This is a genomic window from Acidobacteriota bacterium (assembly GCA_040754075.1).
GTDB lineage: Bacteria > Acidobacteriota > Blastocatellia > UBA7656 > UBA7656 > JBFMDH01.
This window is the reverse complement of record JBFMDH010000006.1, coordinates 205,672-263,342: the sequence shown is the minus strand read 5'-3', so window position 1 is coordinate 263,342 and position 57,671 is coordinate 205,672. Positions and strand designations below refer to the sequence as shown.

Annotated in this window: 46 protein-coding genes and 1 tRNA gene (2 of these 47 only partly in view); 22 read left to right on the top strand and 25 right to left on the bottom strand. The window is 48.7% G+C overall.

Translation table 11 applies throughout. The features are described from left to right. The 4 genes from AB1757_09325 to AB1757_09310 all read right to left on the bottom strand — a co-directional run. Window positions 1-1,227 carry the 5' portion of a formate--tetrahydrofolate ligase gene (locus AB1757_09325; protein ID MEW6127227.1) on the bottom strand. It extends 417 nt beyond the left edge of the window, so 1,227 of the gene's 1,644 nt are visible here — the first part of the coding sequence; the start codon lies at window positions 1,225-1,227; its stop codon lies off the left edge, out of view. A gap of 23 nt (window positions 1,228-1,250) precedes the next feature. Beyond that, window positions 1,251-2,354 (bottom strand): PLP-dependent cysteine synthase family protein, encoded by a 1,104-nt coding sequence (locus AB1757_09320; protein MEW6127226.1) that lies wholly within the window; start codon window positions 2,352-2,354, stop codon window positions 1,251-1,253. 79 nt (window positions 2,355-2,433) lie between these two features. Next, window positions 2,434-2,943: a CBS domain-containing protein gene (locus AB1757_09315; GenBank protein ID MEW6127225.1), complete on the bottom strand. Its 510-nt coding sequence runs from the start codon at window positions 2,941-2,943 to the stop codon at window positions 2,434-2,436. Between the two features lie 268 nt (window positions 2,944-3,211). Continuing rightward, entirely contained in the window at window positions 3,212-3,625 is a 414-nt protein-coding gene (locus tag AB1757_09310; GenBank protein MEW6127224.1) for a c-type cytochrome, read from the bottom strand. Window positions 3,626-3,962: 337 nt separating this feature from the next. Between AB1757_09310 and AB1757_09305 the strand changes: the two genes are divergently transcribed. The 4 genes from AB1757_09305 to AB1757_09290 all read left to right on the top strand — a co-directional run bounded on the left by AB1757_09305 (window position 3,963) and on the right by AB1757_09290 (window position 8,362). Further along, window positions 3,963-4,424, top strand: coding sequence for an HPF/RaiA family ribosome-associated protein (locus AB1757_09305; GenBank protein ID MEW6127223.1), 462 nt, complete (start codon window positions 3,963-3,965; stop codon window positions 4,422-4,424). A 3-nt stretch (window positions 4,425-4,427) separates the two neighbouring features. Further along, window positions 4,428-4,664, top strand: coding sequence for a hypothetical protein (locus tag AB1757_09300; GenBank protein ID MEW6127222.1), 237 nt, complete (start codon window positions 4,428-4,430; stop codon window positions 4,662-4,664). Between the two features lie 47 nt (window positions 4,665-4,711). Then, entirely contained in the window at window positions 4,712-5,632 is a 921-nt protein-coding gene (locus AB1757_09295) for a universal stress protein (protein ID MEW6127221.1), read from the top strand. A 177-nt stretch (window positions 5,633-5,809) separates the two neighbouring features. After that, window positions 5,810-8,362, top strand: a complete 2,553-nt coding sequence (locus AB1757_09290; GenBank protein ID MEW6127220.1) for an AMP-binding protein — start codon at window positions 5,810-5,812, stop codon at window positions 8,360-8,362. 254 nt (window positions 8,363-8,616) lie between these two features. Here AB1757_09290 and AB1757_09285 read toward each other — a convergent pair whose 3' ends face one another. The 4 genes from AB1757_09285 to AB1757_09270 form a co-directional block, all read right to left on the bottom strand. After that, window positions 8,617-9,264: a ThiF family adenylyltransferase gene (locus AB1757_09285; GenBank protein ID MEW6127219.1), complete on the bottom strand. Its 648-nt coding sequence runs from the start codon at window positions 9,262-9,264 to the stop codon at window positions 8,617-8,619. A 135-nt stretch (window positions 9,265-9,399) separates the two neighbouring features. After that, on the bottom strand, window positions 9,400-10,266 hold the full coding sequence (locus AB1757_09280) for a hypothetical protein (protein ID MEW6127218.1): 867 nt from the start codon (window positions 10,264-10,266) through the stop codon (window positions 9,400-9,402). A gap of 151 nt (window positions 10,267-10,417) precedes the next feature. Next, entirely contained in the window at window positions 10,418-10,573 is a 156-nt protein-coding gene (locus AB1757_09275) for a hypothetical protein (GenBank protein MEW6127217.1), read from the bottom strand. Continuing rightward, window positions 10,570-12,285 (bottom strand): glutamine--tRNA ligase/YqeY domain fusion protein, encoded by a 1,716-nt coding sequence (locus tag AB1757_09270; GenBank protein ID MEW6127216.1) that lies wholly within the window; start codon window positions 12,283-12,285, stop codon window positions 10,570-10,572. The genes AB1757_09275 and AB1757_09270 overlap by 4 nt, the downstream gene beginning before the upstream one ends. Window positions 12,286-12,799: 514 nt before the next feature. On the opposite strand from AB1757_09270, the gene AB1757_09265 reads away from it, so the two are divergent. From AB1757_09265 to AB1757_09225, 9 genes are all read left to right on the top strand, one after another. Then, on the top strand, window positions 12,800-13,123 hold the full coding sequence (locus AB1757_09265; GenBank protein ID MEW6127215.1) for a DUF5658 family protein: 324 nt from the start codon (window positions 12,800-12,802) through the stop codon (window positions 13,121-13,123). Window positions 13,124-13,367: 244 nt separating this feature from the next. Continuing rightward, window positions 13,368-14,552: a CRISPR system precrRNA processing endoribonuclease RAMP protein Cas6 gene (gene cas6, locus AB1757_09260; protein MEW6127214.1), complete on the top strand. Its 1,185-nt coding sequence runs from the start codon at window positions 13,368-13,370 to the stop codon at window positions 14,550-14,552. Window positions 14,553-14,784: 232 nt separating this feature from the next. Continuing rightward, window positions 14,785-16,416, top strand: coding sequence for a hypothetical protein (locus tag AB1757_09255; GenBank protein MEW6127213.1), 1,632 nt, complete (start codon window positions 14,785-14,787; stop codon window positions 16,414-16,416). Between the two features lie 56 nt (window positions 16,417-16,472). Next, complete coding sequence (locus AB1757_09250; protein MEW6127212.1) at window positions 16,473-18,074, top strand: hypothetical protein; 1,602 nt, start codon at window positions 16,473-16,475, stop codon at window positions 18,072-18,074. A gap of 18 nt (window positions 18,075-18,092) precedes the next feature. Continuing rightward, on the top strand, window positions 18,093-21,779 hold the full coding sequence (locus AB1757_09245; GenBank protein ID MEW6127211.1) for an RAMP superfamily CRISPR-associated protein: 3,687 nt from the start codon (window positions 18,093-18,095) through the stop codon (window positions 21,777-21,779). 10 nt (window positions 21,780-21,789) lie between these two features. After that, window positions 21,790-23,979: a TIGR03986 family CRISPR-associated RAMP protein gene (locus AB1757_09240; GenBank protein MEW6127210.1), complete on the top strand. Its 2,190-nt coding sequence runs from the start codon at window positions 21,790-21,792 to the stop codon at window positions 23,977-23,979. Next, window positions 23,976-24,782 (top strand): hypothetical protein, encoded by an 807-nt coding sequence (locus tag AB1757_09235; GenBank protein MEW6127209.1) that lies wholly within the window; start codon window positions 23,976-23,978, stop codon window positions 24,780-24,782. Before AB1757_09240 ends, AB1757_09235 begins: the two co-directional genes overlap by 4 nt. Before the next feature lie 130 nt (window positions 24,783-24,912). Beyond that, a complete protein-coding gene (locus tag AB1757_09230; GenBank protein ID MEW6127208.1) occupies window positions 24,913-25,575 on the top strand; it encodes a hypothetical protein in 663 nt (220 codons plus the stop codon). A gap of 111 nt (window positions 25,576-25,686) precedes the next feature. Next, window positions 25,687-27,438, top strand: coding sequence for an SWIM zinc finger family protein (locus tag AB1757_09225; protein ID MEW6127207.1), 1,752 nt, complete (start codon window positions 25,687-25,689; stop codon window positions 27,436-27,438). Window positions 27,439-27,596: 158 nt separating this feature from the next. Here AB1757_09225 and AB1757_09220 read toward each other — a convergent pair. Continuing rightward, window positions 27,597-27,670, bottom strand: a tRNA-Arg gene (locus AB1757_09220). Window positions 27,671-27,878: 208 nt separating this feature from the next. Here AB1757_09220 and AB1757_09215 point away from each other — a divergent pair. From AB1757_09215 to AB1757_09190, 6 genes are all read left to right on the top strand, one after another. Further along, window positions 27,879-28,577, top strand: coding sequence for an endonuclease III (locus AB1757_09215; protein ID MEW6127206.1), 699 nt, complete (start codon window positions 27,879-27,881; stop codon window positions 28,575-28,577). A 392-nt stretch (window positions 28,578-28,969) separates the two neighbouring features. After that, window positions 28,970-30,097, top strand: a complete 1,128-nt coding sequence (locus tag AB1757_09210; GenBank protein ID MEW6127205.1) for an acyl-CoA dehydrogenase family protein — start codon at window positions 28,970-28,972, stop codon at window positions 30,095-30,097. Between the two features lie 15 nt (window positions 30,098-30,112). Beyond that, a complete protein-coding gene (locus AB1757_09205) occupies window positions 30,113-30,976 on the top strand; it encodes a PhnD/SsuA/transferrin family substrate-binding protein (protein ID MEW6127204.1) in 864 nt (287 codons plus the stop codon). Then, window positions 30,933-32,216 carry a ferritin-like domain-containing protein gene (locus AB1757_09200; protein MEW6127203.1) on the top strand — a complete coding sequence of 428 codons (1,284 nt, stop codon included), beginning with the start codon at window positions 30,933-30,935 and terminating at the stop codon, window positions 32,214-32,216. The genes AB1757_09205 and AB1757_09200 overlap by 44 nt, the downstream gene beginning before the upstream one ends. 275 nt (window positions 32,217-32,491) lie before the next feature. Continuing rightward, window positions 32,492-33,727: an ATP-grasp domain-containing protein gene (locus AB1757_09195; GenBank protein ID MEW6127202.1), complete on the top strand. Its 1,236-nt coding sequence runs from the start codon at window positions 32,492-32,494 to the stop codon at window positions 33,725-33,727. Between the two features lie 79 nt (window positions 33,728-33,806). Then, on the top strand, window positions 33,807-35,219 hold the full coding sequence (locus AB1757_09190; GenBank protein ID MEW6127201.1) for a CUAEP/CCAEP-tail radical SAM (seleno)protein: 1,413 nt from the start codon (window positions 33,807-33,809) through the stop codon (window positions 35,217-35,219). Window positions 35,220-35,277: 58 nt separating this feature from the next. On the opposite strand, the gene AB1757_09185 is transcribed toward AB1757_09190, so the two are convergent. The 3 genes from AB1757_09185 to AB1757_09175 all read right to left on the bottom strand — a co-directional run bounded on the left by AB1757_09185 (window position 35,278) and on the right by AB1757_09175 (window position 37,886). Then, window positions 35,278-36,246, bottom strand: a complete 969-nt coding sequence (locus AB1757_09185; GenBank protein ID MEW6127200.1) for a DUF4436 family protein — start codon at window positions 36,244-36,246, stop codon at window positions 35,278-35,280. A 52-nt stretch (window positions 36,247-36,298) separates the two neighbouring features. Next, a complete protein-coding gene (locus tag AB1757_09180; GenBank protein MEW6127199.1) occupies window positions 36,299-36,859 on the bottom strand; it encodes a hypothetical protein in 561 nt (186 codons plus the stop codon). A 166-nt stretch (window positions 36,860-37,025) separates the two neighbouring features. Further along, window positions 37,026-37,886, bottom strand: coding sequence for a DUF4344 domain-containing metallopeptidase (locus tag AB1757_09175; protein ID MEW6127198.1), 861 nt, complete (start codon window positions 37,884-37,886; stop codon window positions 37,026-37,028). Window positions 37,887-38,125: 239 nt separating this feature from the next. Here AB1757_09175 and AB1757_09170 point away from each other — a divergent pair, with 239 nt between their 5' ends. Continuing rightward, window positions 38,126-38,719, top strand: a complete 594-nt coding sequence (locus AB1757_09170; GenBank protein MEW6127197.1) for a NifU family protein — start codon at window positions 38,126-38,128, stop codon at window positions 38,717-38,719. Window positions 38,720-38,828: 109 nt separating this feature from the next. Further along, on the top strand, window positions 38,829-40,136 hold the full coding sequence (locus AB1757_09165) for an MFS transporter (protein MEW6127196.1): 1,308 nt from the start codon (window positions 38,829-38,831) through the stop codon (window positions 40,134-40,136). 222 nt (window positions 40,137-40,358) lie between these two features. Here AB1757_09165 and AB1757_09160 read toward each other — a convergent pair whose 3' ends face one another. The 9 genes from AB1757_09160 to greA all read right to left on the bottom strand — a co-directional run bounded on the left by AB1757_09160 (window position 40,359) and on the right by greA (window position 50,180). Beyond that, window positions 40,359-41,468 (bottom strand): M48 family metallopeptidase, encoded by a 1,110-nt coding sequence (locus AB1757_09160; protein MEW6127195.1) that lies wholly within the window; start codon window positions 41,466-41,468, stop codon window positions 40,359-40,361. Between the two features lie 305 nt (window positions 41,469-41,773). Continuing rightward, complete coding sequence (locus AB1757_09155; GenBank protein MEW6127194.1) at window positions 41,774-44,131, bottom strand: ATP-dependent Clp protease ATP-binding subunit; 2,358 nt, start codon at window positions 44,129-44,131, stop codon at window positions 41,774-41,776. Between the two features lie 7 nt (window positions 44,132-44,138). Next, window positions 44,139-44,573 (bottom strand): hypothetical protein, encoded by a 435-nt coding sequence (locus AB1757_09150; GenBank protein MEW6127193.1) that lies wholly within the window; start codon window positions 44,571-44,573, stop codon window positions 44,139-44,141. Window positions 44,574-44,805: 232 nt separating this feature from the next. Next, the gene (locus tag AB1757_09145) at window positions 44,806-45,639 is read right to left on the bottom strand and encodes a hypothetical protein (protein ID MEW6127192.1); all 834 of its coding nucleotides are present in this window, start codon (window positions 45,637-45,639) and stop codon (window positions 44,806-44,808) included. 195 nt (window positions 45,640-45,834) lie between these two features. Continuing rightward, window positions 45,835-46,329, bottom strand: a complete 495-nt coding sequence (locus AB1757_09140) for an acetyl-CoA carboxylase biotin carboxyl carrier protein subunit (protein ID MEW6127191.1) — start codon at window positions 46,327-46,329, stop codon at window positions 45,835-45,837. A gap of 59 nt (window positions 46,330-46,388) precedes the next feature. Further along, window positions 46,389-47,906, bottom strand: a complete 1,518-nt coding sequence (gene accC, locus AB1757_09135) for an acetyl-CoA carboxylase biotin carboxylase subunit (protein ID MEW6127190.1) — start codon at window positions 47,904-47,906, stop codon at window positions 46,389-46,391. Between the two features lie 86 nt (window positions 47,907-47,992). After that, window positions 47,993-48,826 carry a hypothetical protein gene (locus AB1757_09130; GenBank protein ID MEW6127189.1) on the bottom strand — a complete coding sequence of 278 codons (834 nt, stop codon included), beginning with the start codon at window positions 48,824-48,826 and terminating at the stop codon, window positions 47,993-47,995. A 28-nt stretch (window positions 48,827-48,854) separates the two neighbouring features. After that, window positions 48,855-49,562 carry a CDP-alcohol phosphatidyltransferase family protein gene (locus AB1757_09125; protein MEW6127188.1) on the bottom strand — a complete coding sequence of 236 codons (708 nt, stop codon included), beginning with the start codon at window positions 49,560-49,562 and terminating at the stop codon, window positions 48,855-48,857. Window positions 49,563-49,712: 150 nt separating this feature from the next. Next, the gene (gene greA, locus AB1757_09120; GenBank protein ID MEW6127187.1) at window positions 49,713-50,180 is read right to left on the bottom strand and encodes a transcription elongation factor GreA; all 468 of its coding nucleotides are present in this window, start codon (window positions 50,178-50,180) and stop codon (window positions 49,713-49,715) included. A gap of 365 nt (window positions 50,181-50,545) precedes the next feature. On the opposite strand from greA, the gene AB1757_09115 reads away from it, so the two are divergent. Beyond that, window positions 50,546-53,689 (top strand): ATP-binding protein, encoded by a 3,144-nt coding sequence (locus tag AB1757_09115; GenBank protein MEW6127186.1) that lies wholly within the window; start codon window positions 50,546-50,548, stop codon window positions 53,687-53,689. 103 nt (window positions 53,690-53,792) lie between these two features. Here AB1757_09115 and AB1757_09110 read toward each other — a convergent pair whose 3' ends face one another. The 4 genes from AB1757_09110 to speY form a co-directional block, all read right to left on the bottom strand. Further along, complete coding sequence (locus AB1757_09110; protein ID MEW6127185.1) at window positions 53,793-55,895, bottom strand: alpha-galactosidase; 2,103 nt, start codon at window positions 55,893-55,895, stop codon at window positions 53,793-53,795. Window positions 55,896-56,295: 400 nt separating this feature from the next. Further along, entirely contained in the window at window positions 56,296-57,081 is a 786-nt protein-coding gene (locus AB1757_09105; GenBank protein MEW6127184.1) for a sulfite exporter TauE/SafE family protein, read from the bottom strand. A 52-nt stretch (window positions 57,082-57,133) separates the two neighbouring features. Continuing rightward, a complete protein-coding gene (locus AB1757_09100; protein MEW6127183.1) occupies window positions 57,134-57,391 on the bottom strand; it encodes a hypothetical protein in 258 nt (85 codons plus the stop codon). A 117-nt stretch (window positions 57,392-57,508) separates the two neighbouring features. Further along, on the bottom strand, window positions 57,509-57,671 hold the 3' portion of the coding sequence (gene speY, locus AB1757_09095) for a deoxyhypusine synthase (GenBank protein MEW6127182.1). Its footprint extends 941 nt past the window's final position; the window shows 163 of its 1,104 coding nt (coding positions 942-1,104); its start codon lies off the right edge, out of view; it ends in the stop codon at window positions 57,509-57,511.

The following is a 57,671-nucleotide window of genomic DNA, read 5'->3' as shown; positions in this document are numbered from 1 at the left end:
CAACTCCAAAGCCCCTTCGCCGCCTCTGGTGAAGACTTCCGTAAGCGCGCATTCGACCCCCGCTTCGCGACAGAAATTCTGCACGATGGCGATTTCCGATTCCCTGTCATTGGGGAACCGATTGATGGCGACGACCACCGGCACGTTGAACTTTTTCAGATTCTCAAGGTGTTTTTCGAGATTGCTTAACCCTCTGCGCAAGGCGACACCGGTTTCTTCATTTGCCTCGCCGGATGCGCCGTGCGCCGCCAACGCTTTAATGGTGGCGACGACGACGGCGGCAGCAGGTTTAATGCCCGATGCCTGCATCACCAGATCGAAATATTTTTCCGCGCCTAAATCCGCGCCGAATCCCGATTCGTTGACGACATAATCGGCAAGCTTCAAAGCCATCTGTTGCGAGACGATGCTGCTGGTGCCGTGCGCGATGTTGGCAAACGGTCCGGTATGCACAAACGCCGGAGTGTTTTCCGTCGTCTGCACCAGATTGGGCATAATCGCTTCGTTTAAAACAACCATCATCGCGCCCGTCACATTCAAATCGCGGGCGCGAATCAAATGTCCATCCAAATCAAACCCGACAGCTATGTCTTCCAAGCGACGGCGCAAATCCTGACGCGAAGTGGCAAGCCCGATAATCGCCATGACTTCTGATGCGGCGGTAATCACAAAGCCGGTTTCTCGCGGCACGCCATTGGTTTTGCCGCCAAGCCCGACGATGATGTGCCGCAAGGCGCGGTCGTTCATATCGATGGTGCGCGGCAGAAAAATATTGTCCACATCGATGCGTAAAGCGTTGCCGTGATGAATGTGCGAATCAACGGCGGCGGCAAGCAGATTGTGCGCTGTGGTGACCGCGTGAAAATCACCTGTGAAGTGCAGGTTGATGCGTTCGGCGGGCAGGACTTGCGATTTGCCGCCGCCGGTTGCGCCGCCTTTCAGACCAAATACCGGACCAAGCGACGGTTCGCGCAAGGTGACGATGGCTTTTTTGCCCAGGCGGTTGATGGCTTGCGAAAGCCCTATGGAAACGACGGTCTTGCCTTCGCCATGATTTGTGGGGGTGATGGCAGTGACCATAATCAATTTGCCGTCTTTTTTAGGCTGCAAATCGGTCAGCAATTTCAGCCTAAGTTTTGCCATGTGCCAGCCGTAATTGACGGCGTATTCATCGGGTATGGCGAGTTGTTCAACGATTGCGCGAATTGGTTTGAGTCCTTCGTACATAACTTTTTCCTTCTGGGGTCGCATCAATGCAGGGTGAGTGAGGTGAGCGGATTCGTCACTTCATCAAAATCAAAACAGGTCTGGCACACGCGCCGGAAAGCGCGAAAGCTTTGTAGTTCAATATCGGGCGCGAGGTAGTCGAATTTCACAGGCTCTTCGCGCAGCAAATCGGTGCTTAAATATTTTTTGTTGTCATCGGGAAACACAGTCACCACCACCGCGTCTTGACCCAATTCATTTTGCGCCATCAATGCGCCGATAAAATTTGCGCCCGAAGAGATGCCGACCGCGAGTCCGAGATTTGCCGCCAGCTTTTGCGCCATCAAAATCGCATCGCCATCCGAAACGGCAATCACCTGATCGAGTTCATCGAGATTAACGATTGCCGGAATGAATTCATCGGAAATGCCTTGAATGCGATGCTGCCCGACTTTGTGACCTGTAGAAAGAGTCGGCGATTCGGCGGGTTCAAGCGGGTGCAGTTTAATGTGTGGATTCATCCGCCGAAGAAAGCGCCCGACCCCCATAATCGTGCCACCGGTGCCGACGCCGGCGACAAAAGCGTCGGGCACAAGCCCTGCGGATTGCAACTGGTGCCAGATTTCCGGCGCGGTCGTCTGTTCGTGGGCTTCAACGTTGGCATCATTAGAGAACTGGCTCGGCAGAAAAACCTGCTTATCGCGTTGGGCAAGCTCTTCGGTGAGTCGTATGCTGCCTAAAAAGCCGCCCTGTTCGCGCGACACCGGAACGATTTCCGCGCCGAGGCTGCGAATCAAAGCGACGCGCTCACGGCTCATCCAATCGGGCATAAAAATTACCACGCGATGACCGAGCGCCCGCCCGATTGCCGAAAAAGCGATGCCGGTATTGCCGCTGGTGGCTTCGGCAATCGTCGCGCCGGGTTGAATCTTGCCCGATTGATAGGCTTTTTTGAGAATATGAAACGCCATGCGGTCTTTGATACTGCCGGTAAGGTTGAGGTTTTCGGCTTTGGCGTAAATGATGCGCGCTTGGTTTTTGTAGGTGAAACGGATTGCCAGAAGCGGCGTGTTGCCAATCATGTGTTTCAAATCTTTGAAGCGGTCTATGGATTGGCGGTCGAGTAGAGATATTGATTCAATCATCATGTTTCCGAATAAAAACGCAAAAAAGTTTGCGTGAGCAAAATCGCCATGAGTTTGGATTTCGCTCACGCAAGGTTACAGGTCAGGTGGTTGCGGTCATTGAAGCAATAGTGGGTTGTTCTAATTCCATATCTTCGGCGTGACAATGTTCACAAATCGCCTTGAAGGTTTTCATTACATCATCGTAAGTCAAATCCACAGGCTTATGGGCATCAGCCGGTTTGGCATGCGTAACCACATCGTTCAGGGAGAGGATGCCTGCAAGTTTTGCTTCATCGTTGACTACCGGCAACCGGCGAACTTTCTCTTTACGCATCAGTTTGAGCGCCGTATGAATATCATCATCAGCTTTGCAACCCCACACATGACCGGTCATCACTTCGCCGGCGATAATTTCATTGGCGCATTGATTGCGCGTGCCAACGGCAATGGCTATATCGCGGTCAGTGATGATGCCTTCAACCGTACCGTCATCGGTTATTACGGGAAGCATGCCGCAATCGCCTTCCCACATAATGGCGGCGGCAGTTGCCAGATTGGTGTTAAACCCACATACCCTTACCCTCTCACTCATCACATCTTTCACTTTCATTTCGATTGCCTCCTTTCGTCAGCCGCAAAAGGGCTGAATAGATTTTGCTGCTCAACAGCGTTCTAAGTCATGGTTTGAAAGTTCTGAACACTTTTAAAATCGGGAACCCGTGCGATTTCCATTCTGATAACCAACCTTGGCAGCCGAAAAAGAATTCCGAACGCTTCTCACCTTAATCGAGTTTGTGACCTATTGAACATTCTCCAAAAACTCTCACGCTCAACCGTTGCTCCGGGCTGAGGGGCGCTCAGGTTGACTGCTCAGAGGTTCACTTTTTCTGAATGGACTCTATGTATTTTGTCAATGCATAGACATTAAGTATCGAATGAGTTTGACCTTTTTTGAGTCGGAAAATATTTCCCCAAACCGGCATCTCTTTCGTTCCGTGTATGGTCAGTTCGGTTTGACCTACCTCACCAGCGATGACATTTTGGATGCGAAGACTGGGGAATTTCCCTTCGTTCTTCTCAATTGCTGTCAGATCAGGGGGAGCTACTTTCAGATTGGGTGTCACGGGTCCATTGCCCATGCCATCAATACCGTGACAGCTGGCACAATATTGTAAGTAAAGCTTACGCCCTCGGTCATTTGCAGTAGCTAATGTTTGAAAAGAACTGTTTGCGAGAAGGACTAACGAAATCAACATCATAAAGGAGACTACCTTGGCAAATCTCTTAAACATCAGATTCACCTCCTTTCGTCAATTGTTAGCCTGCCCATTATACCTTAGCGATCAGTTATTCCTCCATTCGTAATGAATATATAAAAACCACATCCTTTTTATTGTTGCAAAATTCAGACCGAAGTTATTAAGGGGTATTTCCTTGTTCAATCTGAAGCTTTTGTGCAAACTTCCCCATCGCTTGGGTGAAAGCGCGCAACCCTGTTCGCCACTGAAGCCTTTTTCTGCCCGTCGCATCACTCGCAAGATTCGGTACGTCGGTTGCCTGTTGATTTATATGTTGACTCTCGAAGGGGAGAGTCACCGTAGTTAAAACTATTTTTGAAAGGGCAACGATATGACACTTCCAGTACAAATCACGTTTCGCAATATGCAGTCTTCGGATGCCATCGAGGCATTAATTCGTGACCGAGCCGCCAAACTTGAAAATTACTACAACCGCATTTTAGGATGCCGGGTCCTGGTCGAGGTTCCCAATCGCCATCACTTGCGGGGTCGCCATCGTCATATCAAAATTGACCTGGTAGTGCCCGATGAAGAACTGGTCATCAACCATGAACCTAATTTGCATGCCAAGAAAAAGCAGCTTGAAAACGAGGAGTACAGCAAAAGCGAAGAATGGAACGCTCCGCACAAAGACATCAAAGTGGCAATTCGCGAAGCGTTCGACGTTGCCAAACGCCGCTTGCTCGATTATGCGCAACGCAAACGGTTGGATGTAAAACAACACAGCCGACCGGCAATCAAGCGGCGCAAAAAGGTTGAAATTGCCAAAACCGAAATTCTTGATGAGGGGTGAATTATGCTTAAAGAAAACCTGAATCCTGAAGAAAAGTTGAACGCCTTCAACCGTCCGACAATCTACAAAACCGCAACCAATATTCATCCGTTGCACTGTCGGGAATGCGCGCGACTTTACTATGTTGACGAAGACATTTACCGCCGCGCCGTAGCCGGGTTTGTCGGCGACCTTTCGGAAGTTCGTTTTGTGTGTGAGGCTTGTGAAAGCGGCTATGGCGAAGAAGCCCACGGGCATTAAACGCAATCACCGCTTTGCGAAAGCGAAGAGGCGAGGAGGTCAGTTGTATGAAAACCTTGATGGCTACCGATGGTTCAAAAGAATCGACTACGGCTTTGCGCACCGCCAGCCGCCTGATTCGTCAGGACGGCAATGAAGTCGATGTGTTATGCGTAGCGCCGGAATTCTATCCACTCAAAAGCAAAAGCCGCGCGGCAAGCGCAAATCAGAACAAAATTCGCCAGCATTATCAACGACGCATCGCGCAGGAAACCAAGGCGATTCTTGATAAAGCCATGACCGCACTGCTTTCGCGAAGCATCGCTGCGCATACCGTTTCGGAAATCGGTTCGCCCGCAGACATCATTGTGCGCATGGCTGATGAATATGAGGTGACGGTTGTCGGTTCCAAAGGCAAATTTACCGCGGCAAACGTCGGGCTTGGTCCCGTCGCCTCTCGCGTCGTCGAACGCGCGCAGGGCGTCGTGCTGGTTGCCAGAGAGTTGACCACCGATGAAAACCTGCGCGTGTTGATTGCCGTGGACGGCTCGCTTGCGTCAATCAATGCGCTCAAAGTGATGCGCGAGTTTTTTAATCTGAGCGGCGCGGAAATCACCTTGATTCATGTGAAAGAAACCCCCTGGATTCATCTGGGCTTGGAGCGCGAGTGGTTCGATTATGCGACCGATACCTTCGACAAATCCGACCCGGAAATTCAACTCGAAATCGAATTCCAACGCGAAGCCGAAGCGGTTTTGGAAGAAGCTCAGAACCGTCTCGACAAATTGAACTATTCGGTTTCGACGGTGATTCAGGAAGGCAATCCGGCGACCGAGATTTTAGGCGAAGCTGAAAATGGCGATTACGATTTAATCATTCTCGGAGCCACCGGCTCCGTAGATGCCAAACACCATATGCTGGGCAGCGTCTCTGCAAAAGTTGCCTGGCAAGCGCCCTGTTCGGTCGCCATTGTGAGGTTTATCGAATAATTTGCGTTGTCACCTCCTTGAGGTTTCTCCTTTGGCTCGACATCGCCACGCAGGTAACCGGCATAGTTTTCTCCATGCGACTAAGACGGAACCTGCAAAGCGCTGTTGAGCCTTTTTTTATAAACCGCCATAATACTCGCAGGGCAGTGAGTTCGATTCGCTTCAGAAAAAATATTCATGCGTACTACATTACTCAGTTTCATTGACGATTTTGCCCGTCGTAAACGAGAGAAAGTCTTTTCTCATAAACCCGAACTCAGAGTCGTGGAGTGGTCAGGCGAACAGGTCGCCGAGTCCATCTATCAATTCGCCCGCGAACTTGATGCCCGCCGGATTGCAAAAGGCGACCGCGTGTTGCTGTGGGCAAAAAACCGCCCCGAATGGGTGGTCGCGTTTTTCGGCTGTCTGCTGCGCGGCGTGGTGGTCGTGCCGCTCGATTTACATAGCTCGTTGGATTTTGTCGAGCGCGTCAAAGCGCAAACCACCCCGAAACTTTTAATCTATAGCGATGAATATGGCATCGCGCTTGACCAAACGCTTGACCGCATCAAACTCGAAGACCTCGCGCAAATCATTAAACAACATTCAACCGCGCCTTATTCACAAGCCGATATTAATGAAGATGACCTGGTTGAAATCATTTACACATCCGGGACGACTGCCGACCCGAAAGGCGTGTGCCTGACGCATAAAAATTTACTGGCAAATATTTTGCCGCTTGAACGTGGAATGCAGAAATATCTGCGCTTTGAATGGCTCATTCACCCGATGCGCTTTTTGAGTCTGGTGCCGCTCTCGCACGTCTTCGGTCAATTTATGGGACTGTTCGTGCCGCAACTTTTGACCGGCGAAGTCCATTTTCAGGAATCTCTAAACCCATCGGAAATCATTACGACTGTCAAACGCGAGCGCATCTCGGTCATCGTCACCATCCCGCGACTGCTGGAATCACTGCGCGATAAAATCGAACGCGAATGGCAAGCGAGCGGCGAAGCCGAAAAATTTCATCAACGGTTCAAAGCCGTCGAAGGCAAACATTTCCTCAGAAAATGGCTGGCTTTTAAAGATATTCACCGTCGCTTAGGCTGGAAGTTCTGGGCTTTTGTTTCGGGCGGCGCAACCCTCGATGCGGAGACTGAAGAGTTCTGGCATCGCCTCGGTTATTTAACCGTGCAAGGTTATGGGATGACTGAGACCGCATCGCTGGTGAGTTTCAATAATCCTTTCGAGGCAACGCGCGGGTCGATTGGCAAAACCTTTGCAAGTCAGGAAATCAAGATTGATGAAAGCGGCGAAATCCTGGTGCGCGGCACCAATGTCTCGCCCGGTTACTGGCAAAACGGTGTCAAACCGTTTGCCGGCGCGGAAGGCTGGTTGCGCACCGGCGATATTGCCGAACGCGATGCGGAAGGCAAACTGTTTTTCAAAGGGCGCAAAAAAGATGTGATTGTCACGGCAGCGGGTTTGAATATCTATGCCGAAGACCTCGAAGCCGCGCTCAACCATCAACCCGAAGTGCGCGACAGTGCCGTGATTGCTATTGAAGGCGCACGCGGCGCGGAACCGCTCGCGGTTTTGTTGCTGCACGACGAACACGCGGATGCGCAAACCATCATCAAACGCGCCAATCAAAGTTTAAGTGAGTATCAACAGATTCGTCGTTGGTTCGTCTGGCAGGATGCGGATTTTCCGCGCACCACGACGACGCAAAAGACCCGCAAACGCGACATCGTTGAAGTGGTGCGCAGTGAACTGGCTGGCAGCAAAGTGCATCAACCCAGTGCCTCACCTTTGCTTGAAACGATTGCGCGACTGAGCGGCGAAGCGGTGTCGCAGCTTAACGCCTCTGCCAATATCGCCACCGATTTAAAACTTGATTCCATCGGTCGCGTTGAACTGCTGAGCGCGCTCGAAGAACGCTATCAGGTTGAACTCGATGAATCGGCATTCACCGCGGCAACCACGCTTGGCGACATTGAAAAAATGATTCACCAAACCGGGACAAGCGGGGAAATCAACCCGCCTGTTGAAGTAAAACGCCCGTATCCCTTTGCCGAGTGGGCTTACCGGTTTCCGGCAACCTGGATTCGTTTGGTGGCGCTATATCTATTGATTTTGCCGGCTGTGCGATTGCTGGGTTCACCGAGCGTGCGCGGCAAAGCGCATCTCAAAAATTTACGCGCGCCGGTTTTATTGGTTTCCAATCACATCACCCAAAACGATGCCGGACTCATTCTTGCCGCCTTGCCGTTTCGCTTCAGGCGCAAACTGGCAATCGCTATGCTTGGTGAAAGGTTGCGCGATATGCGCTATCCGCCAAAGGGTGTCAACTGGTTTCGCGCCGTCATCTGGAAAATCGAATGGCTATTGATTACCGGTTTTTTCAATGTTTTTCCGTTGCCGCAGGAAGGTGGCTTCAGAAAAAGTTTTGCCTTTGCCGGGCAGGCGGTTGATCGCGGTTATAACGTTCTGGTATTTCCCGAAGGTACACGCGCCAAAGACGGGTTGCTGCATCCGTTTATGCGCGGCACGGGTTTGTTGGTCGAAGGATTGAATATCCCGGTTGTGCCGGTAAAGATTGACGGCTTGTTTGAGTTGAAACAAAAAGGCAAACATTTTGCGTTGCCCGGACAGATTAAAATTACTTTTGGCGAATCGGTGAGTTATGCAAACCGCGATGCGGATTTCATTACCAGAGATTTACAACAGCGGGTGGCGAACTTATCGTGATGGGTTTTTTGCCGTTTCGTTTTATTTATCAAATGGAAAAAGACCGGGCTTGATTGCAATTTAGATTTCCCGGCGGATATTGCGGATGCGGCGGATGCGGACGGATTTTCCGCTACCTTTGCGACCAGTGCTTTTGAATTTTTGGCGTATATTCGCCGGGAAATCCCAATTGATAATGAGTCAGGTCGCCTTCGCAAGCTGATTAAAACTTTTCGCTTTAATCAACAAACCGATTGAACCTTGCAATCAGTCTTTCAAAACTGAAACGGGCGCACCGCGAAATCATCTAGGGTGATGGTAAAACTTTGCCGGGCGCTTCCGGCGACAAAACGAACGATGACCTCTGCGGTGACCGCGATGGTCAAACTCACCAGATTTCGGGCAAGCGGATAATCGCAGATGTCGTCTTGCGCCGCCGATGGCACGCGATAAATATCATTCCAGACCACTTCCGCGTAACCGTTGGCAAGCCCTGCGTGCAGGCATTGCACACCAGCCGTTTCCGAATAATCTTTCACCGCGCGACGCGAGGCGCTGTTATCAAAAGTATCAACGACGAGGTCACAATCTTTTAAGAGTTTTGCCGTATTGGTTGTGGTCAATTCTTCGGCGCGCGCATCAACTTTGACACCGATGGCGCGATACAAACTGTTGGCAAGAATTTTCGCTTTGAATGCCCCGACATCGGTTGCGAAATAAGGTTGGGTTGACAGGTTGCGTTCTTCGATGCGGTCGCGGTCAATCACTCGCAAATTGGCGAAGCCTTGCCGCGCAAGCGTCTCAACCAGATTTGCGCCAAGCGCCCCCGCGCCACACACGGTGATGCGCGCTTCGCTCAATCGCCGCATCACTTCATCGCTGCGATGCAGATACTCGTGGAAAAGATATGTTGTGTTGCTCATAGATGAATAGTCTGGAGTCCTCATGAAAACGATGAACGATGAACGATGAACTTTGCATATAGCAATCCTGTTCATACTTCATCATTCATCGTTCATACTTTCTTGTTCAGAATCCTGTATCCCGAATCCTGTTCACTATTGCCAGTCAAAGACGCCGACCAAAGATTGCAAATCGAAATCTCTATCGCGACCACTCAGACAGATGCCCGAACTGATGACCGTCAAATCGTCTTTGCTGATTGCCGAGGTGTGATGTTCACCATTCGGGGTTGTCCATTCGACAGTCCAGAATTCGCCGTGGTCAGTGAAATTTCTAAGCCCGCCGCCGCCCATTTGCAAAGCTTCCTGTAAACGCTCTTCATCGGTTAGTGGTTTTGTTCGCTCGGATGATTGGCGTCCTCTGCGACGCCGCTTTTCCGGGAGTTGCGGATGCGCGGAAAGCGAATAACAGACGCGCATTTCCGGCGTGAGATTGGCGAATGCGAGACCATCGGGCGCGGTCTCTTTTTGCAACTCCTCGCGCAGTTGGGCGGCAAGTTGGGGGTCGCTGCGGCGGTCAATCGCTTCAAAGAAAAATGTGCCGTTTGCGGCGCAGGCGATGATTTGATCAAATTTTGCGCCTTCCGATACGAGATGCGCGAGTAGGGGACGCGCCGCGCCGAATTTCTGCGCGAAATCCGAAGCGTTCGCCGGATAGGCAAGCCAGGTCTGCCCGCGCAAATGAAACGCCAGGCGCACCCGCACGCTTGCCAGCAGTTGCAGATACTCGCTCACTTGAAAGAGGCTGGCTTCTTCCAGAAGTTCAGCCTCTTTTGTAGAGAGGGGAAGAAAAATCCCCCAGCCTTCAAAATCTTCGGGCAAGGCTTTGAAGGTATAGATGAGGTTAGCGACGCGGGCGCGAATTCGCCCGCCGCGAACGCAGGGCGCAAGAAACTCCTGATTGAGCGCGCGCTCTTCTTCCTGCGCCATCGCGTTGATTAAATTTTTGATACGGTCGCTCATGATAAACCGGATAGTTTACTCGCGATTTCTCTGCGCCTTCTCTGCGTTCTCCGCGCCTCTGCGGTCAGTCATATTTTCGGCAGGCGAAGCTTGCGGCTGACCGGATGATTGCAGCAAAGCCTTTCGGCAGAATTCCACGCTTAATATTGTTTTAACGAATTTGTGCAAAAGCTGTCACCATCGGGTTGGCATACTGCTTGCCGTCAAGCCCTGAGCGACCGCAGGTTTCTGCATCTTTGTCGCTCAGGGCTTTGATGGCGAAAGGTTGATAAAGCGCGACAGGGCGTATATGCGAATCGCCGGTCACTGCTTGCTGCGTTGTTCAATCTTCGACCAGGTGTCGCGCAAGCCAATGGTGCGATTGAACACCAGTTGTTCAGCGGTTGAATCCGGGTCAACACAAAAATAACCCAATCGTTCAAACTGAAAACGCGCGCCAACCGCCGCGGTTTTTAAACCCGGTTCGACTTTGCAACCCGTAAGCGCTTCGAGCGAATGGGGATTGAGATTTACGGTAAATTCCTGCCCTTCCTCAACCTCATTGGGATTCTCTTTGACAAACAGATTGTCATAGAGGCGAACCTCTGCATCGACGGCGTGCGCGGCTGACACCCAGTGAATCGTGGCTTTGACTTTGCGCCCGCTTTGCGCTTGCCCGCTGCGGGTTTCCGGGTCATAGGTGCAACGCAGTTCAACGATATTGCCTGCCTCATCTTTGACGACGCTTTCGCATTTGATGATGTAACCGTAACGCAAACGCACTTCGCGACCGGGCGCAAGACGATAAAACTGTTTGGGCGGGTCTTCCTTGAAATCGTCCTGTTCGATGTAAAGCACTTTCGAGAACGGCACTTTGCGCGTGCCGGCGCTCAGGTCTTCGGGATTGTTTACGGCTTCCATCTCTTCAACCAAATCATCGGGATAATTTTCAATCACCAGGCGCAGAGGTTTCAGCACCGCCATCACCCGCGCCGCGTGTTTGTTCAAATCTTCGCGCACGAAATATTCGAGATGCGAAAGCTGCACCGTGTTATTGGTCTTGGACACGCTCAGATTGGCGCAAAAATTATGCAAGGCTTCGGGCGTGTAACCGCGTCGCCGGATTCCCGAAAGCGTCGGCATACGCGGGTCGTCCCAACCGGCAACGTGACCATCCTGCACCAGTCGCAATAGCTTACGTTTACTGAGCAGGGTGTAGGTGAGATTGAGCCGGTCAAATTCAAACTGCTGTGATGGAAAAATGCCGAGGTTTTCAATGAACCAGTTATAGAGCGGGCGGTGCGATTCAAATTCCAGGGTGCAGATGGAATGTGTCACCTCTTCGATGGAATCCGATTGCCCGTGCGCATAGTCATACATCGGATAGATGCACCATGCATCGCCTGTGCGATGATGCGCCATGTGAAGGATGCGATACATCACCGGGTCGCGCATATTCAGATTGGGCGACGCCATATCGATTTTGGCGCGCAGCGTGCGCGTGCCGTCGGGGAATTCGCCGTTTTTCATGCGCTCGAATAAATCGAGATTCTCTGCAACCGCGCGCTCGCGGTAAGGCGAGTTTTTACCGGGTTCGGTGAGGGTGCCGCGATATTCGCGAATTTCATCGGCGCTCAGGTCACAGACGTAGGCTTTTCCGGCTTTGATTAATTGAACCGCCCAATCATACAGTTGCTGGAAATAATCCGAAGCGTAATAGAGTCCGTCCCACTGATAGCCGAGCCATTGCACATCCGCCATGATGGATTCGACATATTCGGTCTCTTCTTTGGAGGGGTTGGTGTCGTCGAACCGCAGATTGCATTTGCCGCCAAATTCCGCCGCGAGACCAAAGTCCAAGAAGATGGCTTTGGCGTGACCGATGTGCAGGTAGCCGTTGGGTTCGGGCGGAAAGCGCGTCTGTACGCGCCCGTGGTGTTTACCGTCTCGAAGGTCTTTAATGATGATGTCGCGAATAAAATTGGAAGGTCCCGACGATTCAATGGTCGCCGCGCCGGAATCGGATGCTGATGAATTCATCTGTTTGTCTTTTTCTCCTCTGCGAACATTTGCCGAATGATGATGAATAAAATGCCCGCTGCTTTTGGTTATTGACCGGTTCAGTCACCGTTTGACCCGAATGGTCAAACGCCGATTATATATCGAAGGTAAGGGACTAGGCGAGCGTCTTTAAGGATGACGTTTCCGAGTTTCTTTTGATAAACGGGCGCAAGCTGCTTATCAGGCGAATGCGCGCGTCTTGGCGCAGCCAGTAGCCCGACCGTGAGGGAGGGCTTGGCGTCCAATGCCTAAGCTCAACCTCACGGTCGGGCTACTGCCAGGTGACTATGCCATATCTGTTCGGCTAATTCGCAGAGGCTGTGACGGGCTGCAAAAAAAGTATTCCCGTGAGGTTGAGCTTGTGCTAACTTAACCGAGTCTTTGAGTGCGGGACAGAGCAGGTCTTCTCATCAAAGCGATAACCCCTCACCTGATGAACTCCCTTCTGAAAACCTCCTCAGATAAAATTTTTTCGACGCAACTGAGGTATGGTGTGTTTGTTTGTCGAAAGGTCTGGTTATTGCTTGCTGCCGTGACGGCGGTTAATCTGATGTCCCTTCTGGATGCCATCAGCACGCTTTTGCTGGTCGACAATGATTGCTGTTTTGAACTCAACCCGCTCATCAATAGTTTGATGGAGTACCATTATCTCGCTTATTTCGGAGTTAAACTCCTCGCCACTTTACTGGGAACCATCGTTTGCTGGCATTTTTATGAACGCCGGGTCAGCGCGCAAAGGGCATTGAAGGTGATTTCACGAACCTATTGCGTGTTGCTCATCTGGCACGGATTGTTGCTTACCGGAATCATCCGGTAACTGTCTCAGGTGGAGCCGCGCGAAATTGCCGGTCATCCAGGCGACAATCAAAAAATGCTTGCATATTTTTCGCGCGCCGCATAAAATCCGCGCCACTTAATAGTCAACCCACCAAGAGGGGACGTAGTTAGCAGTACGCGGTTTAAAAACTTAACGCTATCCGACAAGGTATTCACCGGTCAGGCAAATGTCGGAGTTATCGCTAGCTGATAAAGGATAATTTTGGTTTTTAGGAGTGCCTGACATGGTCCCCGAAGATTTTGCCCCGTTGACGATTGCGCGTTATCAACTGAGTTTGCGCGCCTGTGAAGCGACTACCTTGCCCAGGTTTTTAGGTTCAACCTTGAGAGGCGCATTCGGTCACGCCTTGAAGCAGGCAGTATGTGTGATGCCGCATCGTAATTGCGACCGTTGTCTGGTGAGTGACCGTTGCATTTATCCTTATCTGTTTGAAACGCCGCCTCCACCCGATGTCCAACAATTGCGCGGACAACAAAACGCCCCGCATCCATTCATTCTAACGCCATTAGAAACCAGAGAATTTGCAATCGAAAACCGCGAAATGCCGCTTGCTCCATTGAAATCAGGGGCTACACCGACTGTGCGCTCGGATATGGCGGCGGCTGTCAGATTGGTTAAACGCGCTGAATCGACTCAGGCAAATCCGGTTGCCGGTGAACGCCGCCATTTTGCAGTTGGCGATGAACTGGCATTCGAGTTGGTGTTGCTCGGCGCGGCAATTGAGTATTTGCCTTATATCATTTATGCGGTGAGCGAAATGGCGGGTTGCGGACTCGGAGCCGAGCGCGCGCGGTTTGCGCTTGAAGAAGTTTTTGCCGTAAGCGAAGCCGGTGACCGAACGCGCATTTATGCAGGAGAAGGCAGTCGCTTAACCGGACAGTCCGCCGCGAACAGTTTAGTGAACCTCATTGAAGAGCGAATCAACCGTTTAGCCAGGCAGGGCGTCGTAGCGGCGCTTGAGCGAAATGAACCCTTACGGTTGCGCTTTATGACGCCGACGCGGATTCGCGCAAATGATGATTTGCAGGTCAATTTAAGTTTTGCGGCGTTGGTAAAAAATCTCTTGCGACGGGTGTCATTGCTTGCCGCCGTGCATGGGGCGGGCGAGTTGGCGTTGGATTATCGCGAATTGATTGCGCGCGCGGCAGCAGTCAAAACCCTTGAGTCAAAACTAGGCTGGCATGATTGGCAGCGTTACTCGAACCGCCAGCAGACGCATATGAAATTCGGCGGTTTTATCGGCGACATTGCTTTTGTTGGCGACCCTTCGGTCAGCAATCCGGCGGTCGAAGAGCCTTCGGTTAATAACCCCTTGAAAGCCTTTCTGCCCTTGCTGATTGCCGGTGAATTATTACACGTCGGCAGCAACACGGCATTCGGCTTAGGCAAATTCGAGATAGTCGTTTGAGCAGGCAGTAAGAATTTGGCGAATCGGAATTTGCCAATATTGTTGCTACTCCACCAAAGGAGCACTCGATTGTGAAAGGTGCATTAGCTTGTTGCATGAATTGGAAAGTCAGACAAAAGGGTGATGTCCTAAAACTTGAAGCCAACAGCGAATTTCGAGCAAGTTGAAATGTAACACCAACGAAGTGCCATTGTAGGTTGTTCTAGGAGTTGTCAGGAGGATCAATACTGATATGGAAAAACTTAAACTTAAGGGTGGTGATCCTAAAGGAAAGAATGCAGCGTCTTATACACGTTTTGTTATGCCATTTGCTTATACGGTAGAACGAACAGACGTTGGCAACGAGGAAGTAGTTTGGGAAGAAATCAAAGAAGAAGACCCGAATGATCTAAAGTGGCGAAAGCAATATCTGACTCAAGAGACAGCAAAAGTGCTTTTTGAGAATGCCAAATGGTTTGAGTTAAAAAGCAAAGTGAATGACAAGTTTGTGTCTTATAAAAAAGATATTGGCATTACATTTAAAATGCTGGATTCCACAATAAGACAAATAGCCATCAACGCGCCTAAGTTAATACTTTTTGAATGCAACTTACCTGACTCAAAAGGTTTGGCTGCGAATTCACCAATGCGAACGGGCTTTTTGGTGATAGAGATTAACTTTCAGGATGAGACAACGCTTGATGAAATGCTATTGCTCAATGAGGCGTTACGGTATAAAGAACCAAGTTATGAGGCACATAGAAAGGAAATCTTCGGAGATGAAAAGGAAAAGGGGAAATTGTGTGTAAGCCCTGATGGACTTGAAAAACTTTTTGAGGGCAAGAATGGAAAAATCTTTTGGGATATTTATGAATTTCTTTTAAGTCAGCCCCTGGCTTTCAATAATGTACCTTTCAATCTCATTGAGCCTCGCAATGACCAGTGTAATGGAAAAGAGTTGGAGATTTATGCAGACAATCGCGCTTTTGTTTGGACTTGCGCAGTTTTGAAAGGGGGCGGAGAGGCTTTGCGTCAACATTTTCCTATTGATCAGTATAGGGAAAAATACAGGTTTGACTTAAAAGAGTGGGAAGCGCATCAATACGGGCATTGGATAAAACTACTCAACGTGGATCAGCCTGGAAAGGGTCCAGAAGCAACGCACCAATCGAGGGCTTTCGAGCGTGAATGGGCAAAAGAGCATACCTATCATCGCTGGGAAGAATGGGGAACGTATTACGGTTTCAGTTATCACAGCGGAGCGCTGCTGTGTGATGAAATACCCGATCTACCTCTTTGGAGGCATTTTGGGCAGATGTATTTCGATATGTTCTTGCTGCTTTTTTACATTCGTGTTGTGCTGTTTCGTTTCAGCAATAGGCTGACGGAAATATCTGTTGATGCGCGTTCTGAAAGTTCCTCAAAACATGAAACCTGGCAACGTGAGTTTGAAGAGATGCGTTGGCAATTCACCCTGTTTACCAATCTATACCAGTTCCCATTGATTTCCAATCAACAACAAGGACTGGAACTTTACGAACTCGCGCGTAAACATTTAGATATTCAAGAACTCTTCAATGAAATAGAAAAAGAAATCCATAGCAGCCATGATTATCTTTCACAGCAACAGAATCAAGAGCAAACAAATATAACGACGATTCTCACAGTTATAGCAGCAGTTTTTTCAATAGTAGCCATCGGTTTGACATTAGTAGATAAGAAGGATCAATTGACGGTGAAAAACATTATAGATGGCGTGAGTGGCGAGGCAATTGTCGCCTGGAGTCTTTCTATTATTAGCTTCTTTATTGTATTGATTCTCTCAAAATACCTCGCAGGCATTTTCAAGTGGTTTGCAGAGTTATTATCGAAAGCTAAAAAATAAATTGAAAGATTGCAGGGGGATGAATGCGGAGTCTTCTGAAAATGAGGAGAAAATTTATGAAATTTTATCTGCGTCTCGAAGGTGTAAATCTAAACAATTTTGTTTATGAGACATCTGACCTCAGCACGATACGCGGCGGTAGTTTGCTTTTATTGCAGGCTGTGAAGGACATACAAACGAATGTCGCAGGATTAACAGAAATTTCAACGGGCGCGTCTGTTGGGTTATTTTCTTTTGAAGTCGATGATGAAGATCGGGCTAAAGAGAAACGTGATGAAGTAGAGAATTATCTCAAAAAAACGAATTTCACTTATCGTCACGCGACCTTTGTGGCTGATATTACGCTTGTTGAAAATGATGAAGAATTCCAAAAGAGCCGTGAAGCGGTTTTGGCTCTGAATCGTTGGCGACAGATGACCGCGCCGCAAGTAACTGTACCTGAACACAACGACGAGTTTCCGTCAAAGGACACTTCCGAAATCTGTGTGGTTGATAAGCTGAGACCGGCAAAAGCGAAACGTAAGTTCAAAGATGATATTAAGGATGTAAGCACATCAGTAGCAGCACGCCGAGATTACGGGTTTGCAGAAAAGCAGACATTTATCAAAACGGAGCTTGACCATATCCGTAAAGATCATCTTGTTAAATACAATTTCGCTTGGGACTTTGACCAGATAACGCGAGATGGTTCTAAAGGGAACCTGAATCAAAAGATGGCTGTCATCTACTTTGATGGTAACGGCTTTAGCGGCATTCAAAGCGGTCTTGCGAATCAAACAGAACTTAAGAAGTTCGATGGCAAAATCAAAGAGTATCGCCGTGAATGGTTAGCAAGTTTAGTTGAACAGATGAACAATGAAGAAGATTGGCAAGTTGAGGTAGAGAACGAGAGGACGAAAAATCTTGAAGATCATTACCGTATGGAAGTTTTGCTTTGGGGCGGTGACGATTCATACATTGTTGTTCCCGCGTGGAAAGGATGGGAAACATTGGCAGACTTTTTTGCCACGAGTAAGGGTTGGGAAAACCCTGCAAATCCAAAGGAGAAACTCAAGCACGCAGCGGGAATCGCATTTTGTCACCATAATGCACCGATTCGACGGATTAAAGATTTGGTAAAAGAGTTGTGTGAGAAGAAAGCAAAATGCAACCGTGACAAAAATCAATTTGTCTATGAGATTCTTGAATCCTTCGACCATATAGGTAAATCGCTTGACTCTTATTTAGAAACGCGTTGCCCCTTTCAACAAGACGGGACTAGAAAAGGGATTAACGAATCGCTCATCCTAGATGGTGCGATGATGCAAGCTGTTAATCCGGCAATGATGCAACAACTGAAAGATACTTTGCCACGTCGCAAACTGGTCAAGTTGGTTCAAATATTGCTTAACGGAGATTCTCTGCCTGACATAGGCAAACCGCTACAAGATTTGTTAGTCGCCTGTAACAGTCTTTTGCCTAAAGATGGCGAGGGAAGAATAGTTGCCTCTCAAGAGACGGATAATTTGAAAATGTTCATTTCCGCTCTTCGCGGAGATGCGGACGTGTGGATGAAGTTGATTGAGAATCCTGATGATAAAGATTTGGTTAAAAAATCTGACGATGCGAACCCAGTTTGGTGGATTCATATTAACGCCCTATGGGATTACATAGGTTGAGTATGAAGGAGGCACAAGATGCTTGTTAAACTCAACATTACCTTAAAAGTTAAAGCTCCCTTGATTACAAAATCATCTGAAATCGGCGCATTTGGAGTAGATGCCGCAATGGCTAAGAACGCCGATAATAAGTGCTGCTTTCCACGAAAGTTGATAAAGGGTTGTTTGCGCCAAGCTTGGACAGAACTCAAAGAAGCAGAGCCATCCTTCAATCCCAACCTTGAACAACTTTTAGGCAAGCAATCCGAATATGAAATGGGCGCGTCGTCATCGGTTGAACCGAATCGCGGTCTGTTGATGTTCGAGGATTTCTTCACGACCGAAGATGCCAATGCAGATACGCTCTTTCGTATCAGTATTGACCGCGAGCGCCGCGCTGTGGATCAAGGGCAAATGCAAGTTATTGAAAGCCCGTTTGCTGTCGGCGACGAAATTGATTTCACGGGCTTTATAAGTTTCTTTGCACAAACTCAAAACGAGGCGAATACGGTCAAACGCGATATTGAACTGGGCTTGAAATGGATAACTCATCTTGGGGCTTTGGAAAATGTGGGTTTTGGAAAGCTAATTGGCGTTAATGTCGAATTTGACAATGCTCAGGAAAACCAACAAGTCAAAACTCCAACTACAGTTGCTCCAAGCGCGGATTCTGTGGATTTAATTCTCAAACCGAAATCGCCTTTTTGTTTCTCAAAAAAACGAATCAGCGACAACATCTTTGAGTCTGATGTAATGATTTCAGGCGGCGCGTTGAAAGGAGCGTTAGCCGCGACTTGGTTGAAGCTACTAGGCAAAAGCGGGAGTGAGATTAATAAAGACACTGACCCAGACCGCGAAAAGCTGGGAGAATATTTTTCTCGGTTACGATTTACTCATGCATTTCCTGGGCTAAAGGAAACTCGCAAACGTCCGACGATGTTTCCTTACTCATTAGTGAAAATTAAAGAAGGGAATAACGACAAACAGTACGATGTAGCGCGTTGCCAAACACCTGTCTTGATAAAAAAGAGCGATGGCAAACCGGTTGCGCCGGAATTCTTCATGGATTGGAAAGAGCATTGCGATGTTCAGAAAAAATTTGGATGGGCAAACCCAAAAACGAAATTGGAAATTCACACGGCTATTAAAAACAATCGCGCCAAAGATGAACAACTTTTCGCTTATGAACTGCTTACAACCAAAGATTATGACGAAAAAGAAGTTGAATGGTATGCCCGCGTTGATTTCAGTGGCGTAGATTCAAATGAACGTCAGAAAGTAGCGAACCAACTTTCTGAGTTGCTTACTTCGTTTGATTTGCAGGGATTTGGAAAAACTAAAGCGGAGGTTGAGGTTGAAGTAAAAGCAAATGGAACAATTGGACAATGCCAAGAGTCTGACCCGGATAACCTAATTGATGATTGCTGGATTGTAACTTTACAAACGCCCACTTTGCTTTGTGATCCTGCGCGGCTTGATGAAACCTGTGGGAAAGATGAACTCAAAGCAGCCTACGAAGAAGTTTGGAGACAACTTTCAAAGGATAAAGAAGACAAACCAACTTTAGAACTTGTGCGTTATTATGCAAGCCAATCTTTGGCGGGTGGCGAATATCTGTACAAGCGGTTTCAATCAGGCAAGCCGTACAATCCCTATTTATTGACCGAAGCCGGAAGCGTCTTTGTACTCAAAGCAATAGAGGATACTGCAAAAGACAAAATACAATTATGGTTGAAAACCGGTTTGCCGATTCCCGAATGGGCGAAAAAACGCTTTGCAAGAAACGCCGAAAATAATGACGGTGACGATTGGAGAAACTGTCCGTATATTCCGCAGAATGGTTATGGCGAAATCGCTGTCAATCTGAAAGTTCATAAAGAAAATTTCGATCCAAATTCTTATCTGCCGATTCAATGGTTAGACTCTGAAAAACCGATAACACTAAAACCTGAACCGCCGTTCAATCTGCAACCTTTACACCCGCCGACACCAAAAGTTGAGACGCATCGAAAGTTTTTGAACCGTTGGATAATTGAAGGAACGCTTACGACGCGAACGCCGTTGCATATAGGCAATGGCGACCCAACTACACGACCCGATTTAATAAACGACAAGACAAAGAAGCGAGTGGATATCTCTTCTGTTGCGGTTGATAAAAACGGTCGCGCTTATCTTCCTGCGACTACCATAAAAGGGAATTTGCGCGAATGGGCTATAACTTGCCACGTAGAAGAAGAAAAACAAAAGGACTTTTTCGGAAGCGATAAGGGTGAAGAAGAGTTACGAGCTGGTAAGATTCAATTTCATGATGCGTATGCTGAAATAAATGACTACTCATTTAGTGAAAACAATGACCCGCCATATTGGTGCGATACTCGTTTGACAGGTGTAGCCTCTGCCGTTGCTATCAATCGTAAGCGCCGCACAGCAAGCGATCAAAAGCTTTTTCATTATGAATACGTGCCGCCGGGAATCCGTTTCAAACTGATTCTAAGCGGCAACGATTATGATGATATGCCATCCACGAATGGCGATAATGGATTGGTTGAATTGCTGGCGTTACTCGAAGGCTTCAATGCCAACAATGGAATAGCTTTAGGAAGTGAAACAAGCGATACAAACTTCAGAAAGAACAGCGGCATTACTCCTGATGCAGGCGAAGAAGGTTGGGGACGTTTCCATTGGGAGTTAAAGAACGTCAAAGTTCTTGATGGAGACAAGGTCAAAGAGTGGATTTCGTCAAATGGCAATGGGGTAGGGTGTGCAATCACCGATAATTTTTTCATTGAGAAAAAAACAGAATTAGCAAGCGACTCGGTAGCAAGAGCCAGCCAATTGAAAGCTTCCTCTATCCCACGTTATCACATAGCGGTTGATGTGACATTGGATGTTAAAGAAAATTTCATCGTCAATGACCCAAGCCATGCGAAACCAAAAGGTGGAAAAGATAGAGAGTCTGACAAACGTCCGAATCATACTCCTTTGCGAGACATCAACGGAAAACCACTTTTGCCAAAGCGTTCAATCAAAGGCGCGGTGCGAAGCCAAGCTGAAAAAATCATTCGCACAATGGGCGGCTATGCATGTTATCTTGATGCCAAAGTCGCCAAATGGCAGCAGGACATTTCAGTTGATGATCCAACTGAATACCGCTGCCCGTCCGTCAATAAAGCCAGTGAAGTAGAAAAGCTTTGCCTTGCTTGTCAGCTTTTCGGAGCATCGGGGTGGCGTTCGCCGTTTCAAACTACGCCTTTTTTAGGCGCTAAAGCAATCACTCCAAAAAAACAAGAATTTGTGGCAATAGACCGTTTTACAGGTGGCGGTGCAGAAGGTCATAAATTCAATGCTGAATCATTTCAAAAAACCGTTGCAGCGGATTTGGGATTGACCGGGCAATTTTCAGTTGACCTAAAATCCCTTGAACAACTTGGCGCAGGCAAATGGGCAATCGGACTGTTGGCTTTAACAATGCGCGATTTAGCCGAAGGAGACATCCGAATCGGCATGGGCGCTGCAAAAGGTTACGGTGCGATTGAAGCTAGGTTAATAAGCTTACCCAAAGTTTCTTGGCAAAGCATTCCTGTCGGCTTTCAAACTGGACTGACACAAGAGGATTTAGATCAACTTGATCGCAACACATCGCTTGCAGGTTTAGGGCAATCAACAATCGGGCAATTTTTAATTGATTGCGTTCGAGAATTGGAATCTGTAATAGCCACCAAATAGGAGAACCATTATGACATTTCACAATCCCTACCATTTTGTTCCTGTAGAAGAAAGCTCGGGATTTGAAGATTTATATAGAGAAGATTTTGAAAACGGAAAGGTTGGGCAAGTTACCCACGACCGTTATTACGACAACACACACTCAGGGCGCATAATCTGTCGCTTAATAGCTGAGACTCCATTTATAGTTGGAGGGAAACAATGCACTGAGCAAACACCAACAAAAGTTTTTCAATATGAACTTGATGATAAGCCTGCTATTCCTGCTTCAACTTTACGTGGGTTGCTTTCAAGTATTACAGAAGCAGCAAGTAATTCTGCGTTGCGCGTTTTAAGTAACAAAGTCTTTTCATATCGAACAGCGGCAAGAGATGCTCTGCGTGGCATAGGCATGGTTGTTCAAGCAGGCGCTACGGGCAATTTTAAGCTATTGCCTTTATGTAATTTTTCTCAAAGACTGCCCACAGGCTGTTTAAAGGTGAAATTGAGTTCACCTCAAAACTTCACAACTTTCAGCTTTGAAAATCAGCAATACTATTATATGAAAAAAGACGAACGGCATGGAACGACTGTCCAACCTATAGCAGAAGAGGTTTGGGATCAAATGCCTCAAAGCCAAAAAGGAACCTATGAACGTGGTATTCTCCGCATAATGGAAAATGCGAATAGAAAAAAAGATTTTCATGAACTCAGACGCAAACATGAACTATTTATCTATCTACCGAAGAATAAAACTAATTTTGATGATCTTAGTGGTTTGGGTATTCTCGACATCCTGCCCGAAGCGGTTGAATGTTTTGAGTCATTAGCAGAATTAAGAACTGATGAGGATGAGCAACTGCCATATGAGCCAGTTGGCACTAAGCGAAATAATGGTAACGAAGACAAAAATCTTAAATTGAAACATGGGGACTTAGTTTATTTTCGGTCTGAGACGATTAACCAGCACCAAGTTGTCGTCGAAGTTGCATACTCGTGCATTTGGCGCAAGAGAGTCGAAGCAGAGACAACGAAAAGAGCAGAAACAACTTTTAATTTTTTCGAGGCAATAGATTCGGATATTTTGCCCTTCAATCAAAAGCGTGAATTGATAACGCTTGCTGAGCAGATATTTGGCTTTGTTGAAAACAACGAACATCTGAAAAACAAAAAAAAGGTCAAGGAAGAATTGTCTCTTGCAGGATGTGTTTATCCATCCCCCGCAAGGTTTGCAGGTATTAAGAACGAAAGCGGGTGGCAATCAATAAAATCGTATGAGGATTTTTATGTCCAAAACATCGAAGACCCGGAAGGATGGACTATTTTAAAAACTCTTGGGAGTCCGAAACCGCCTTCACCTGCTATGTATTTCAAAAATGCGGATGGAACTGGCGGCTATATTGCTAAAGACAAACTTGAACCTATTATCCGAAACAAAGAAGAAAACCCTATAGGTGGACATAGCCCCCAAGGGCGTAAATTTTATTTGCATCACAACTCAAGTGGGTCTCAAAATTGGAAATCAAAAAATCTTGATCCCCAAACTTTTAAGTTAAAAATGCAGGCAATGCCTGTAAAAGAAAATTCGGTTTTCTACTTTCATCTCGACTTTGACAATTTAAATGATGATGAATTGGGCGCACTGCTCTATGCTTTACGTCCAACGAAAGAATTTCGCCACAAACTTGGATTGGGTAAACCCATTGGGTTAGGACGAATCAGAATCGAACCCCTAGGCTTGTTTTTAGTTGATAGAAGCAAAAGGTATAAAAGCGAAAATCTTTTCACGCCGCGTTATGCAAGGAGTTGGAAAGCAATAAAGAATCCAAATGTATATCCGTGGATTGAAGATGCTGTTGATTTTTCCGAATTGCCTGACCGCTATAGACGCGAAAAGACAACTATAGGAACGCCGGATTTGATTTTACCAGGGTCTCTCCACGAAAATTTTCGTGAAAAAATTGAACCACCGATTCGTAACGCTTTGGAACTGATTGGCGACCCGAGTAAAGTGACTCAAGCAGTTCATTATCCAACTGTGCAACCACAGAATGGTAATGATGAAGAAGATAGTTATCAGTGGTTCGTTGCAAATGATACAGGCTCTGGCTCAGGACAAAATAAAATTAAAGCTGGAGAGCATTACAACAGAGATTATCTAAAGCCGTTGGCGGATGAGCAAATTCTTACTACGCTAATTGAGCATCCTTGGAAGAAATGATGAGTGTAACAAAACAGGATCAGCTTTTTTTCTTTCTAGGCGGGCGTGACCTTGAGATGTTGACGATTCGTGAACTTCTTGAGCGGCACGCGCCGTTTGCTTTTTGCGATAAGAATCTTGTTTGGGGGGCAAAGGCTTCGGATTACAAAGAGGAAATTGAAAAAGCGATTATACAAGGCAAAACGCCTGTGTTTATTGAATTGACCGTTGATTTGGATTTGGCTGACGAGCAAATAATAACCATTGATCATCACGGCAAGCGGGCGGGTAGCGATAAACCTACATCGCTTCATCAAGTATTTGAGTTGCTCAATCTTCCCTCGGAACAATGGACGCGATGGCACGACTTAGTTGCTGCGAATGATCGCGGACATATCAAAGCCATGAAGGAAATTGGCGCAACGCAAGAGGAGATAAAACAAGTACGAGCAGCAGACAGGCGAGCGCAAGGTGTGACAGAAGAAGAAGAACAAAAAGCCGAAGAAGCGGTTCGCAATGCAAGAGTTTTGCTTGACGGGAAATTGACGGCTGTGAATTTGCCCCACAGTCGCACTTCTCCTATAACAGACAGGCTGGAAAAAGATTTGAGCGGCACAGGTTATGAAAATTTATTAGTCATCTCGCCCGATCAAGTCAATTTCTTCGGAACGGGGCAAATCATTCAAGCTCTTAATAAGCAGTTTCAAGGAGGTTGGTATGGTGGGTCTTTGCCAGAATGGGGTTTCTGGGGCGGATATTTCGTAGGCGAAGAGGTTTTGAAATTTCTGTGTGAATTTCTGGAAGAGGTGGTGAATACCAAGTGAGCTACGTTCGCGTAAACATTATCACCCATCATCAAGCCATCAGCGGCGAGGGCGACCAGATGGTTGCGGCGCTCGCGGCGGGGCGGCTAAAAAGTTATTTGGCGGATGGTCATTATTATTTTCTACGGATATGTTTTTACCGTTTGTGCTTGGCGGAGTCGCTTTGGGCGTCTTGGGAAACGCAGTCTTTTCACTGTTGACGAACTGGCTGACAACCGACAATGGCGCGTTGATAAGAATTTCAATCGGCGCTTTTCTGTTTATCCTTTTCTCCGGTTGGCTGCTGAGAAAATTTCTGGATCGTCATCGAAAGACAACACCTTTGATTGGCAAAAAACAGCCCGCAATGCGCAAGGGCTTGATTTTACTCGTCAGTCAGGAAGCGGTCTGCAAAAAAGCCATCAAGTGGCATCAGCAAATCTTGAGCAAATGTTGGTTGGTCTGCTCAGCCAAATCAAATAAAATCGGGGAAAGATTAAAAGAAGAATTTGAAAACCATTCTACGGATTTTGAGATTGTCCCCATCACCGACACAGATGTTTTCGACCCCTTAGCGCTCAAATGGAAAATCGAAGAGATTTATCAAAATCTTCCGCAATTTTTTTCTGAAGAGGATGTGATTGTTGATTTCACAGGGATGCCGGCAACCGCTTCGGTCGGCGCAGTTTTAGCCTGTTTTGATAAAGATCGACCGATTCAATACACCCCGGCTCCTTATAACGAGAAACTGGAGGCTATAGAGCCTCTCAACCCGATTGAAGTAAAGATTGACTGGAGTATCGTGAAATCTTGAAATATATGGAAAAGAATAGTGTCCAATTCGAGTCCTAACCGAATACCGATGTTCTTCTAAAAAAAGAGTAATCAGCTTGCAAAAATAATCAAACTGCTGGAAATTGCCACTATGGCGAAAGCGAAATTACCGAAACTCACGGAGGCGCAACTGCGGGCGTTGGCGACTGCCAAAGTGTTTGCGCGCGGCAAGGATTATTACGACCAAGGATTAATTTCCGCCACCGCGCTTGAAGGAATGAGTTTGCGCGGCGAATGTCAAGGCTCTGACCCGGAGCCTTATGCGGTGCGCATTACGCTCGATAAAAATGGCGTTGTAGATAGCGATTGCGATTGCCCTTATGAATATGAAGGCGTTTGTAAACACGCGGTGGCGTTATTGCTCGCTTACGTTTATGAACCGCAAAATTTTCAAGTCGCTTCATCAACGACCAGCGAACTTGCAGACCGCAGCAAAGCAGAACTCATCGCTCTGATCAACGAACTCACCGGCAAAGACCCGAAACTTAAAGCCGTTGTCGCTATCAATACGGCAACCCACAGGGCGAAACAGGGAAAGCCGCTAGACACCGCTGCCATACGCAAACAGGCGCGCCGCGTCTTGAAAATCGACGAGTGGGATTACCGCAGGGCGCGAACCATTGCCAAAGAATTGCGCGCTCTCGATAAAGTCGGCGAGGAGTTGCGCCGGGCGAAAGATTTTCAAAATGCCGGAGCCGTCTATTACGCGCTGCTTGATGAAATTGTGAATGCCTATGACGACTTGCTGTGGCAGGTTGATGAAAATGGCGATGTCATGGCGGTCGTTGACGATTTCGCCAAGGCGCTGGGCGATTGTCTCAAACAAAGCGGACTCAAGAATGCGGCGCGGCGCAACTGGTGGCAATGTCTGTTAGCGGTTTTTTTGAAAGACCATGAACTCGGCGGCGTTGATTTTGGCGCCAGCGCCGAAGCGATCATCCTTGAACAGACGACCGACGACGAGTGGCAGTGGATTGCGGAAACTGTACGCGACAAAGCGTCGCGCAGCCGCGATTGGGAGCAAGGCTCGTTGATTGATTTCATAGCCGAAGGGTTGAAACGGCGCAAACGACAAGGCGAAGTGACGGCTTTGATTCGTGAAGCGGGAACTCCCGAACAGCAAGCCAGTTTGTTGATTCGAGAGAAAAATTTTAAAGAAGCCTTGCGCCGGATTAACGACATCGTTAAGGATAAGCCGGGATTGGTCGAAAGCTTTGCCGATGAACTTGTCGATGCCGGGGCAAGGCAAGCGGCTGTCGAATTCGTGCAGGCGCGCGCCGCCAAAGGCAATTGGCGAAGCAACGACTGGCTGGCGGCTTATTATCGCAAGTTCGGCTCTGCCGAAGAAGCGGTTAAGTGGCAGCAGAAAAGTTTTTTTGATAGCCCAACAGTTGAACGCTTTAAGATACTGGAGGAAGTCTGTCGCAAGACCGAGAATTGGCAAGCGGTTCGCGGCGAAGCGCTGGCGACTTTGGAACGCGGCAAACAATTTGCGGCGCTTATGGAAATCGCCCTTTATGAAAAAGATACGCGGCGCGCTATCGAGTTGTTGCCGCAGATCAAAAGCTACGGCTGGCGCGATTATGGGCGCGAGGTCGCTAAGGCTGCCGAGCAAGATTACCCGCAGGAAGCCATCAGAATCTACAGACAGAAAGCCGAGACGGCAATCGAAGAACGCAACCGCGCTTCATATCATTTAGCCGCCGAATATCTGAAGCGCGCCCAACAGCTCTCTCTACAACTTGATGAAGACGTTGAATGGTCTGATTACATCGGCACATTGCGCCAAATGTACAAACACTTACCGGCATTGCAGGATGAATTACGCAAAGCCGGCGTTTAACCTCGCGCTCAGCAGTTGGGTGAAAATCGAAGAGGCGATTGTTAGCCGATTGAAACCTGATGCGAGCAAATGAAAAAAGGCAGGTCGAGTGCCACAATTCTGCCACAAATGAAAAAAGGCAAGCCGGATGACTTGCCTTAAATGCTTGAAATGATTGATGCGTCCGGCACGACTCGAACGTGCGACCTTTTGCTTCGTAGGCAAACGCTCTATCCGGCTGAGCTACGGACGCTTTATGCTGTCAATTTTGCCTTTTTGGCAAAGCAGGATTATTACAAACGCCATTAGCCATTGTCAACGCAGCAACTTTGCCGAGGCTTGAAAAATCCCTTGAGGCGATTTGCCTTTGCGGTTGAACCCCCTGAAAAAAGCCGGAAAAAATTATCAATAAACCGGTCAAATTCATTGTGAAAAATCCTTCGCGCAATGAATAATACCCTATGGCAGAAGCAATCCGTCGACACGAAGTTGAGCAATTTATCCCATTCGTTTTACAAAACCTGCGCGCCGTTTATGGCACTCCTGAACTTGAAAAAGATTTAGACCCGCTGGATTGTTTGATTGAAACCATCCTTTCGCAATCCACTACCAATATCAACAGTCGTCGCGCCTTTGACAGTTTAAAGAAAAAATTTCCAAACTGGGAACACGCCCGCAAGGCGCGTTTGTCTGCGATAGAAGCCGCCATCCGTTCGGGCGGGCTGGCAAAGCAAAAATCCATCGTCATTAAAAATATCCTCAATGAAATTTATGCGCGACGCGGCAATTTCGATTTATCCTTTCTGCGCACTGCGCCGCTTGAAGAGGCGCGCGCGTTGCTTGCAAGTTTCAAAGGTGTAGGTCCAAAGACGGTCGCCTGTGTTCTGCTTTTTGCCTGCAACCGCCCGGTTTTTCCGATTGACACGCATATCTTTCGCATCGCGCGAAGACTCAGATGGCTTCCTGAAAAATGTAGTGATGCAGAAGCGCACCAACTGCTGGAAATGCGGCTTCCCCAGGCGCGCTACTTTGAAGCGCACATCAATTTAATTCGCCACGGTCGCAAAATCTGTCGCCCGCAACATCCTGCCTGCGACCAATGCGTCATCACCGAGTATTGCGCGTATGACCAAAGCCCCGACAGGTATTCGCCTTTTTAGTAACCTTTCTTCAGCGGACGCCTTTATCCTGAAACCCTTGTTCTTTTATCTCGCCGTGTGGTAACACAATTGGTGCAGATTCTAAATCCATCATCTGATGCCGAATGAATCTGACTTCACATTGAAAGTAAAAACCATGATTTACGATTTTAAAAAAACCTGAATTTGCGCCTCCGGGGTTGCGCAAGTTTTGCGATTTGGAAATCAAGGTTCGCGGCTTTTCACCTAAACCTCTCCCTTTCAGCGGGGCGGTTGGTGATGCCCCGATTCCTTCCCAAAACCACACAGCAATTGAGCAAGGTAAATGCCTGATGGCGATTTGCCTTTCAAGTCAAATAGCTCAATGGCTTCATTTTTTCCTAACCGGTATGAAGAAAGATTTGAGAGGTTACATGAATAATTCAAACTATAAAGACGCTCTGGAGAAAATCATAAAAGAGGTTGTCGAACCGATGGCGGCGGAGATTGACCAGACGGGAAGTTTTCCGCGCCCTGCACTCGCGGCGCTCGGCGAAGCGGGATTATTAGGACTCATCACTGCAACAGAAGTCGGTGGACTCGGACAGGGGCATCGCGCTGCGGCTTTCGTCGTCGAACGATTAGCCGCTGCCTGCGCATCGACCGCGATGGTGGCTTGTATGCACTATGCGGGAGCCGCGGTCATTGAAGCGCACGGAACGCGCACAACGCGCGAAGCCATCGCTAAGGGTAAACACCTGACGACGCTGGCATTTTCCGAAATCGGTTCGCGCAGCCATTTCTGGACGCCACTCGGTACGGCGGCAAAATCCTATGACGGAATTTATCTCAATGCCCAGAAAAGCTGGGTCACTTCGGCAGGGCAAGCCGATTCCTACGTCTGGTCGAGTCGCGCGCTCGCCAACGATGGCGCAATCACCATCTGGCAGGCGCCTACGGATGCCCAGGGGCTACAGATTCCTGCGCCTTTTGATGGGCTTGGACTGCGAGGCAACTTTTCATCGCCCGTTAAAGCCGAAAATGTGTTGATTTCAACAGAAGCGATGCTCGGCGCAGATGGTGGCGGTTTCGACATCATGATGGGCGTGGTGCTGCCCTATTTTCAAATCATGAGCGCAGCGTTTTCCGTCGGCACGATGGAAGCCACAACCAGCAAATCCATTCAACACGTCACCAACACCCGATTTGAATATTCAAAACAATCGCTTGCCGATTTGCCGACCGTTCGCGCTTACCTTTCGCGCATGCGTATCAAAACCGATGCGACGCGCGCGCTCCTGCTCGACGCGCTCGATGCTTTAGAACAGGGACGCGAAGACGCCATGCTGCGTGTGCTTGAGGTGAAAGCCGCTGCCGGGGAGGCTTCAGTCGAAGTCACAGACCTTGCTATGCGGATTTGCGGCGGCGCGGCGTTTCGCAAAGAGGTCGGCATCGAACGCCATTTCCGGGATGCGCGCGCGGCGCTGGTAATGGCTCCGACTTCGGATGCGCTCTATGACTTCATCGGCAAGGCGCTTTGCCAAATGCCGTTGTTTGAATAACAGGAGAAACCCCCAATGTCGAATGCAAAAATTTTAATACTTGGCGCGGTCGCTTATGACCCGAAAGTCGTCACCATCTGGGAAGGCTTCAAAGCATTTTTCATCCGTAAAGGATTGCCGTTTGATTATGTGCTCTATGCAAATTATGAGCGACAGGTTGAAGCGCAATTGGCAGGACATTTTCAGGTCGCGTGGAATTCGCCGCTCGCCTGGATTCGCAGCCAGCGTCTGGCGCAAGCCGCAGGCTTAACCGCTCAAGCCATCGCCATGCGCGATACCGACCAGGATTTGACATCCTTAATTCTGGTGCGCGCCGATTCAGCGATTCAATCCATCGCCGATTTGAAAGGAAAAGTGGTTGCCGTCGGTGCAATCGATTCACCGCAAGCGAGCTTGATTCCGCTCTCGCACATCAATGCCAATGGACTCACGCCCGGAGTTGATTTCGAGATTGCATACCATGATGTGCTCGGCGGAAAACATGGCGACCACATTGGCGGCGAACGCGATGCCGCGCGCGCTTTGATTGCCGGCAGAGCCGCCGCCACCTGTATGATTGATGGGAATCACTTGCTGTTTGCCAGAGAAGGCACTCTGCCCGCAGGTTCGACTCGCGTGCTTGCGCAAACTGCCGTTTATGACCATTGCAATTTCACGGTGCTTTCAACGACGCCGGATGAATTGATTGGGCGCTTTTACGAACTTTTGCTCAATATGTCTTACGACGACCCGGAAGTTCGCCCGCTCATGGATTTGGAAGGGTTAAAGGTTTGGCGCGAGGGGCGCGTCGAAAACTATCGCGCGCTCGAAATCGCTGTTGATGAGATGAAGTTTTATGATGCGAACGGAAATATCACCGCTGAAAATTATCGATATTAAAGACCTGTCACTTGATCGCGGCGCGCATTTGCTCATCAACCGCGCACTCGCTGACCTTCCGGTTGGCGCAAAGCTAGGCATCAGAGGCAGCGCGCCGGAACTTGCCATTCATCTGCGCGGTTGGTGTCGCGCGCAAGGTCACAAAGTGATTTGGAATGATGCGCCATCATCAAATGCCGCGAACGATTCAACAAAATCATCAAGCGACGAAAATGATTCAGCCACTTCACCGCTCATCGGTTGGATTGTGCGCGGCAGCGCGCTTGCGGGTCGCTGGCAGAATGCCGAGACGGCAGGTCTAGCCGATTACCAGGTTGTCGGCGCAATTCTTGATGAGCCTTCGGCGCGATGGGGACTAGCGGCGCGCGGCGCAACGGTTGAAACGAGCGCGCCGGAATTTTATTTCGGACTGAATCAAAAAGCTCAGGTGTGGGCTGAAAATGTGCCGCGACTGTATGCGCAAGCTGCTGCCGCGCAATGGAACCCTGCAACTGCCATCAACTGGGATGAAGCGTTTGAGATTCCCGATGAAGTCGAAACCGCCATCGTGCAGATTATGACTTATCTCATCGAAAATGAAACGGCGGCGATGCTGGTTCCGGCACGATTTCTCGCGCAGATTCATCCGCATTTTCGCGAAGCGATGCAACTGCTCGCCATTCAGGTCGCCGACGAAGCGCGGCACATCGAAGTTTTCACGCGCCGCGCTACGTTGCGAAGAAACGAACTCGGACTATCGACGGCAAGCGGGCAGGCATCTTTAAAGACCCTGATTGATGAACCGGATTTCACGCTGGCGGCGTTTTTGCTTTCGGTTCTCGGCGAAGGGACATTTTTAAATCTGTTGTGGTTTCTGGAAACTCACGCGCCAGACCCTGTGACCCGCGCGGTTGCCAGACTCGCAGCGCAGGACGAAGCGCGCCACGTCGCCTTCGGCATGGGACATTTGCAATATCAAATTTCCAAAGATGAAACCGCGCGCCCACGCCTGGCGCAGGCTATTCATCGTCGCCACGACGTACTGGCGCAAACCAGCGGACTCAATGAAGCGGTTTTTGATGCGCTCGTTTTGCTTGCCGCAGGTGAATGGCGCGTTGAAGCGATTGCCGAAGGTTTTAAGCAAGTTCAACAGCTACAAACCGAGATGGATGCCGGACGACAGGCGCGGCTTTTAAAATTAGGATTTTCCGAAAAAGAAGCAAGAGAATTATCTGCCCTGCACACACGCAATTTCATGTAGCCTTATTGTTTGATAGAAGGCTCATTTTGCGTTGATGGTTTTTCCTGAACAAAATCATCTGGACGCGAAATAATAAAATCAACTTGGGATTAGGCGGAAAAAGCGGATTGGACGGATAGGTATTGCAAAACCTATTCGGTTTATCTGCCCAATCCCAAGTTGATTTTTCTCTTCATATCATTGCAACTTTTCTTCCAGGTCGAATCATTTGAATCGGGTTTAACCACACAACGCTTTTGCCTTTTAAGGCGCAACTGATTACCCTTTTTTATGTTATGCCACGTGTGCTTTTACTTTTGCCGACGACCACTTATCGCGCCAAAGCGTATCTGGATGCGGCGCTCAAACTTGGGGTCGAGGTGGTCGCCGCTTCGGAAATATCCAACACGTTGCAAAATCAAAATTCAGAAAATCTGTTGACCCTTAGTTTCTTTGAGCCTGAAAAAGCCGCCGAAGAAGCCGCCCGCTATGCCGAAAAATTTCCGGTTGATGCAGTGATTCCGGTTGATGAGGACACCGCAGTCGTCAGCGGCTTTGTTGCCGATGGCATCGGCATCAAACAAAATTCCATTCGCGCCGTGCAGGTTGCTAAAAACAAACACCTGATGCGCGAAACTTTAAAGCAAGCCAACATGCGTGTCCCCGAGTTCCGTCATTTCACATTGGACGAAGACCCGCGCGAAATCGCCGCGCAGGTTGAATATCCCTGTGTCGTTAAGCCGGTGTTTCTATCCACGAGTCGCGGCGTCATGCGCGTGGATAATGAAGAAGCTTTTGTTGGCGCGATTAACCGGCTGGAAAAAATTTTGCAATTGCCGCAGGTCGCTAAAAAAGGCGGCGCGGCAAAGCGCGATATTCTCGTCGAATCGTTTGTGCCCGGCGTCGAAGTCGCCGTCGAAGGATTGCTCACCGATGGCAAACTGCAACTGCTTGCGATATTCGATAAACCCGACCCGCTCGACGGGCCGTTTTTTGAAGAGACGATTTATGTCACACCTTCGCGATTATCCGAAGAAATTCAGAGCGAAATTTTTGCCACCACACAAGCGGCAACCCAGGCGATGGGACTTATGAAGGGCGCAATTCACGCAGAACTTCGCATCAATGAAGAAGGCGCGTGGGTGATCGAAGTCGCAGCGCGGGCGATTGGCGGACTCTGTTCGCGGGCGCTCAGGTTTGGCGAAGAGAAAATTTCACTTGAAGAATTAATTTTACGGCAGGCGATTGGCGAAGATGTTTCGCAAATTAGTCGTGAGCGACAAGCCGCAGCGGTGATGATGATTCCGATTCCTCGCGCCGGTTGCTTGCGGGAAATTTTTGGCGTGGAAGATGCCAAACAGATGGCGCACATCGAAGACATCGTAATCACGGCGCACCTTACGCAAAATTTACTGCCGCCGCCCGAAGGCGCGAGTTACCTGGGCTTTATTTTCAGTCGCGCCGCTACGCCTGATGTGGCTGAACAGGCTTTGCGTGAAGCGCACAGCAAATTGGAGTTTGTGATAGATTAGCGCATACAGTGAACGCAGCGGTTAGGTTAAAATGACCTCAATGAATTTGTTGAGCCTGCAAAAAAATGGAATGCAGCGAATGTCTGAAAATTCGGCAGACGTGGTGTTGATTTCGACATATGAACTCGGTCATCAACCTGCGGGAATCGCCATGCCGCTTGGTTTTTTCAAGCGTGAAGGGATTCGCGCAGACGCGCTGGATGTTTCAGTTGAAGGCTTCGATGCAGAGAAAATCAGCCGCGCGAAATTCATTGGCATCTCGGTTCCGATGCACACGGCTTTGCGTCTGGGCGTGGCAATCGCACAAGAGATTCGCCGCATCAATGCTGATGGTCATATCTGCTTTTATGGTTTGTATGCTTCGCTCAATAGCGACTATTTGCTCGATACGGTTGCCGATTCAATCATCGGCGGCGAATTTGAAACCGCGCTTGTTGAGTTAATTAAAAAAGTATTGGCGCGAGATGAAAATGCGACTGAGCGGTTGTCAATTCCGGCGGGCGTAAAAACCAGACTGCAAGCGGCAATGCCTGTGCTGGCGCGGCTTTCGTTTAGCAAACCTGAACGCACGGCAATGCCCGGGCTTGAACGCTATGCGCGACTCGATTGGCAGGGCGAACAGCGGCTCGCGGGTTATACGGAAGCCTCGCGTGGTTGCCTGCATCATTGCACCCATTGTCCGATTCCGCCGATTTACGAAGGGCGATTTTTTGCGGTGCCGCGTGAAGTCGTGCTTGAAGATATTCGTCAACTCGTCGAAGCGGGAGCCGCGCACATCACCTTTGGCGACCCCGATTTTTTGAATGGCCCGACGCATGCCTTGCGAGTGACCGAAAGCTTGCACCAAGCCTTTCCGCATTTGACGTTTGATTTCACGGCAAAGATTGAACACATCATCAAACATCGTGAGTTATTCAAATCGTTTGCCAGGTATGGTTGTATCTTCGTGGTATCGGCGGTTGAAGCGTTAAGCGATGAAGTCTTGATGCGCCTTGAAAAACGCCATACGCGAAATGATGTCACGGACGCTTTAAATATTTTGCGTGAAGCGGGTATTGCCATGCGCCCGTCGCTGGTTTCATTTACGCCCTGGACGACGCTTGATGATTTCATCGAGGTGATGGATTTCGTTGAACGCGAAAATCTCATCGATGCGGTTGACCCCGTGCAATATTCGATTCGTTTACTCGTGCCGCCGGGTTCGCGCCTGCTTGAACGCGAAGAAACTTCCCTGTGGCTTGGCAAACTCAATCAACCGGCGTTCACTTATGACTGGCAACACCCGGATGCGCGAATGGATGAATTGCAACGGCAGGTTGCGGTTCTGGTTGAAGGCGCAGCGCAACGCAATGAAGATACAGCGGTAACTTTTTATCGCATTCGCGAACTGGCAAAAGTGAGGCGCGGCGATGAGCTAGCGGTTCGTAACCAGGCATTGCTTGCTACTCATCGCATCAAGCCGCCGCGCCTTACCGAAGCGTGGTTTTGCTGAGCCGAACCGACGCGAGGCCAGTTTGGCGCTCTTGAAAAGAAATCGCAATTTTAAACGCTTATGACGGACGGCGAATGACCCACAGCGAGCCGATAATCAACAGGCAAATGCCGATTAAAATTTCAGCCCAGAAAAACGAGATATAATCGCTGTAGGTGCCAATCGGCGGCACGCCCGGTTGACTGTTGCGCAACGCCGGAAACGCAAAGAGCATTGCGCCGTACAAACTCATTGCGGCAAGTTCAACTTTGCGTTTGCCGAGCCAGAAACGCAGCATCAAGCCGGTAGCCATAGTTGCCAGACCCAACATCAAAACCATCACAAAGCTCGAAAAAAACAACACCGTTGTCGAACGCGAAATGGTCATTTCGATGCCCGTGTAACCGACCTCGCTCTCTTTATCTTTCTCGGCGTCGAGTTTGAGACCCGGCACCGAACCGGTGAATTCAACCGCCATTGCCACGGGTTCATTGCTATCGTAAACACTGGCTTTTTGCGGCTGTTTCGGAGCCGGTTCGCTTTCCGCGCCTTCGCGCGGTTCTTCTTTCGGCTCTTCGGCTTTTTCTTGTACGGGTGTGGTCATCAGCAGAATCAAATCGGCTTCATGCGAATCGAACGGGTATTCGCTGGATTCGCCGTCAAGCGTCAGCGTCGCGTCAATCGGATTCATGCGTTTACCTTTTTCAAACTTGTGTTCCTGTTTGCCGGTGGCGCTGTTGATGAGCAAAGTTAAATCATTGGCGGGCGAAAATTCATCTTTCGCCAGCGCGCCATGCGGCTCAAAACTGAGGCGCGTAATCAAATCGCCTTTGACCGGGTCAACGGAAACCACTTTGATATTGATTTCAATATAGTCTTCGCCGGCGTTGCTCTTGTCGGAAATATTTACGGAACGGTTTTCGCCTTCATGACGAAAACCGTTCAAGACCGTAAAGTAAGCGATTAACAATGCGAGCAAAGCGACCCCGGCAATGATTTTGCCTATCATATTACTGCCGCCAGCGGGCGGCGCTGAGGATGCTGACATACCTTTTAATCTCCTTTTTAATTGAGGTGATACGGCAAAAAGATTGAAAAAGTTATTCTTTGAACAGGGCTTTATTCTCCTGATAAATCTTCTCGGCTTTCGCCTTGAAATCATCGGCTTCTTTGCTTGCCGCTTGCATCTTGTCAACCACCGCCTGAGCTTTCGGTTGATATTCTTCGGGTGATTTGATTTCCTGCATGGCTTTGGGTTGACCGATTGCGGCGTCCGTAGAATCGGCGCGTTTCTTCAACTCCTGGGCTTTGGCGCTGAGATATTCTTTGTACTTTTCCGGCAATTTCAATTTGCTGGCTTCATCGAACTTGGCGGCGGCATCCTTGTAACCGTCGCGGGCTTTTTCCATCAACGGAATGATCTCTTTTGCCTGAGCGCGTAAGGCTTCGAGTTGGTCTTCTTCTTCTACCGCGCCCACTTTGGAATTCATATCGCCCAATTTCGTACCGGCTTCATCGGCATTTTTATTGGCAGTTTCAATCAAGACGTTGGTAGCGTCTACCAGTTTATTGGCTTTGTCGATTTCATAGGAATTGCAGGCGAGGGTGAAGGCAAACGCCAGCATAAATGGGGTCAGGGCACTGCGTTTCATTAGATTCATTTTTTTTCGCTCCTTTGGATTTGGCTCGCAAAACGCTTGGCGAGGTTATTGGATGATTTTAAGGATTCATATCCACAGGTTCTCGGCAACCTGCTGAATCCCGAATGGCTTGACTGATTGTTAAATGGGATGCGATTTAAAAGTCAGTGCAGTGGATAACGTGATACTACTTTAAATGCGGCGCAAGCAACCGCGACCAACTTTTGCTGAGTTGCTCGAATTCATGTCCGCATTGTTCGGCGCGGTCTTCCGGCAAGACGCCGTCTTTGACAAAGCTTGCGTATCTCTTTTCATCGTGTCCATAGAGCCAGCAGATGAGATTATAAAATCGTTGAGCATTGAGTGAATGCTCATCCCAGAAAGGTAAATCTTCAATATCCGTGTCATCCTGTTCATGCTGGATAAGAAACATTCTTGCGGATGAGATAATGGCGGCTTCGCCTTCGTCCGTGCCATCGGCGAGAATGAAGGTAGAGAGTTGGTCAACTGCATCCTCTTCTTTGCCGGTAACCGGAAGGTCGAGTATATCAATCAAGGCGTGCCCGAGTTCATGATAGAACGTATGTAACAAGTCACCCATTACCGCTTCGTTCAATTCGGCAGCCGATTTGGTGTCGGGTTTAAATGCCGCTTCGATTTCAGCGAGATATTCATAGCAAAGTTGTATCTCGTGTTTTTCAGGATTGTAGAAGGCATTGGCTTCGCCACATTCAACTAAATAAATCGTCATATCAGTGGGCAAGATGATGCTGTCATTCAAATCAGCGGCAAGGTTTTCAAGCAATTTGATTTTTTTCAGGTTCTCTTGAAAACGCAGATGCGCCTTGTTTTTAACCGGCATATAGGCGAATTTGAATATGCCTTTGCCTTTTGCGGGCGCGGCTTTGGTTTGAAAATTCGGGCTAAGAGTTGTGGGCGGTTGATTGCCGGAATAGACGACGTTACTGAGCAGCAGGAACAGCAGTGAGCAAACCATCACGCTAACCCTGAGTGTTCGGAGTGAGGAAAAAACTGGCAATTTGTTCATACCAATATCCTGTTCGACGGCATTGACTTGTCAGACGATGACGAGTGATGGAGGTTTCCCGCTTAAAATATGCTACTGAGATTAAGGCGATTGATTCGATTACGGAAATTAAAACGGGCGAATGATAACACGGACAAAAAAGTTTGCAAGGAAAACGCGGCTTTTCGCAGCGATTTTTGAAAATAAGCCGCGCCGGTTATAATACAAGTTCGATTAATTTATTAAAGGAGCAATTAAAAATGAGTGCATCACCAAGCGATATTCGTATTAGAGCCGATGTCGACCAGGCGGACGCCAATGTTTGCCGCTTCACCGTTGACCGGCAGGTTTATGAAGGCGCAGCCGTATTTAACAATCGTGATGAAGCTAAACAGGATAAACTGGCGGTTAATCTATTCGCCATTCCCGGCGTTGCCAAAGTTGAATTGAATGATAATCAGGTGACCGTGACCAAGAGCGGTTTCGATGATTGGCGACAGGTTGGCAAACGCATCGGTTCGGCAATTCGCTTTTTCCTCAATCCGCCGCCGGAAATTCCCGCAGACCAGTTGCTCGCGCCCGATCAGTTGCGCAAACGCATTCAACAGATTCTCAATGAACAGATCAATCCGGGCGTCGCTTCACATGGCGGCTTTGTCGAACTCATTGACGTAACCGATAACAATGTCTTCCTGAGAATGGGCGGCGGGTGTCAGGGATGTGGCGCAGCGGATGTCACCTTGAAGATGGGCGTCGAGCGCTTGTTGCGCGAAGAAGTGCCGCAAATTCAAAACGTTTTCGATGCCACCGATCACGCTGCCGGGCAAAACCCATATTACACCGCGTCAAAATAACCTGAAGCCGTTTGGTTATTGTCTGTATTTTGTTCCTTGAGTTTGGTATTTTGTTGGGCGTTCAGCCCCAAAGCATGCAGCACAAATTACCAGACTCAAGGTTTCCTCAATGTCAACTACTGAAACGCAACTCTCCCTTCTTCCCGTTACCAAAAAAGAAATACTCGGCTGGTGCATGTACGATGTGGCGGATTCGGCATTCACCACGGTCATCGTCACCACCGCTTATGCGCTGTATTACGGCACTGTCGTCGTAGGCGATGCCGGTCGAGCAGACTTTCTTTGGGGACTGGGTGCCTCCATTTCAGAAGCGCTGGTTGCGGTGGTCGCACCGATACTTGGCGCGATTGCCGATTATTCGGGAAGCCGGAAAAAATTTCTCGCGGTTTGTGCTGTTACCATCACCCTGTTTACAGCCGCACTCTATTTTGTAGGTCCCGGCGCAGCCATTTTAGGATTGGGGTTATACATTATTGCCAATATCGGATTTGCCGGAGGCGGCGTGTTTATTGATAGCTTTTTACCCGGCATTTCCGATGAGTCAAATGCCGGACGCATCTCCGGTTTCAAATGGACGCTGGGTTATTTGAGCGGACTCGTTGCCACCGCTTTATGCCTGCCACTGGCGTACAACATTGTTGAAAACCCCAATCCTCAGCAACTCTCATTGGCGCGGTTGATTCCCGTAGTGATTGCCGCTTATTACGCGATTGCGGTGGTTCCGACATTTGTGTTCTTACGCGAACGCAGTATTCCTAAACCTTTACCTGCCGGTGAAACCTATTTGACGGTTGGTTTTCGTCAACTCAAACACACCCTCAAGCACATCAGCCGTTATCGTGAGCTTTTAAAATTGTTGATTGCCTTTCTCATCTACAACGATGGCGTGGTTACGGTAATCTATTTTGCCGCGCGCTATGCCAAAGAGACCGTAGGATTTGAATCGGCGGATATTCTCAAACTGTTTATCGTCATGAATGTCATTGCGGCAGCGGGCGCATTTGCATTTGGTTGGATAGCTGATCGCATCGGACAAAAAACGACGATAATGATTTCGCTGTGCATTTGGCTGGCGGCTGTGGTGCTTGCTTACTTTTCTTATTCAAAAGAGAGTTTTTATGTTGTCGCTACGTTTGCGGGAATCGGTATGGGGTCGTGTCAATCGGTGACCCGCAGTTTGGTTGCCTTGTTTACGCCGAAAGAAAATGCGGCGGAATTCTTCGGGTTTTTAGGCATTGCCGGCAAAGCTCTGGCATTTTTAGGACCATTGATTTTTGGTTCAATCTCAAACGCTACCGGCAGTCAACGTCCGGCAATTCTGGCTATCGGTTCATTCTTCATCGTCGGCATGATTGTCCTGTCATTCGTCAATGAAGCGCGTGGCAAAGCGGCAGCTAGAATTCCAGTTGACCGATAAACTGGTTTCAGGTCCGTGTAACTCTGCCTTTTTATTGAGGGTCTTCAACCAATGGCGCGGTCAAAGACCGCTTGCTCAACAGCAGATTTTTAGTTTGTTTTACCATCCCGTAGAAACCCACTTTTGCAATTCGCTTAGCACTCCCTGAAAGTAAAAAACCGGCTGCGCGATGTTTACGCAGCCGGTTACAGGATTAGGGAGAAGAGAACTAATGAAAAGAATTTACGGATTAGCCGGTGGCTTGGTGCCGTCGCTGTCGCGTCGCTTGAGAGTCGGGCGATCTTTCGGAGCTTCTTCTTCGGGTTTCGTCTGATTCGGGTCTTCGCCTTCTTTGCGTCGCTTGAGGGTCGGGCGTTTTTGTCCGTCGCCAGGTCGGTCTGCGCCATCAACGGTGCGCGCATTGGTAAGCGCCAGCAAACGATTTTTCACCTTGGTGAAATCCGACGTGTTGATGATGTATTCATCCTTATCGGGAAACTTGGTCACCAATCCGCGAACATGCTCAATGCGGTCAGGGGTTGGTGGATGGGTGCGGAAAAGTTTTGAAAGCGTGCCGGGTTTGTCTTTCTCTTTCTTTTCGAGTTTTTCAAAGAAATGCACAAAGCTGTTGGGGTCGTAACCGGCAGCCCAGGCATATTGTGAACCGAGCATATCGGCTTCGTTTTCTGCGCCGCGACTGAATCTGAGAAATGCCAGCGGCACACCAATCTGCGCTGCATTGTAAGCGATTGCCGCAAGTCCGCCTGACATGAAAATCAGCGGAATCATGGCATAGTTGGCAAGCGTCGCTTTTGAGTCCTGTTCGGTTCCGTGACGCGCGGCAACGTGAGCGATTTCATGCGCCATGACGCCGGCGATTTCGGCTTCGTTATCGGCAGCCAGAATCAAGCCTTTGTTGACATAGAAAAATCCGCCGGGCAGAGCAAAGGCGTTCACGTCATCGGAATCAAGCACTTTGATGGTGAACGGAACTTTGGCATCCGAGTGCAACACCAAGTTTTGACCAACGCGGTTGATGTATTCGGTAATCATCGGGTCGTCAATAAATTTGGCTTGCCGGTCAACCTGTGCGGCGAGTTGACGCCCAAGCGCGACCTCTTTTTCCAGTGAATAGAAATTGGGTAATACGCCTTTGTTGATGTTGCGTTTGCCAATCATTTCGGGATTTTCTTTATCGCCCAATTTGCTGTTGGATGAAGATTGCGCCGTCGTTTTGTTGGCATCTTTTGAATCTTTGGTGTCTTTTTTATCTTCAGCAAACAACGTGGCGGGAGAGCCGAGCAACGCCGCCAAGAGAAAAACGGCAACGCGTTTTAGAAGGCTTCTTTTCATGGTTAAAACTCCTTGGGATTGAGAACTACTTCGAGCCAGCACGGGCTAGTCCGCTCACACTATTTCAGTGTACCATAGGCGGCTTTTCAGTCAAAAGAACTTTCCGGTGATGCCAAAAAATTCGTTTCGGGTTGTCCCTGAGATGAAAAAGATATAATGGCGAGCATTTTTTGTTGTAAATATGCCAATGCAGAAATGATTTAAAGAAGTGCTGCCAAGCGGTTTGATGGAATACCACCCGCCAGCTTTGAGCAATACAATTTCTCAGCCAAGTGGTTTTCCGCATCAACTTAAAAAGTTTTTCTTTAGTGCTCGCTTTTGCTAACGCCATCTTTTTGCATAGCGACAATCACCGCCTGGTTTTCAACGCAAATGGTGACTTCCATGCGTGTGCCGCCGTTATGCTTATTGGCATGCAGGTTAGTGAAGGGGATTAAAATCGTCTCCTGCCAGATGCGTTCGAGTTGCGCGAGACTCTTGCGCTCGCGAGTCAGTTTTTCCGCAAAAAAACTCACCAAGGCATTATCAAGATGCACAATCACAGGCTGGGCGGCTTCCAGTCGCGCTTTCAACGATTCAAGTCTTTCGCCGATGATTTTTTCAGTTGCGGCGCGGTCGAGAACCTGAAACTCGATGACTTCATCGATTGCTGCCGCCAGGGTTTCGGTTAAATTGTACGCGGAACCGCGTTCACGCAAGCGCAAACTGCCCGACATTTTCAAATTGCCGGTAAGCGGTCGCGCCTCGCTTTCATCGCTATGCGGGTGAAACCCGACCGGCGTGTATTTGTTACTTTCGCTGATTTGCGAAAGCGCCATAATAACCGTTGTGTTGGAAAGCGAAATGCGCGCGCCCGTAGCGTCCGTGAAACTGCCCTGCTCAAACGCTTCACCTAAAAATTGCTGAACCACCGGGTGCGCCAAATCGACATTGCGAAAATAGAGAACCGAATGCGGGTTGTCTTCGGCGGCTTTCGATAACAATCCGCTGCGGTCGCCGTAGCCGACATAACCGGGTTCCGCGCCGATAAGCCGCGCCAACGACCAGTTTTCGCTGAACTGGCTCATATCGAAATCAACCATTTTTTTCGACGAGCCATACAAAAATTTCGCCAGCGCAATCGCCATTTCATGTTTACCCGCACCTTCGACGCCGACGAAAAGAAAGACGCCATCAGGTCTTTCGGGACGCAGTTCCAGACGCAATTTTGCGATGCGCACGACGCGGGCAATATCACGCGCCGCGCGCGCTTGTCCGGGCACTGCGGCGTTCAAAAAATCTTCCAATCGTTCCAATCGCTCCGCCGGGTCTTCGTCCATAATTTCAAGCGGCAAACCTGTGGTTTCCGAAAGCGCTTCGGTGACGCAATCCCGCGATAAATTTTCATGTCCGGCAAGTGTGGCTTTGGCGGCAGCTTTGTCCATCAGGTCAAAAGCTTTGTCGGGAAAACTGCGCGAATGCAGATAACGGTCAGCAAGGTCAACAATCAACGCGACCGCCGCATCGTTGATTTTGATGCCGTGATGATTTTCAAATGCAACGCGCGCCTGCATCAAAATGTGCTTGGTCTCTTCAAGCGATGGCTCTTCAATGGTGATGGTGCTGAACCTGCGGGCAAGCGCTTCATCACGCGCGATGTATTTGTAATATTCGGAAAGCGTGGTCGCGCCGATGCAGGTGATGTCGCCTTTTGAAAGCGATGATTTGAGCAGGTTGGCAATATCGCCGACGCCGCCCGCGCCCCCTGCATTGAGCAGCGTGTGAATTTCATCGAAGAATAAAATGACATCGCCGGCGCGTTTGACCTCTTCAATCAAGCATTTCAAACGCTCTTCGATATCGCCGGAATATTTCGCGTCGGCAAGCAAACGCAGGCGTGAAACTTCAAGCACCCGTTTGCCTTTCAGTCTCGCGGGGGCATTGCCCGCGCGCAAACGCGCCGCGACCGCCGTAACTAATGCGGTTTTGCCGACGCCGGGTTTGCCGATTAACAACGGATTGTTTTTAAGTTTGCGACAAAGGGTTTCCAAAACCGCGGTCATTTCGCGGTCGCGCCCGACAAATTGATGCGCAGAATCAATCAACGATTCTTCGGCAAGGTCTGAACAAAATTCACCCAGAACGCCTGTGAGTTGCGGCTTGGTTGCCACTTGATTTTGCGGTTCCGGCGCCAAATCAATTTCATACGCTTGAGGCGTGAACGTTGGTTGTTGCCGCTTTTCAATTTTGCCAAGCGAAATGGATTGAAATTTTTTCTCAATATCGGCAAGCGCAACATCACGCAAGGTAGCGTCAAACAAGGCTTCTTTGACATGGTCACTTTCCATCGCCGCGTGTAATAAATCGAGAGGCGAAACCGTGGCTTTGCCTGATAAACGCGCGACTTCATTGGCTTCACCGATAACTTTTTGCGTTTCTTTAGTGATGGTTATGGAATCGCCTTGATGTGGAAACCGCGCGCTCAGGGTTTCGTGTGCGGTTTGCAAAAGCCTGGCCGGTTCCTTGCTGACATTTTCCGACGTCGCCATCAGATATTCGAGCAACGCCACCATCAAATGAAGTGGCGTCAGCACGCCACCTTTCCATAACGCCAGCCGTTTAGCGTTTTCTAAGGCTTCGCGCGTCTCTTCACTCAATGAATTCAGCAGTTGCTCTTTTGACATTGCAGGTTTATTGAATGGTTTCAGATGACATCAACGATTGTTCGTTGGACAGGTCTGAAACCGTGAGAATCTGTTCGGCAAACACATTTGAATTAATCAGCGATTGAATTACATAATTGCCCGCCGCCGGAAAAGTAATATTGGCAAACAACGTCACATTATCGGCAAAGCCATTTGCCGGAACCTCAAAAGCAGAAGGCGACGAAACCGCGATGGGTTGAACACGGTCAGGCGCGAGAATGCGAACTTCGGAAAGAAATTGCCCCTCGCCTGACCAATGATTCAATATCACCAGTTTCAAAAGCGTGATTGGCAATTGCGGAACTTGAATGGCATAAAACAGACCCATCAAACTCAGTTTATGATTGATTTCCAACCGCACATCTTCGCAAAGCAAAGTGTAATGCAAATGTAGATTCAAGACGTCTTTTTGTGCAGACATAATTTTCCTTTCATATTAAGGGCTTACTATCTCACGCTGGACTTGCCGATTCAAGAAGATAGATTGGCTTAAAAACTGCGGGGGAGTCCGTCAGGGTTTTAAAGAGAAAAAGCGAAGGCAAATAATAACCGTATAAAAAGAATAAAGTCGCAAGGCACTTTGCCTTGCGACTTTGAATAACCATCCGCACTCAGAGAAAACTCAGTGGCGCTGTCTTTATTTTATTGACAGTTTACCAACGCCAACCACCACGTCTGACGCTACGGAAACCTTCATCATAAGCCCGGGCATAGCCTTCCCGATAAGCTTGTTTGTAGAACTCTTTGTTGCCATATTCCGAACGATAACCTCTGTCTGCGTCGCGGAATCTATCGGCATCCTGATAGTTGTACTGCCGATTGCGTTCGGCATCTTCTTTGCCGTGTTTGAAGGCGTCGTTATAAGCGTTTTGCGCCGCGATACGCATAATCTCATCACGATTGTAACGTGAACCCGGATTATAGCCGCCATTATAGCCGCCGTTGTAGCCACCATTGTAACCGCCGCGATTGTAATAATCGTCATCATCATATTTGAATCGCGGGTAAACATCTTTCATTCTCGCGCCCAACACTTGTTCGATGTCGCGACGTGTAAATCGACATTCGCGATAATTGGTGGCATCTCTGAAACCGGCTTCATATCCTCTGCGGAAACTGTCGCGATAATCATCACGGTTGCCCATCCAGTTGAACCAACCGTTTAAATCATCTCTGAACCCCGCTTGATTTCGGTGGTCTCTCGAATAGGAACCCCTGCCATATGAATAGCGATAGGATTCCTGAACCTCTGCATATGCCAGGCGATAACCGAACATTTGCGCGAAAGCTTTGGTGCGCTCTTTCGTCCAGTTGCTGCGAAAATCGCCTCTGCCGTAACGGTCATTATAGCGGTCACGTCCCCAGCGATCATCATCACGATTTTGTCCCCATCGCTCGTTGTAGGTTTGTGCATTTGCGCTCAGCGCGATTGTGAAGAGCGCAATCAAAGTAATCGTCGATTTTTTTAACAAGCTGTAATATCCCATCTTTATCTTCCCTCCTTGCCTGGCAAACTTTGTTTGCGGCGACAAGTGAAATAACAACCGGCGTGCCAGAGCGCAAAAAGAATTAACCTGATAAAAAAAGCCAATAAAAATGCAGGTTTTTGAAACAAGCGGGATTTTAAGGTAGATTTTTCAAACACTAATTCGGCATGAGGTTAAACGAAATGGTATGGCAAGTTATTCGACAATGGCGAGAATTTGACCGGCGGCAACGGCTTCGCCTTCATTGACGCGAATCTCTGTAACGCGACCGGCTTTCGGCGATTTGATTTCATTCTGCATCTTCATGGCTTCAACCACCACCACACCTTGTCCCGATTCGACTTCATCATCAACCTTTAGAATCACCCGAACCACTTTACCGGGCATGGGTGCAACCAGTTGTTGGCGTCCATCTTCATGGTGTTGCGCACCTGCGCGCAGGTGTTTGCGGTCAACGATAGTTGCCGCGAAATTTTTGCCGCGCAGCGAAACTTTTAGCGATTGATTATCACCATCGGCAACACGAGCTTCGTAAATTTTATCGCCGACAAAAAGCAGATAAACACCATCTTCGGGATATCCCACCTCGATTTCATAATTGCGCTCGCCGATTTTAGCAAAGACGCGCCCGTCTTGTTCATTAAGTTCCAGACTGATTGCTTGACTGTCGATTTCGGTTTCGTATTTCATTTTAGGATTCGGGATTCAGGGAAAACTTGAATCATCATTTCTGAATATATATTCAAAATCTAAAATCGTCTTTGCGCGACGCGCCCGCTCATTTTCCAACGGCTTTCACTCTGTTGAGGATTGGCTTGCTTGATTTGTTGCGCTTTGGCTTTAGTGTGTAAAACCGCCGCCAGGCTTGCTAAATCGCGCAACTCGGTTTGCGTAGCATCGAGGCTTTCATTATCGTCACTGTTTTTTTGATTCAAATAGCAGTCAATAAAACCGGTGTCGAACTCAGCTTGACGGAAGGCGTCGTTTTGCGTGATGGCTTTGAAAAACGGCAAAGTGGTTTTAATACCTTCTATGGCGTATTCATCAAGCGCCCGCTCCAGACGATTGATTGCCGCATCGCGGGTTTCTGCCCACACGCAGAATTTCGCAAGCAGCGAATCGTAATACACCGGCACTTCCCAACCTTCATACACACCGCTGTCATCGCGCACGCCGGGACCCGACGGGCGGGTGATTTTATTGATGCGTCCGGGACTCGGCAAAAAATTATTATCGGGGTCTTCGGCATAGATGCGGCATTCAATCGCTGCGCCGCGCATCACGATTTCATCCTGGGTGAAAGCGAGCTGTTCGCCTGCCGCCACGCGAATCTGTTCGTGAACCAGATCGCGCCCGGTGACCAGTTCGGTAACCGGATGCTCGACCTGCAACCGCGTGTTCATTTCCAGAAAGTAAAAATTTTTTTCCTGATCAACCAGAAATTCAATCGTCCCGGCGTTGTAATAACCGGCAGCGCGAGCTATCTCGACAGCCGCTTCACCCATACGTTTTCGCAAACCCGCATCAACCACCGGCGAAGGACATTCTTCGACAACTTTTTGATGACGGCGTTGCAAGGAACATTCGCGTTCGCCGAGATAAACCAGATTGCCATAACGGTCGCCAATCAATTGAATCTCGATGTGACGCGGGCGTTCGATATATTTTTCAATGTACACGGAAGCATCTTTGAAACTCGACAGGGCTTCGGATTGCGCCATCGAAATCGCCGCCGCAATTTCCTCGCGTGACCGCACCAGGCGCATGCCTTTGCCGCCGCCCCCGGCTGCGGCTTTAAGCATGACCGGGTAGCCAATGTTATCAGCGATTGCGATAGCTTCTTCGACGGATTCAATCGCCGATGTCGTACCGGGAACCACCGGCGCATTGGCGTTTTGCGCGGCGATGCGGGCGCTGGTTTTGGAACCCATCAGTCGCATAGCTGATGCGGGCGGGCCAATCAAGGTCAGTCCGGCTTGTTCGACAGTGTCGGCAAAAACGGCGTTTTCAGATAAAAACCCGTAGCCCGGATGAATCGCTTCCGCGCCTGTGCGTTTTGCCGCATCAATAATTTTTTCAATCACCAGATAGCTTTCGCTCGATGGCGCTGCGCCAATATGCACGGCTTCATCGCAGACGCGAACGTGAAGCGAAGCGCGGTCAACGTCCGAATAAACGGCAACCGGCGAAATGTTCATTTCACGACAAGCGCGGGCGATGCGCACGGCGATTTCTCCGCGATTGGCTATCAAAATTTTTTTGAACATAGGTTGTTAAATTGATGCTCGGATGAATGAAAAAAGGCGAGCCTCGTGTGCCCGCCTCTTTATCAAACATTATCTACCTCAAAAATCTACTTCGCTGACGTTTTAATTAATAATTGACCTTTTAATTCCGCTGCTGTGTAAAACACCCCATCCCGCATGATGATATCGTCATCCGTATTCGGCAGTTCATCAGGCCCGTTTGAGCGTAATTCAAAATTATTCCAGCCTAACCCCTGAGTTAAGATTAAGGATTTATCATTTCCTTTCCGCTGAGTAACATTGGTGGCTATGCCATCTGTAAAACCGGTATAAGAAATGTTATGTTCCCAGTAATCAAGCGGCAATTGTTCTTTGGCAAATTTTCTCAGTTCTTGTTCGTCTTTTGGATAGGAGCCATTTACCAGTTTAAAAGCTTCAAGAAAAGCTGCTTTGCGATGAATCGCCGCCATTGATGCCGCCTCTTTTTTAATGCGCCGGTTTTCCAAAAGTCTTGGAATGTAAGCGACAGCAAAACCTGCAATGACGAAACTCGCGATTAAGGTCAAAGCAAAGGTTGGCATTAAAACTTTGTAACCGCCGAATTGTTCGGGATTTTTTCGCGAGCGTTGCAATGAACGCCAGGTGTACCAGATGACCGGGATGGCTCCGATAGCAAAAAATTTGGTAAAGACCAGTGCTGCGGTAATGACGACAGCCAGCAATCCAAAGGTATTCATGACGTGACCGTAGCTTTTAATTTGCACGGGTTTTTCATCAAGAGGTGCGCCGACAAACTTCGCGCCGCAATTGCATTCCAGAACATCGCGTTTAATCTCTTTACCGCAACATGGACAAAGCATTCTGAGTCCGCTCCTGTAATCAACTGTGGTGTTTTTCAATTTCAAAGTTCCCATAACGATGAATGGCTTTCTTGCCTTCATCGAAAAATTATTAGGGTAATTTCAATCATCAATTTTGAACAGAATAATCTGCCCGGATAACTTTTTCGTTCGCTTGCGCGGCTCTCAACTTAACCTGCGCCGCTTCGACTTTGGCGCGGTCGGCTTCTCTCAGTTCACGGTAGGTATGATAAATCCGATGTACTACCGTCCAATGTGAAAGCACCGCAATCACCCACAAAACCTGCGGCATCTTGTGCAGGAAATAACTCTGTGGCCCGATTTCCGTAAGCGAACCGATAATCAGTAATACGACGCGCTCTGGTCTTTCCAAAAATCCAACCTTGCAGGCAATGTCTAAAGATTCGGCGCGGGCGCGCGAATAACTCACCATCACCGAACCAACGAGCGCCAGTCCCGTGAGCGCCACCAGCAATGTCGAATGCGCGACCGTATCCCGCGCATAAAAAATCATAATGCCAACGTAGACGATAATGTCCGAATAACGGTCTAGCGTTGAATCAAAGAACGCGCCGAACTGGGTAACCCGACCGCGCAGCCGCGCCACCTGTCCGTCCAACATATCAAAGAGATTGGCGAAGATCATTAACAGACCCGCCGCAAAAAACTTGCCATACCCGTATAATGTCGCGCAGCCGATATTGATCAGTAATCCGATAAAGGTCAGCACGTTCGGGTTGATACGACTGCGAGCGAGCGTTCGCACGATGGCATCTATTATGCGTTTGCACGCTGCCCCGATGGCTTCACTAATCATTTTTAATCCTCACTCATTTCGGCATAACACGCTCGCGTAGCCGCGCTACTATGGCAAACGCTACCGCTGATTGTCAAGCAATTCCAAACCGCGGTTCAGATGCGAAAACACAGGCTTTCGATGCAATCAGGTAAAGATTTTTCAGGTCGTTCACGCATCGTGAATGGTAATGAGTTTAACCACCTCGAAACGGCGTTTGCCCGAAGGTGTGGTAATTTCGGTTTCATCGCCTGCCTGTTTGCCCATCAAGCCGCGACCAATCGGTGAGGTCGTGGAAATTTTATTCTGATTGATGTCTGCATCTTCAGCCATCACCAGCGTGTAAGTAACCTCGTCGCCACTATCAATATCATAAAGCTCGACGGTCGAGCCGTAAGCGATGCGGTCTTTGGGAAGACGCGACAGGTCAATCATCGCCAGATCGCCCAGACGTTTGCGCAAATTGGCGATGCGGGCGCGAACATAATCCTGACGATTGCGCGCCGATTCATATTCGGCATTTTCAGATAAATCGCCAAGCGCGACGGCTTTTTTTAACTCCTGAGGAATCTCGGTTCTCAGTTCCGTTTCCAGTTGTTTAAGCTCTTCTTGGATTTTTTGTTTCAGTTCGTCTGTCATAGCAAAAAATATCCACCGCTTCCGAATTTAATACTTGATGCAATTAAATTAATAAAAAGACCTCGATTTTAGAAATGAATTGAATTAAACAAGCCGCTTTGCCGCGCCGCCTGTCATAAAGGAGAGGTGTCTTTTTTGATTAAAACCACGTTCGTTTCGCTTGCTCATAACGTCAGTAGTTTATATCCAGACAATGAGAACTAACAAGTGGCGTTTCACATTCCGCTATGCCTGATAGCGTGGTAGGATACGAGCGCCGAACCCATAATTGACGCTCATCAGTTGAGGGGGTAGAATCTGGCTGGTTAGCAGGACGAAATTTTCATAGAGAGATACTCCTTCTTCCGTCCCCAAAAACAAATCATATGCAAACAGCAAAAGAGCCGAAATTGATAGATATTTTTGACGAAATCGCGCGCGGGTCAAACCTTGACCAGGCATTAACCTTGATTGCGCAAAAGGCGGCTACGGATTTGAAAGCCCCGGCGTGCAAAATCTGGGTCGTCAAACATGGAGATATTTGCGAACGCTGTCCGCTTGCGGAAATCTGCACCAACCGGCAAATGTGTTTGCATCTGATTGCCGCTTCGGGCACCAACCTGGAAAAAGAATATCCCCGCATTCCACTTGCCATTTTGAATACCTCTTTAATCGTGCGCGGCGGCATTGCCGACTTCAAAGATAATAGTCTTTCCGGCGATAAATTATTTGGCATTCAGCGCGATGAATACCGCAGCGCCCAATCCAGCTATGCGCTTTATCCTTTGCGCGGCATTTCCGGCACCGTCGGCTTACTGGGCGTGTTCAGCGATACCGAACTGGAAGTTGAAAGCATTGATACCCTCGCGCAACTTTCGCCGCTGGCGGTCGCGGCAATCCGCATTGCCGAATTGCAGGCGAAATGTGAATCGCTGCGCTTACAGGTCGAGAAAGAGGCGACTGCCCCCTCCGGAGTTTTTGAAAAACGGGTTCAGGAGTTGGAAGAAGCCAACCACCAACTGAAAAACGAACTCAATAAATTACATGCCGAATACGATGAATTGAATAAATTACGCAGCCAATATGATGACCTCATTCGCCAGAAAGAAGAGAGCGAAAATCGCCTGAAGCAATTGGAAAAAGATAATGCCCATCTGCAACAGATTGTCAGTTGGGATGCGCCGCAAAAATCCAAAGAAGGGCAAAGCGAATCTGCATCGAGCACAACAGAAACTGCAAATGAGCCTGCATCGGAAAATCCTGCGGAATCGGCGAATGCATCATCAACCGAGTCAAACGCGACTGCCGAAAATGTGCAAGAGCTTGAAACGCGACTTGCCGCTTTGGAAACCAGCGAACAGGAATTGCGCGACCGGCAGTCGTCATTGCTTGAACAACTTGCCAACCTTACCGGCGCATTGCAATCGGCTGAAGAGAGCAAAAGCAAACTCGAACAAGACCTGGCAAACGCCTCGTCAGCATCTCGCGAAGAGATAGAAAATCTGCGCCAGGCGCTTGAGCAGTTTGAAACTGACAAAACCAATTTCTTCACCGAAAGAGAACGCCTGCAAAATGAACTGGCTGAAATGCAACTTGCCAACACCAGTCTGAAAGAGGAAATTTCCCGACTCAATGAGGTCAACAAAACCGTAAGCGATAACCTTGCAGAGGTCGAAGCTAAGCTTACCGAACAGAGCAAAATTTCCAATGAAGAACTGGAAGCCAAACTGGCGCATACCGAAGCCCAACTCGAAGAACAAACCAGAGCCTTGATTGAAAAGCTTGAGCGAGCTGAATCACAGGTCAGCGAACTAAGCGGCAAGTTTGAAGAAAGCGCCAAAGCGACCGAACGCATTGCCGAACTCGAACAGGAAAACGCGGCGCTCAAAGATGAAAAATCGCAATTGGAAGATGCCGTAAAAACCCTTGATTTAATCGTGCCGCGACTCGAAGAAACGACGACTAATTTACGCAATCGCATCGAACTCAATGAACGATTGCGCACCAACGTCGAACATAAAAACCGCGATTTGATGTTGGAAAATCAGCGGCTCAAACTGAAAGAACAAGCCGAACTCAAGATGTTCGCCAACCTCTCGCATGAACTGCGCACCCCGGTCAATTCGGTTATCGGTTTTACCTCGCTGATTCTTGACGACGCGACAACCAACCTCTCCGAAAAGCACCGGCACAACCTTGAACGGGTGTTGAAAAATTCCCGCAACCTCGCCGATTTTCTCAATAACATTCTCGATTACTCGAAGATTGAAGCAGGATTGATGGATGTTTATGCCGAATCCACAAGCCTGAAAGATGTCGTCGAACGCGCCCTTGAGGTTGCCGAAGGATTGCGCGAGCAGGACGAGGTGAAACTCAACGCTGAATTTGATGAAGATTTACCAGCCATTCGCACGGATAAAACCAAACTGCAACAGATTCTTTTAAACCTGTTATCGAACGCCATCAAATTCACCAGTCAGGGTGAAATCAAAGTTAAGGTTATGAATGTCGGTGACGGTCGGATTCGCCTTGCCGTGAGCGATACCGGCATCGGCATATCGGAAGCCGAAATCCCGCGAATTTTTGAAGAGTTTCGCCAGTTGCCGCCGGCGCAATATTCGACCAAAGCCGGTAGCGGTCTGGGACTTGCCATCACCAGACGATTAGTCGTTTTACTCGGTGGTGATATTGCGGTAAGCAGTAAGGTTGGTGAAGGCTCAACCTTCACGATTACCTTGCCGCCCGAAATTGAATCAAGCGTCGCACCGGCAGCCGAAACCGAAGGGCAGATTGTTGACCCGGAACGCACGGCGCTGGTCATCAGTCAGGACGCCGCGACGCTCTATTTGATTAGAAAATATCTTTCCGATATTGGCTATTCGGCAGCCACGACCAGCAATCCGGTGCACGCTTTTGAACTTGTGCGCATTGCCAAACCGTCATTGATTGCTTTTGATTTGGACGGTTTTGAAAATCCTATCGCCTCGATTACCCAGATTGCCGAGCATAAAGATGCGGGAAATCTGCTGGCGTTTTCCAATAATCCGGAATTTGAACGGCGCTCGTTGAAATCGGGAGCCGATAAATTCGTGCAAAAACCCTTGAGTCGCGCTGCCCTTCTGGAAATCCTCGAACATCCGAGCGCCCCGAAAGAAGATTTCATTCTCGTGGTTGATGACGACCCGGACGCGCTGGAAATTACCCGGACGATGCTGGAGGGTCGCGGACATTTGGTCAAAACTGCTAAAGACGGACTCGAAGCCATCAGTGAAATCAATCGTCATACGCCGGCGGCAGTGGTGCTCGATTTGATGATGCCGCAGATGGATGGCATCGAAGTCGCTTATCTGTTGCAGACCAATCCGCGATGGTGCGAGATTCCGATTGTCTTACTCACGGCGCGCGATTTATCGAATGAAGAACGCGCTGCGCTCAATTACAAATCGGTTCAGGTGATTCATAAAGGCGCGTTCAGTCGCGAAGAGTTGATTGCGGCAATGAGCGAGGCAGTTGGCAGAAATCATCAATAAGATTTTTGTGACCATCACAAATTTATTTGCTTAAAAGGGATTGCCGCAAACAATCCCTTTTAACAAACAATCCCTTTTTAATTTCAGGATTCATGAACCGCCTTTATTCTATTGGCTCAACATACAACAGCGCAGAAAGACGGGTGCGCGGAAATTCCAGAGATACGCCTTTGTTGACGAGTTTGCTGCCTTTCATCATCACCTGAGTCCCTGTATCCGCATCCTTGATGAGATAGGTCTTTTCCGGGTCAAGCAGTTTCAAAGCCAGGCGGGCAGTGAAATCATTTTGATTATCCCAACGAAACAGCAAAATGCCTGCGCGCTCCCGGGTGCGGTCATAGAAGGTGATGCCGGTTAAATCTTTGCCGGTCGAGGGCGGGTTGATTTCGTAAAGCCGGTTCAGCTTAATCGCATTCAACTCTCTGTAAGCGGCGATTTCTTGCAGGATGACGCTTTTTTGTGAATCGGAAATTTTACTGAGGTCAGATGAAATGCCCCAGGTGCCCAGCATGGCGCTGCGACAATAGTAACGGGTCAATTCCTTATCGTTTTGCGGCAACCGGTCAAAGTTATTGGTGAAGTGATAGGCTTGCCAGGGAAATAGAAATTCCAGAGCGCCGAGCACCGTGGTGAGATTGAACTTCGCATGAACCATGCCACTATCCTGGCTATCGGACAACCAGATGGCTTGCGATGAGAGCGCCGTCAGTTCGTTAATCATGCGCCCGCCATTCAAACAGTTTTCAATCGCCAGATAAGGATTATCGCGGCGCACCTCGCGCAAGGCATTTTGAAAAGCCACGACGTTTTTCATCAAGCCGTTTTCCGAAACTTCATTGAAAATATACTGGTCATATTTCCACCAACTCATTGCATAACGCGAGCGCAAATCGGTGACATGATTTTTAAGAATCGCGGTGAAATCGTTGCCCGCCAGATCAATCAGATAACCGTCAACCCGATTGTTGAAAAAGCCCAAATCGTCCATCACTGCCGGGGCATTTTCGATGGATGCGTCAATTAATTGCGGGCAGGTCCACAGTCCCGTGGCAGCGCCCTTTCCCTGAGCCGCGGTCAACAAATTTTCAAGTTCCCCGGAATTGAATTTTGTTGGATGAGGATTCCAGAGTCCGGTTTTATCATACCAACCGAAATCGAGAATCAAATTCTCGAAGCCATAATCATCCATCGCTTCGACTTGTCTGTGAAGAAACGCTCCGGTGATTTCCGAAAAGGTTGCATACCAGTAATTGTAATTGAGCGGAAACGAGGGTTGCGGGCCGCCGTAGAGGCGACGGCTGACGATGCCGCGTTGAAACATCCAACTTTGCCGGTTGAGCGCGTCTGTGGTTGTGGTTGTCGGCGTGACCCAGAGTGCAGGCCCTTCGATGGCTTCGCCGGGCGCGAGATTCAATTGGGTTTCAGCTTGTGGCAGACGAACATTGAATGCCACCCCTTGAGTGTTGCCGGTGAGCGTGGCTTCCCAACCGCCGCACCATTCAATGCCAAAAAACGTCTGTTGCTCGCTGCCTTTGATAACCCAGTAAGGATTGACCGCTTCATAGAAACCGTCGGAACTGTGCAGGTGGCTGCCGAATGAAATATGGGTGCGATTATTCAAGGCTTTTTCATTGGCTTCAAAAGAGAGCGCCGTCCACCACCTTACGGATTCCGGCTGATCATTCATTTGCCAGTTGGCATGCCAACCGGGAAACCACTTAATGCCAAGCGCCTGGTAGCCGCCATTTTCCATGCGCACTTTGGTGCGAAAAATCGCGCCGACACGCGCCAACTCGACAATCCAGGTTAAACGCAACCCGTCGTTTAATTCTCTGGTGGCTTGGGCGCGATAGAAATTTTTGTCGGAACTGAGTTGCCATGAAATGGGCGACGGCGAATGCGGTATAAATTTTTCCGGCACCCAATTGTTCAAATCGTCTGACGCCATAGTGTCCGTAAAAATAGGCTGTTGGGTACGCGACCAAACGGCTTTTTCAATAACCGGAATGCCATTGGGTGAAGCCCCCAGCGTCAAACATAATTTTTTATTACTCAATTCTTCGGCTTGAACCGCAATGGGCGAAAAAATAACCCCCAAGAGTAAACCTAAGCCCGCAAGGAAATGGCTTTTATAGTTGAACCTGACAGTAACGAAAAACAACCCGGGGTTCGTAAAAAAAGACTCAGAGGATGTTTTCTTATGCATTCAATTCTTCTCCTGGCAGAATGGTTAAGGTATTCAGATTGGCAGGCAATGCAGACCCTTGTTGAACAAATAATGATTCTTGCCCTTTGGATACAAAGGTATTGCGGTTACGGGAGATGGTCAGGGTTGATGAACCCGGTGAGGGCGACAACCATTGCACGGTGAGGTTGTTTTTGGTGAACCATTAAGTGAACCGCGAGCTTAATGGTTTATCGGTCTGTGCCTGCTCAGTGGGTAAAGACTCCGGTTAGGCTCGCTCGGTTGCAAATTTTTTTCTAAAAAGTTTACAGATGACCATTCTGAGAAAAATAATTGCAATAAATCGCTGGTCGGTTTACTGGAGTTGAACAAGCGGTCTTTGATCTCAACCGATTCAAAGTAAACTCAATGGCAAACCCCTCTAGCGATTAAAGAAGAGTGAAATCGCCATAATCAAGCCGACGATGATGACAAATCGGCGCACAAAGGTGCGACCTAAAACGCGGGCGATTTTTGCTCCACAGTAGCCGCCAAGCAAAGCCGCTACAGCCATCGCTGCTGCGGCAAACCAGCGGACATTGCCCGACACCATAAAGGAAATTGCCGCAATCCCGTTAATCGAAAACCCCATAGTGTTTTTCAATCCATTCATTTGATGAATGTCCGTGAGTCCGATGAGTCCTAAAACCGCGAGCATTAAAATCCCTATGCCTGCGCCGAAATAGCCGCCATAAATGGCGACCAGAAACTGCAATGCCGTAGCGCCGACAAGCCACTTGGTCGTCGCTTCGCGCGGGGTTACACCCGATGATGAATTTTCGATTGAACGGCGCAAGCGGCGATTAATCGGCTCCTGCAAAGAAAAGAGCGCAGTCGCAAAGAGAATCAGAAATGGAACGATTGACGCAAAAATTTTCGAGGGCGTCAGCAACAACAGCAGCGCGCCGATCAGTCCGCCAATGACCGAAGGAAGGATGAACCATTTCAGCCAGCGGCGTATGCCGCTCATTTCATGCCGGAAACCAAACACCCCGCCAATCGTGCCCGGCACAATGCCGACCGTGCTGGTGACGTTTGCCACCACCGGGTCAAGCCCAATCCAGATTAGAGCGGGAAAAGTGATGAGAGTGCCGCCTCCCGCGATGGCATTGACGATGCCTGCGAGAAAGGCGGCAACCACGATGATGATGATTTGCGCTAAACTCAAATGCAAAAAGTCAGACGGTGGTGGTTGATTGATTGGTAATCAGCCAAATAGATTAGCGATGACGATTGTCGAATTTGATACCGGCTTCGACTTGATTGATTGCCTGGCGCGTCAAGTTCAAAGCGCGCGTGCGATGACCGCCTTTATCCGCAGTTGCGTCTTCCAATTCTCTTAACGCCTTTCTTAAATGTTCCAAAGCTTCGCGCATATGCGGTTGGTCTTCGGCTTTTGCGGTAGCGGAAAGGGCAACCCCCAAAGCGGCTGCGGGTAAGACTTTCGTAACTAAAGAACGACGTGAAACTTTATCCATAAATTCGTCTCCTTGCGTGCGGTGGAATTTAATTTTTGAGATTTGAAACCTCGCAAAGCTATCACGATTTACACCAGGCTTCAAATCCCGCCACACCAAATAATCTGTCCACTCAATTCACTCTGCGGCGCTCAAGGCTTTCGCATGTTCATCCTTGAGCAGTTGCAACATGGCTTCGCGCTGGTCATAGAGTCGTTTCAATTTGCGCGGCTGATGACGCGCCAGGGCATAGGCGGCAATAATCGGCGCGGCAATCGTCGAGTCCGTATAACAGACCACC

Bases quoted from the DNA above. Each gene is read 5' to 3' on its own strand.
- AB1757_09280 (MEW6127218.1), bottom strand. From the start codon at position 10,266: ATGAGCGACCGTATCAAAAATTTAATCAACGCGATGGCGCAGGAAGAA.
- AB1757_09250 (MEW6127212.1), top strand. From the start codon at position 16,473: ATGAAATTTTATCTGCGTCTCGAAGGTGTAAATCTAAACAATTTTGTT.
- AB1757_09140 (MEW6127191.1), bottom strand. From the start codon at position 46,329: ATGAAATACGAAACCGAAATCGACAGTCAAGCAATCAGTCTGGAACTT.
- cas6 (MEW6127214.1), top strand. From the start codon at position 13,368: ATGGTCCCCGAAGATTTTGCCCCGTTGACGATTGCGCGTTATCAACTG.
- AB1757_09225 (MEW6127207.1), top strand. From the start codon at position 25,687: ATGGCGAAAGCGAAATTACCGAAACTCACGGAGGCGCAACTGCGGGCG.
- AB1757_09270 (MEW6127216.1), bottom strand. From the start codon at position 12,285: ATGAATTCATCAGCATCCGATTCCGGCGCGGCGACCATTGAATCGTCG.
- AB1757_09230 (MEW6127208.1), top strand. From the start codon at position 24,913: ATGTTTTTACCGTTTGTGCTTGGCGGAGTCGCTTTGGGCGTCTTGGGA.
- AB1757_09240 (MEW6127210.1), top strand. From the start codon at position 21,790: ATGACATTTCACAATCCCTACCATTTTGTTCCTGTAGAAGAAAGCTCG.
- AB1757_09200 (MEW6127203.1), top strand. From the start codon at position 30,933: ATGATGCGAACGGAAATATCACCGCTGAAAATTATCGATATTAAAGAC.
- AB1757_09185 (MEW6127200.1), bottom strand. From the start codon at position 36,246: ATGTCAGCATCCTCAGCGCCGCCCGCTGGCGGCAGTAATATGATAGGC.
- AB1757_09210 (MEW6127205.1), top strand. From the start codon at position 28,970: ATGAATAATTCAAACTATAAAGACGCTCTGGAGAAAATCATAAAAGAG.
- AB1757_09150 (MEW6127193.1), bottom strand. From the start codon at position 44,573: ATGTCTGCACAAAAAGACGTCTTGAATCTACATTTGCATTACACTTTG.
- AB1757_09320 (MEW6127226.1), bottom strand. From the start codon at position 2,354: ATGATGATTGAATCAATATCTCTACTCGACCGCCAATCCATAGACCGC.
- AB1757_09110 (MEW6127185.1), bottom strand. From the start codon at position 55,895: ATGCATAAGAAAACATCCTCTGAGTCTTTTTTTACGAACCCCGGGTTG.
- greA (MEW6127187.1), bottom strand. From the start codon at position 50,180: ATGACAGACGAACTGAAACAAAAAATCCAAGAAGAGCTTAAACAACTG.
- AB1757_09125 (MEW6127188.1), bottom strand. From the start codon at position 49,562: ATGATTAGTGAAGCCATCGGGGCAGCGTGCAAACGCATAATAGATGCC.
- AB1757_09310 (MEW6127224.1), bottom strand. From the start codon at position 3,625: ATGTTTAAGAGATTTGCCAAGGTAGTCTCCTTTATGATGTTGATTTCG.
- AB1757_09215 (MEW6127206.1), top strand. From the start codon at position 27,879: ATGGCAGAAGCAATCCGTCGACACGAAGTTGAGCAATTTATCCCATTC.
- AB1757_09295 (MEW6127221.1), top strand. From the start codon at position 4,712: ATGAAAACCTTGATGGCTACCGATGGTTCAAAAGAATCGACTACGGCT.
- AB1757_09315 (MEW6127225.1), bottom strand. From the start codon at position 2,943: ATGAAAGTGAAAGATGTGATGAGTGAGAGGGTAAGGGTATGTGGGTTT.
- AB1757_09290 (MEW6127220.1), top strand. From the start codon at position 5,810: ATGCGTACTACATTACTCAGTTTCATTGACGATTTTGCCCGTCGTAAA.
- AB1757_09300 (MEW6127222.1), top strand. From the start codon at position 4,428: ATGCTTAAAGAAAACCTGAATCCTGAAGAAAAGTTGAACGCCTTCAAC.
- AB1757_09190 (MEW6127201.1), top strand. From the start codon at position 33,807: ATGTCTGAAAATTCGGCAGACGTGGTGTTGATTTCGACATATGAACTC.
- AB1757_09100 (MEW6127183.1), bottom strand. From the start codon at position 57,391: ATGGATAAAGTTTCACGTCGTTCTTTAGTTACGAAAGTCTTACCCGCA.
- AB1757_09205 (MEW6127204.1), top strand. From the start codon at position 30,113: ATGTCGAATGCAAAAATTTTAATACTTGGCGCGGTCGCTTATGACCCG.
- AB1757_09170 (MEW6127197.1), top strand. From the start codon at position 38,126: ATGAGTGCATCACCAAGCGATATTCGTATTAGAGCCGATGTCGACCAG.
- AB1757_09235 (MEW6127209.1), top strand. From the start codon at position 23,976: ATGATGAGTGTAACAAAACAGGATCAGCTTTTTTTCTTTCTAGGCGGG.
- AB1757_09160 (MEW6127195.1), bottom strand. From the start codon at position 41,468: ATGAAAAGAAGCCTTCTAAAACGCGTTGCCGTTTTTCTCTTGGCGGCG.
- AB1757_09285 (MEW6127219.1), bottom strand. From the start codon at position 9,264: ATGAGCAACACAACATATCTTTTCCACGAGTATCTGCATCGCAGCGAT.
- AB1757_09180 (MEW6127199.1), bottom strand. From the start codon at position 36,859: ATGAATCTAATGAAACGCAGTGCCCTGACCCCATTTATGCTGGCGTTT.
- AB1757_09305 (MEW6127223.1), top strand. From the start codon at position 3,963: ATGACACTTCCAGTACAAATCACGTTTCGCAATATGCAGTCTTCGGAT.
- AB1757_09130 (MEW6127189.1), bottom strand. From the start codon at position 48,826: ATGAAGGCAAGAAAGCCATTCATCGTTATGGGAACTTTGAAATTGAAA.
- AB1757_09245 (MEW6127211.1), top strand. From the start codon at position 18,093: ATGCTTGTTAAACTCAACATTACCTTAAAAGTTAAAGCTCCCTTGATT.
- AB1757_09175 (MEW6127198.1), bottom strand. From the start codon at position 37,886: ATGAACAAATTGCCAGTTTTTTCCTCACTCCGAACACTCAGGGTTAGC.
- AB1757_09165 (MEW6127196.1), top strand. From the start codon at position 38,829: ATGTCAACTACTGAAACGCAACTCTCCCTTCTTCCCGTTACCAAAAAA.
- AB1757_09145 (MEW6127192.1), bottom strand. From the start codon at position 45,639: ATGGGATATTACAGCTTGTTAAAAAAATCGACGATTACTTTGATTGCG.
- accC (MEW6127190.1), bottom strand. From the start codon at position 47,906: ATGTTCAAAAAAATTTTGATAGCCAATCGCGGAGAAATCGCCGTGCGC.
- AB1757_09195 (MEW6127202.1), top strand. From the start codon at position 32,492: ATGCCACGTGTGCTTTTACTTTTGCCGACGACCACTTATCGCGCCAAA.
- AB1757_09115 (MEW6127186.1), top strand. From the start codon at position 50,546: ATGCAAACAGCAAAAGAGCCGAAATTGATAGATATTTTTGACGAAATC.
- AB1757_09155 (MEW6127194.1), bottom strand. From the start codon at position 44,131: ATGTCAAAAGAGCAACTGCTGAATTCATTGAGTGAAGAGACGCGCGAA.
- AB1757_09255 (MEW6127213.1), top strand. From the start codon at position 14,785: ATGGAAAAACTTAAACTTAAGGGTGGTGATCCTAAAGGAAAGAATGCA.